This is a genomic window from Rheinheimera sp., from assembly GCF_030824435.1.
In the GTDB taxonomy this organism is placed as follows: domain Bacteria; phylum Pseudomonadota; class Gammaproteobacteria; order Enterobacterales; family Alteromonadaceae; genus Pararheinheimera.
Window position 1 is genome coordinate 1 of record NZ_JAVBXS010000048.1, and the last position, 48,051, is coordinate 48,051.

Here is a 48,051-nt window from a genome sequence, read left to right on the forward strand (position 1 = left end):
GACAACAACTGCGGTTGTGTCACCGCTTCACCACTGTTGTGTTTGTCAGTTAATAACTGCATTTGTACCTGTTGCCTACGGCTTTGTTCAGCTGCCGGTGACTCCAGTTTTGCCAGCCATTCCAGTGCCAAAGTGAGATCGGCACGGCTTAAAGTTTTTTCCTGCTGCTGGTTAAACACCAAACGGTAGATAGGCGGCAAATCGCTGAGATTTGGCTGAGGTTGTTCCAGAGCACTAAACAACTGGCGATAACTGTCGAGCTCAGCATTTTGTTGTAAAGCTGCCAGGTTTTGTTCTACTCGCTGTTTTAACGCTTTTTGGCTGACAGCCTGTTGTTCATCAACTGGCTTGAACTGCGCCAGTTGTTGTAACTGTTGCAACAAGGCTTTTTCGTCCTGTGCTTCATTGACGCTTTGTGTCAGCGTTGCCAGTACATCAGTTTGTGCCAAACGTTCAGCTTCTTGTTGTTGCTGTAACGCTTGTTTGTGCGCAGCACGGCTTTCAAACCAGCTGTCACAAGCTGCTCTGAATTCCAGCCACAGCTGTTGATCAACGGCTTTACCGGCATAACCCAATAACTTCCATTGTTGCTGCAGCGTTTTTAATTCGTTGCCAGCCTGCTCGTTTTGCGATTGTGATACCGTTTTAGCAGCCTGAACCAAAGCGGTTTTCAGCTCAACATTTTGTTGTTGCTGAGCTTTTTGCTGTTGTTTCAGGTTATTCAGCAGTTGTTGATACTGCGGCTGCAAGTTTGCATACACATCTTTTTCCACAGATCCACTTTGTTGCCAGTCTTTACTGTATTGCGTGATCAAAGCGTCCAGCGTTTTGCCACTGACACCGGCGTCAATTGAAGCCTGCATCTGCTCAATGAGCTGCTGTTTACGCAAAGCACTTTGTGCCCGCTCTGCGTCCAGCTTGGCAAAATAGTCACGGCAAGGCGCAAAAGCCAACTCACAAGCGCTGTTAAAAGCGTCATTCAGTGCAGCTTCAACATCGGCGTCAGCACGGCCCAGCGTATTCCATTGTGCTCTGGCATTTTTGACGGCTGCCGCACGTTCTGTTGGCGTGAGATCTGTTGCAACAGCCAGTTGTTGCATACTTTCAACCAGCTGCTGTTTACGCGGCGTGGCAATATAAGCCTGTAACTCGGCTAAATCCTGCACCTGCGCTTCCAGCAACTGATACTCTTTTTGCAAACTTTGCTGCTGAGCGGCGTTTAGCTGCAGGTAATCAGCGGTGATACCTTTAAAAAGCCCAAACAGCACATTAAATTTACCGGCCTGATGCAGCCGTTTAAATTCTGCCATTTTGCTTTTTAACAAACGTTGTACTTTATCCTGCTGCGCCAGTAGAGGTTCACAGTGTTCACGCCACTGCTGCACCAGTTGCTGATAACTGCTGCTGAAACTTTCCGGCATCAGTTGTTTCAGTACTTTGCTCTGGCGTTGCCATTGTTGCTGCCAGTTTTTAAACAACTGATAAGCAGCTGCAACATCGTCATTTGCTTGTGGCAGCGTATGAGCGGCAGCTTCAGCCAATAAACGCGCCGATTGCGCCAGCGCTTCAGCGAGCTCAGGCAGTTTATCCAGCTGCTGGCTTATTTGTGTCATTTGTTGCTGTAACTGCAGATTAAAAGCTGTGGGCAACTGTGCAACCGCAACTTCAGCGCGAACATCATCCAGCGACTGCTGATACCCAGCGGCTTTGGTGAGTTCTGCTTCATTCAGTGCAACAGCAAGCTGTTGTTGCAGGTTTTCAAGTTGCACAGACAAAGCATTAAAACGCTGCTCTGCAGCTTTTGCCAATACCTGCTGTTGCTGCATTTTGGCAAATTCTGCAATTTTCGGTGCTATTGATCGTTCAGTCAGTTCAACAACTTTATGATATTTTTCAATAAATTCAGCAGCATCTGTCAGGCACACCAGCTCAGGTGACAGCTGTTGCCATTCTTGTTGATAAGCTGCATATCTTTGCTGCAGCTCAGCAAAATCGGTTTTTTCCCGCACTGAATTTAATTTGGCAAGCAGCAGCACCACTTGTTTGCGGATACGCTCAGGCTTTTGTTTTTGCTCAAGATGCACCGCCAGCAGTGCATCTGCCGTCTCACGTAACTCACCGGTTAAAACACGGCTGAGTTTTTCCAGTGTTTTGTCATCGTCAAGCTGATTCAGCAGTTGTTTGCGCTGCTCTATGCTGAGCTTTTCATCCAGCACTGCTTGCTGGAACAAATCCTGACGCGCCAAACGTTGCAACAGGCTGAATTTCAGCTCAGCGTCCTGCTCTGTTTGGGCCAGTTTTTCCAGAATACTGCTGCGGTTACATTCGCTGATAAACTGTGCTTTTAAATGCGCTGACACTTTATTATCCAGCAACATTTGCACCAGCTGCTGCTCGGCAAAATGTTTTAATCGTTCAGCCGGCTCATGTTTGCTGGCCTGCCACCATAAAGAAAATTCATTTAACCGCTCAAGTGCAGTACGACGCACCGCTTCGGCGCCGTCATTAAAAGCCAGCTCATGCAGAATTTCTTTCTGTGCTGGTGTTTTGTCATCAAGTTCGGCAATGGCCAACTGACGGATTGCAGCATTTTCGTGCTGCCATTTTGGCTTAAACCAACGTTTAAAGATCATCGTGCGAAAACCTTGCAATAGCATCCATGGCTGCAGGCGTCGGTGCGGCTGCTCCAGCGAATTGTTTTTTCATTTCAGTTTTAGATTTCACAACCATCTGGCCATCGGCACCAATGGTAAAAGGTTCATCCGAGCGCAGAATTTTGGCCTGATAAGCCATCACCAGCTGCATACTGTGCGCGTGTTGAGCATCGCTCATCATCGTGCCATCAGCCCAGCGTTTGGTTGCCACACATTCCACCAGATTCTGGTAAGTTTCGGCAGACATAGCTGCAACTAAGGCGTTGAAATCCATCTTATTTTCTCTTATACATCACAATGCGAACCTTGGTCACCACATACCAGATACAACCGATAATCATGGCACCATACAGGGCTTTTTGTTCCCAGGAATCCGGCTCAGGGGCACGGTAATAAAACCAGGTAAAACTGCCCAGAAACAACACCAGCGCCAGCATAGCGTGGTTATTCAACCGTTGACCTTGTGCCAGACGGTTGTCACGTTGCATGCGCTCCAGTTTTTCGACCGAAATTTCCGATAAATTATTGCCACAATGGTTACAGGTAGCGGCTTTATCTGAGACTCTTTTATCGCAATAAGGACAAGCAATAATCGCCATATACATCACCTCTTTTGACAGCGCACTATAAAGCAAATGATTGCTGTTGCAAACCGCAGATCCCGGTTGTTTTTATCTGGTTCACAAAACAAATGGCACCTTATTGGTGCCATTCTTTGAAGCTCAGTACGGTCAAATTTTTATAACTGATCAACCACTGCACGCACTGCAATCAGCGTATCCTGACCCAGTTTCATTGAACGTACATCAGACCAGCCAAATTGTTCATCCGGTAGATTGGCGTTGTCTTTAAACGGCATTTCAAAAGTGTAAGCCAGACACTTAAACTGCTCAGCTACCCAGGTAGAAGCAATGGTCAGATTGGCCTGACCCGGTGCATCCAGCTCGTAACCAAACTGGGTCTGAAACTCTGGTGTTGCCGTTAACAAAGCCTGTTTAAAAGCGGTTTCGAGACCGGCCATTTTAGCGTTGTACGAAGGCACACCTTCGGCGCCAGCGACAAAGTTGTAAGGCAGGTTTTCGTCACCATGAATGTCGAGGAACATATCCACACCCACTTCCAGCATTTTCTGGCGAACCAGATAGACTTCAGGGCTTTTTTCCAGACTTGGTGTTTGCCATTCGCGGTTCAGGTTCACACCTGCGGCGTTGGTGCGTAAATGACCACGCACGCTACCATCCGGGTTCATATTGGGTACCACATAAAACACTGCTTTTTGCAGCAGTTCACGGGCAACACCGTCGTCTTCGTCCAGCAAACGGTCTAATAAACCTTCAATAAACCATTCCGCCATGGTTTCACCCGGGTGCTGACGGGCTGTGATCCAGATTTTCTTTTTACCTTCAGCAGGTTCACCCACCACCAATAAACTCATGTCGCGGTTATCGAGTGTATTGCCTAAATCAACCAGCTGACACATGCCACTTGCCTGTGCCTGACTTAATAAGTCCATATGACGCTCATAGCTGTAAGGCGCGAAATAAGCAAAATACACAGACTCAGCTTCAGGGTAATGATGAATGGTCAGCTCTTTACCGTCGTATTCGGTTGGAACACGGAACCAGGTTTCACGATCGTAAGAAGCTACGGCCTGATAATCGGCCCAGCCGCCAGGATAAGCAGAAGTTGCCACATTGGTGATCTTGATGGTGTGTGGTTCAAAACTGTCAGAATGCAAACGGAAATGGAACCACTGATAAAAATCTGAGTTGTGGTCTTTGCGGATTGCCAGCTGAATATTATCAACGCTGTCCGCCTGAATGACTTCGATATTACCACTGTCAAAGTTACAGGTAATTTTCATAACTTAAGATCCCATGCATGTAAAAAAGGTTGTGAGGGTAGCACAGTCCGCCAGCGGTGAAAATGCGCTGTTGTTCGCAAACCCAACTGGTGTGTCCAGCCTATTGGCCCGATAAGATTGCTGTCGCAAAAACAAAGCCGCACTAGGCGGCTTTATGGTTATTTTCAATAACGTCTGACGATTAACGTGCCAGTGGCAGCGTTGGATACGCAATACCGGCCATTTCGTTCATCACGCGAATAACCTGAGTGCTGTAACCGAACTCGTTGTCATACCACACGTACAACACACAACGGTCGCCATCCACAATAGTGGCTTGTGAATCCACCACACCGGCGTAACGTGAACCCACTAAGTCGCTGGAAACAATCTCAGTTGAGCTGGTGTAATCAATTTGATCCTGTAATTCAGAAAACAACGACACTTTTTGCAGGTATGCATTCAGCTCGTCACGGTTGGTTTCTTTGTTCAGGTTTAACGACAAAATTGCCATAGACACATTCGGGGTTGGTACCCGGATGGCGTTGCCTGTCAGTTTACCTTTTAATTCTGGTAAAGCTTTGGCAACAGCAGAAGCAGCGCCGGTAGAAGTGATGACCATATTTAATGGTGCAGCACGGCCACGACGCTCAGCTTTGTGATAGTTATCAATCAGGTTCTGGTCGTTGGTGTACGAATGAACAGTTTCAACGTGACCGTTTTTAATGCCATATTCGTCGTTTAAGGCTTTTAACACTGGTGTAATAGCGTTGGTGGTACAGCTGGCAGCAGAAACGATGGTATCTTCTTTTGCGATCATTTTATGGTTAACACCATACACCACGTTTTTCACATTACCTTTGGCCGGTGCTGTTAATAATACCTTGGCAGCACCTTTGGCTTTAAAGTGAATAGACAGTTCTTCGTCGTCTTTCCAAATGCCCGTATTATCAACAACTAAAGCGTCATGAATGCCATAAGCGTTGTAATCGACCTGCTCTGGTGAATCGGCATAAATGACTTTAATAAAGGTACCGTTGGCTTTAATACCACCGTTTTCCTGATCAACAGTAATGCTGCCGTTAAAAGGACCGTGGATAGAATCACGGCGTAATAAACTGGCGCGTTTTTCTAAATCGCCTTTACGGCCACCACGCACCACAATGGCACGCAGACGTAATTTGGCACTTGGACCTGCACGTTCAATCATCAGGCGGGCCAATAAACGACCGATACGGCCAAAACCATAAAGCACCACGTCTGTTGGTTTGATGTTGTCGTCGTGATCCAGTAAGTCTTCCAGCTCACGCTGCAGATATTGCTCCAGCGTTAAACCATCAGCTGCGTTTTTGTAATGATAAGCAAAAGCCAGCTTGCCAAGGTCGATACGACCCGGTGCTAAGTTCAGTTTGCTAATGGCTTCAAGCACAGGGAAACTCTCGCGTAAGCGCAGTTTTTGTTGTTCAAAACGCTCAACCGTTTTGTGAGATTTAATAATATCGATAGTGGTCGCATTCACCAATGGTTTGCCATAAACCACCAGTTCAACAGCTTTGTTACGGTATAACCGGCCGATGATCGGCTGCATGTTTTCAGCAATTTCCTGGCGTTCCTGCCAGCTGCGTTGATACTGTTCTTCGTGAGATAAGGTCATGCTGTCGCCTTTTACTTCGTAAGTTAAATCAGTTGAGTGTAGGGTGCCTGACGCGAGGCGGCTTATTGTAATTGAATTGGTAATACTACAACAACAATTACAAAAGATTTTTTCAGCGCTATTGGTTATGCTAAAAATCGTCATTACGGAGATACAGATGAAATTACGCTATGTAAGCCCGCTACTGCTGAGCCTGGTTGCCTGCGGCGAAAAAGAACTGACCGTCAATCAGCTTTGTGAAGAAAAACCGGGGCTTTGCAGTGACTTAAATGATGACTCCCACTGCAAGCTGGAGCGGCGCGATGTGATTGTCGGCCGTTATGATGAGCAGAAAATGCCGTCAGACAAAAACAAATATAAGTTGCTGATAGGTTTTGAAAAATACTCAAAATGTATTGAGCTGGCCTCAGGTATAGAACACATCAAACTGAAAGAGAAAAAAACCACCAGGGTGAATGGTTATCTGACCAGCCTCAGTGAAATTAAAAGACTCAATGACGAAACCATCACTTCAGACGAGCCAGGGTTATTGCATTACCACTGGTCACGCAACCAAAGTGAATCCCATCTGCAAAAATTCCTGTTGGCTGAGCAGGCCAAGCAGTTGGAAACACCGGAATTACAACTGGCTTTGGCCAGTTATTACATGAAACGAAATAGCCTAAAAACCATAGATATTCTGCATCATGCTTTAACTTTATACCCAGCTGACGCGCAGGTTGATCCGGAAATTTATACCGCACTCACCACTATTTATTACAAACAGCGAAACTATAAATTGTCTTATCACTGGGCCTTACTGGCGGAAAATGCCGGAGTTCAGCGGATTGAATTTAAACAAATGAAAGCAGAGCTCGACAAACAAAATATCGACACTGATCTGATTGAAAATGCAGCGGATGAGACCATTGAAAGTATTCAGGCGGGTCAGTTTAAACAGCCAAACTTATAACAGGCGCCTATCTGGGTTCAATCTTTAAATAAAGTCGACGAATATTCATAAAAAAACCGGTAGGCTACTCGCTTCACCGGTTTTTTTATGGCCATAGTGGCAGAACACTAACAACGCCCGACAACAGTTTTGTTGTGTTTGCCGGCAAGGGCACAGATCATCAGCAACAGCGCTACAACCCCAAAAAAGGCCTCAGCTTTTTTACTCCGGTTGCCGGGCAAAAGTTAACGACACTGAATTGACGCAATATCGTTGCCCTTCCGGCAAAGGGCCATCATCAAACACATGGCCCAGATGGGCATCACAGGCGGCACACAAAATTTCAGTGCGCCGCATGCCGTGACTGTGATCAGGCTGATAACGCACCTGACCAGGCAAAGCACTGCGAAACGACGGCCAACCGCAACCAGAGTCAAACTTAGCGGCTGAATCAAACAGCGGTGCATTACAACAAACGCAGTGGTAACAACCACTTTGTTCGTTATGTAACAAAACGCCGCTAAAGGGATATTCAGTGCCTTTTTGCCGGGTGATATAAAACTGTTCATCACTGAGCCGTTCACGCCACTGTGTTTCTGTCAGTTTCATCATCACTCCCGTTACGGCACGTTATTGCCGGTTTTGTAGTCGTTATTTCACTTTGACCATAGGACGGCCTGCCAGACTCCAGTCCACATGGAAAAATTTGCCTTTGCTTTTGTCAGTGCGTTCAAAAGTATGGGCACCAAAATAATCCCTTTGCCCCTGCAACAGGTTGGCTGGCAATACCGCGGTGCGGTAAGAGTCGTAATAACTTAACGCTGAACTTAAGGCAGCTACCGGCACCCCAAGCAAAGTGGCATCAGCAACGGCACGGCGCCAGTTCATCTGATACACCGAAATTTGCTTGGCAAAAAACGGGTCGACCAGCAGATTAGCCAGGTCATCATTACGCTCATAAGCGTCAGTAATAGACTGTAAAAATACCGCCCGGATAATACAACCTGCCCGCCAGATTTTGGCAATTTCAGCAAAGTTCAGCTGCCAGCCGTGCTCAAGACCAGCGGTTTTCATCAGATCAAAACCCTGAGCGTACACACAAATTTTGGCGCAGTACAAAGCGTCGTGCAGCTGGGCTATCACCTGCGCTCTTTTCGCTTCAGTGGGTTTATCCTGCACCGGCCCAGCCAGCAAGGTAGAAGCTGCTACACGCTGCTCTTTTAAGGTTGAAATTGATCGGGCATACACAGCTTCGGCGATAGTTGGCGCCGGACAACCAAGCTCAAGACTACTGACCGCTGTCCATAACCCTGTGCCTTTTTGGCCTGCTTTATCCAGAATCACATCTACCAGCGGTAAGCCTGTTTCAGAATCTTTGGTGGCCAGTACTTCGGCACTGATTTCCATCAGGTAGCTGTTCAGAATGCCCTGATTCCACTCTTTAAACACGCCGGCAACTTCCTGAGCTGTCATGCCAAGGGCGTCACGCATCACCTGATACACTTCACAAATCAGCTGCATATCAGCGTATTCAATACCGTTGTGCACCATTTTGACATAATGGCCTGAACCGCCAGCGCCGATATAAGTGGCACAAGGTTCACCTTCAGTCACAGGGTTACCAGGTTCAAAACGTTCAATAGGACGGCCTGTGGTTGGGTTTACTTTAGCGGCAATAGCACGCCACACAGGTTCAATGCGGGTCCAGGCATAAGGGTCGCCACTTGGCATTAACGAAGGGCCAAAACGCGCGCCCACTTCACCACCGGAAACGGCAGTGCTGAAGAAAATAAACTTGCCTTCATAATATTTTTCGCGCCGCACTGTGTCAGTCCACAGGCTGTTGCCGGTGTCGACAATAATGTCATCGGCCTGAATACCGGCGTCTATGAGTTTAGAGCAGACATCATCAACAGGTTTACCGGCTGGTACCGACAGAATAATCAGATGTGGGCGGCTTAACTTAGCCAATAATTCGGTGTAAGAGCTGCAGGCAACCACACGGCCGCCACGGCCATTGGTTTCCAATACATCCTGCGTAATTACAGATTCGAGTTTTTTATGGTCAAGGTCAAAAGCGGCAACACGGTAGCCATGATCGGCCAGATTCAGGATGAGATTTTTGCCCATCACACCCGCGCCTACAAAACCAATGTCACACTGTACTGTTGTATCTGTCATCAAAGCATTCTCCGGACTGCCGACCCTGCAAAATGCCGGCGATTATACTGGAAAAGCCACTCAGAAAGCAGCGCATGGTAAAAAAGAATATGCTGTTCAGACCATTGGCGTACAAGCAACAGCAAGTAACCCGGTTAATAAGTGCCTTGCTCCAGCCAAATCGACATCGAACTGCCCTGCTGCTGGTACTCCACAGCGCCTGCCGTCAACACCGAACTCAGTCCCTGTTCAAAAGCGGTGTCAAGCACACAAAACCAATGGGCAGAAGGTAAACGGATCTGCACTGCAGCACCTGAAGCGTTCATACTGATCAACAACTGATGATGGTTGCTGGTATTACGGATAATAAACACACAGTGACTAACGCTGGTGTCGTACCAGTCACTTTCAGTTTTTAACCTGCCGTCACTTTGGTACCAGTCAATCTGGTGTTTATCGCCATGCAGCTGATAATGATCATCGAGTAAAGACAACTGCTGCAAACAGCTGTATTGCTGGCGCAGCGCTATCATTTGTCTGACAAAACTTAAAAACTGGGTGGCATGGTAGTCCAGATGCCAGTTGAGCCAGCTGATGTCGTTATCCTGACAATAAGCATTGTTGTTACCTTGTTGACTGTGGCTGAGCTCATCACCACCCAGCCAGTGCACCATACCCTGACTTAAAAACAAACTGGCCACCAAATTGCGTTTATGTAAAAAACGTCGCGCCAGTACTTCAGCAGAACTGGTTGGCCCTTCAACGCCGTAATTGACACTCAGGTTGTGGTCGTGACCGTCGCGGTTTTGCTCTCCATTCAGCCAGTTATGTTTGTGCTGATAACTGACTAAATCCTGCAAGGTAAAACCGTCGTGATAACTGATGTAATTTACGGCACAACAAGCAGGTCTGTGATGTTTTTGAAAAATATCACGTGAACCAAGCAGCCTGGTGGCAAATTCAGCCAGGGTGCCACTGTCACCCCGCCAGAAACTGCGGGCTGAATCACGGAATTTATCGTTGAGCTCAGACCACAGCGCTGGAAATTGACCCAGTTGATAACCATAAGGGCCAACATCCCAAGGCTCGGCGATCAGTTTAGCCTGCGACAAGATCGGGTCTTGCGCCACTATCTGCAAAAAAGCGGCATGGGGGTTAAATCTTTTGTTTTCGCGTGCCAGCGTCACCGCCAAATCAAACCGAAAACCGTCAACCTGCATTTCAGTCAACCAATAACGCATGGCGTCCAGCACCATTTTTTGCGTGGCTGGATTGGCAATATTCAGCGTATTGCCACAACCGCTGTAATTGGCGTATTGCTGGTAGTCGGTCATATCGGCATGAGTTTCAAACAGATAATAATGACGGTTAGCCAGCCCCCTGAAACTTAAGGTGTAACCGCCAGCTTCTGCGCTGTGGTTAAACACCACATCCAGGATCACTTCTAAGCCATGCTGATGATAAGTGCGCACCAGGGTTTTAAACTCGGTAACGGCGTCTTCAAGCTGATAACGGGGCTCCGGTGCAAAAAAATTGACCGGGTTATAACCCCAATAATTGGAGAGTTTGAGTTTTTCCAGCCTGGGTTCACTCATAAAAGCCGCAACCGGCAACAGCTGCACTGAAGTAATACCCAGCTCTTTCAGATGGGCAATAACAGCCGGATGGCACATGCCGAGGTAAGTGCCACGAAGTTCTTCAGGCACATCTGGATGCAAAGCCGTCATGCCCTTTACGTGGGCTTCATACAAAATGGTTTTTTCACGGGCAATATTGGGTTTGCAGCTGCCTTGCCAATCGAACTCAGCCTGACCGAGTACAGCTTTGGCCAACATATAATGACTGTGGCCCTGATACAGCCTTTCATTAAATACCAGAGCACGATTGAGCTGACGGGCATAAGGATCAAGCAACAAGCGGTCGGCTTCAAAACAGAATCCCTGCTCCGGTAGTTGTGGTCCCTGAGCCTTTAACCCATACAAAGTGCCTGCAGCAATCCCCTGTACTGACAAATGCCAGATTTCGCCGGTTCGCCCGGCAAAAGCCAACTCGGCAATCAGCTCTTCGGTGTCCGCACAATACAGGCAAAGCAACATACCTGTGGCATCAGGTGCAAAAACGGCAAAATTCCAGCCGCCACCGGACAACCGGGTTGGCCCAAGCGGGGCCGCCTGGCCTATACCACAGATAAAACCGTGCTCAGCCGTTGCGGCATCTTGCTGCTGTGCCTCAGCCATCAGTAACACCGCCGCCGCAGATATAAAGTTGCTAAAGGTGGTAAATCTACCGTCAATTGCCAGCCTGGATTTAAAAAACCACTGTTGGCGGTAAGGCTTGGTCCGACCGGATAATTGCTGCCCCAATAATAACTGCTGTCGGAATTGAGGATCACTTCATAATCACCACTCTGCTCTACATCCAGTAAAAAAGCTTTGCGTGGTACCGGCGTAAAGTTACTGACGATATACAACACCTCGCCGTTTTTGCCGTAACGCTTAAAAGATAAAGTACTGTGATCAGCATCCTGATGGTCAATCCAGGCAAAACCTGCAGGTTCATGATCCAGCTGATGCAAAGGTGCACAGCGCCGGTAAGTGTGGTTTAAGTCGCGCACCAGTTGCTGAATACCACGGTGTTTTTCAAAGTCGAGTAAAAACCAGGGCAACGCCTGATTGTGATTCCACTCAGTGCCCTGGCCAAATTCGTTGCCCATAAAATTCAGTTTTTTACCCGGATGGGCAAACATAAAGGCGTAATAAGCGCGTAAATTGGCGGCCTGTTGCCACTCGTCACCCGGCATTTTCGTTAAAATACTGCCTTTGCCATGCACCACTTCGTCATGGGACAACGGCAAAATAAAGTTTTCGGTAAAGGCATAGACCATCGAAAACGTCAGATCGTTATGGTGAAACTTACGATAAGCGGGATCTTTACTGATATAACGCAGGCTGTCGTTCATCCAGCCCATATTCCATTTAAAGCCAAAACCTAATCCGCCTAAATCCACCGGACGACTGACACCATGAAAAGAAGTGGATTCTTCGGCAATAGTAATGGCTTTAGGAAACTGGGCGTACACTTCCTGATTCAGCCACTTCAATAAACTAATGGCTTCATAGTTGTGGTTGCCACCATCAACATTCGGGATCCACTCGCCATGCTCCCGCGAATAATCTAAATAAAGCATTGAAGCAACAGCGTCTACCCGCAAACCATCAATATGGAAATGATCCAGCCAATACAAAGCGCTGGCGACTAAAAACTGCCGCACATAATCTTTGCCGTAATCGTAAATGCAGGAATTCCAGTCCGGATGCCAGCCACGACGTGGATCGGCATATTCATATAAATGGCCACCGTCAAAACGCGCCAGACCATGGCCATCTTCCGGAAAATGCGCCGGCACCCAATCTAAAATCACGCCGATACCGGCCTGATGGCAGGCATCGACAAAAGCTTTAAATTGATCCGGAGTGCCAAAACGGGAAGTGGCAGCAAAAAGCCCAAGCGGCTGATAACCCCAGGAGCCGGAATACGGGTGTTCCATCACCGGCATCAGTTCAATATGGGTGTAGCCCATATCCTGCACATAAGGAATAAGGGTTGCGGCAAGTTCTGGGTAGGTTAAAGCTGAACCATCGGCATGAGTGCGCCAGGAGCCAAGATGCAGCTCATAAATACTCATCGGGCTTTGGTAAGGCTGATGCTCACGTTGCAACCACTGGCTGTCCTGCCACTGATATTTACTGTGATCAAAAACTAACGAGGCATGAGACGGGAACTGCTCAGCGGCAAAAGCCAAAGGATCGGCTTTATGCGGTAACAAATGCCCGCTGGCATCTTTAATTTCATATTTATAACGCACACCGGCCGCCACCTGTGGCACCACCAGCACCCAATGGCCACACTGAGTGCGCTCCATCGGGTGGCAACGGCCATCCCAGTCGTTCATATCACCAATCAGACTGACAGCACTGGCATGAGGCGCATAGACCGCAAAACGGGTGGCTTTGAGCTCCTTTTTTCCAACCGTCAGGCTGATGATTTGCGCGCCCAGCTGGCTATAAAGGTTCTCCGGACGCATATTGACATAATGCACCGCAAAATAAGCTTCATCTTTAAACTGATAAGGGTCAACCAGCTCAAACTGATAATGCCCTTGTGTCACCAACAGTTTATAAGCTTCTGTTTTACGTTTACGCGGCAGTTCCAGCACAAAAACACCGGGAACTTCAGCATCTGGCGTCATGCTCCCAAGTACGCTGTTGTCCGCCAGCGACAGCACTTCCACCGCCAGCGCTTTGGGTAAATACACCCGAATTAACAAGCCTTTATCAGCTTTTTGCCAGCCTAAATATGCAAAAGGATGGGCACAACGAACTTCAGGTAACGAGGCAAGACTCATAACATATCCTTTGACATTGATCGGTACCATGTTAGCCAGGCGCAACAAGGGGAAACCTCCGGCAACCTTGACAAGGGTACCGGAGGAATTTTATCGAATTATGAATATAAGCCAGAACGGCGATTGGCTGTCAAATTTTGCAGATGTGCGCTGATATGTGCTGACGATTCAAGCTGTTCGAGCGTCATACTGAGTTTGCGCCGCCAGTTTGGGTACTCGTCACTGGTGCCAGGTACATTCACCGGCTCCAGCATTTCCATCCAATCTTCCAGTTGCAAACATAACAACTGACAACTGCCTTTGGCCAGATGTTGTTGCAAGGCGTAATTTAAGGTTCTGTCCATGCCGAGGTTTTCCACCGAACGTGGATAATCCGCCGGTAAAGCATTGTGGCCATGTAACGAGTCCAGAATACGCTGTTTGGCTTTGTGCCGGTCGGCATAAAGGCCCGGCAGCAACGCTTCGGTATAAAGCCCAAGCTGTAAACCCAGCTTTAAATCTGAACAATGCCAGAAGCCAATTAAAGTCGGCATATCGTGGGTGGTTAACGCCGACATGGCCTGCACCGGATAATGTGCGGTAGAAATATAACCACCATCTTCGGCCTGTTCAAAAAAGAAGATGCGGTACGAATACATACCAAATTGTTGTAATAACTCAAAAATACCGTCCGGCACTGTGCCTAAATCTTCGCCTATCACCACGGCTTGCTGACGCTGACTTTCCAAAGCCAGAATGCCAAGCAAATCCATGATAGGGTAATAAATATAAGCACCTTCGCCGGCTGAGGCTGCACCTTTAGGCACCCACCATAAACGTAACAACGCCATCACATGGTCAATCCGCAAAGCACCCGAGTCCTGCATATTGGCGCGAAACAGCTCAATCATCGGCCTGTATGCCTGGCGGAACAGCTGATAAGGCAACATAGGCGGTAAACCCCAATTCTGGCCTTTAGGGCCAAGAATATCAGGCGGCGCCCCGACACTGGCATTGCGGCAATACAAATCCGGATTAGCCCAGATTTCGGTGGAGGCTTCGCTGACACCCACTGCTAAATCACGGTACAAACCTAATAACATACCGCTTGCTTTGGCTTGTTGTTGCACCCGCGCGAGTTGTTGCTGCGCACAAAATTGCAGGTAACTGTAAAATTCGATGTCGTCCTGATGAGCCGCAGCGAATTGTTGTACTGCTTCGCTATGGGCATCGCGGTATTGCTCCGGCCAGTTTGGCCAGCCCCAGGCATTGGCGTCTTTTGATATTAAAAACATATGCAAAGCATCATAAAGCGCTAACTGGCGCAGGCTGTCGCCACCTTGTTGTTTAAAAGCAGAAAAAGCGGCAGCGAGTTCAGGTTTGGCTTGTTGATGTTCACTAAACCAGTGGAATAAGGTTTTTAATACCGGCAGTTTGATTTGCATCACACCGGCATAATCAACCCAGTCTTTGGCGCGTTGCGCAGCTAACGCCTCTGCAAAATGCGGTGCATTCACCAGCGCCGCTGTTTGCTGACACTCGGCAAAACCCGGCAATTGTGGCACGCTTAAATAAATAATGTTCAGCCAGCGTCTGGAAGAAGGGCTATAAGGGCTTGCCGACTCAGGCATCGCCGGATAAAGCGCATGAATAGGGTTCAGACCGACAAAATCTGCGCCTTGTTTGGCTAAATGCGTGACCAGACGGCCTAAATCGGCAAAATCACCAATGCCCCAGTTGTTTTCAGATTTCACACCATACAACTGGACTGAAACGCCCCACTGTTTTTGCTCTGTGAATTTTTGCGGTTGGAAACAACGTTCAGGGGTGATAATCAGTGACTGTTGATACTGATCGTCATCCCCTTCAATAGCCAAAGTCAGCTGATGATAACCCAAAGGCAAATCACAGCTGAAACTGTGTTCGTATTGTTGATATTCAGTGTCGTCAAACACCACGACGCCGGACAATTCGGCATCGATGGCGCTGTAGCTGAATGAATGCGACTGGCCTTGTTCTGTGCTGATGGACACTGTTAACTGCTGATGCACTTCATCAATCGGCAATCTGATTTGCAGTTTATACAGCTTGTCTGCGTTTTGTTGTTGCACTGACACCGGGTCCAGCGGCTCTAACCAGTGGAACTTCTGCCGCTCTTCCAGTTGTGCAGCGGCCGCGGCATCGTTATCGATTTGAAAACCAAGTGCAGACAGCAATTTAAGCTGATCCTGCTCTTTAACTTCGGTGGCTTTGCCCCAGGCGTCGGTAAAGGCTGTTTCAATACCATTAAACCGGATTAAATCAGCAAGAAGTTTTTTGTCCATAAAGGCTCCAAATCAGTGCGTCGCGGTGGAAGTGCCGGTGTTTTCATTGGTTTTTTTACTGCTTGCCGGCTTTGCCTGAGCAGTATACGACGTAAAAAATTACTTTCGATGGCTAAATGCGGCTTTATGTCATTAAATTACATAAATACGATTGCATAACGTTTTTCAGCTTGAAAAATGGCAAAAAACATGTAATTTTACTACACAATTGACAAACATCTGGGGTGAGCCATGACAATTCGTGTCGCAATTAATGGATTTGGCCGTATCGGCCGTAATGTTTTACGTGCTTTATATGAAAGTAAGAAGTCGTACGACATCAAAGTCGTGGCTATTAATGACCTGGGTGACGCTGCTATTAACGCCCACTTACTGAAATACGACACTGCACATGGTATTTTCCAGGCCAACGTTGAACATTCAGATAAAGCCATTTTTGTTAATCAGGACGAAATTCTCACCCTGAGCGAGCGTAACCCGGCCAACTTGCCGTGGGCCGACTTAAACGTAGATGTTGTGCTGGAATGTACCGGTCTTTTTACTGATCGCCAAAGTGCAGGCGCCCATTTAACGGCTGGCGCGAAAAAAGTCATTATCTCAGCACCGGCCAAAGATGTAGATGCCACAGTGGTTTATGGTGTAAATCACAATGTGATCACCCCTGACATGACCATCATCTCCAATGCCAGCTGCACCACCAACTGTTTGTCACCCATAGCTAAACCGTTAAATGATGTGCTTGGCATTGAATCTGGCCTGATGACCACTATTCATGCTTACACCAACGACCAGCGGTTAAGCGATGTGTATCACACCGACGTGCGCCGTGCCCGCGCAGCCGCTATGTCGATGATCCCAACCAAAACCGGCGCTGCCGCCGCTGTTGGATTAGTGGTGCCAGAACTTAAAGGTAAATTTGATGGTTTAGCGGTTCGCGTGCCAACTTTGAACGTGTCTTTGGTTGACTTAACCTTTATTGCTGGTCGCAACACCACTGTTGAAGAAGTGAACGACATTATCCGCAAAGCTGCCGGCGAATTCCCAATGAACCAGGTACTTGCAGTCAATGATTTACCGCTGGTTTCTGTGGACTTTAACCACAACCCGATGTCGTCTATTTTTGACGCCACTGAAACCCGGGTGAATGGCCGTTTAGTCAAAGTAATGGCCTGGTACGATAACGAGTGGGGTTTTAGCAACCGTATGCTCGATAACACAGTACAAATGATGAAAGCTTAAGCTGTTCAATTCGCTGTTAAGTGTGCAGTTGTTGGCCGTCACAAAAACGACCTCCCGCTACACACTTTTACGACAGCAAATAAATAACCCAAAAAGGCGACTCCGGTCGCCTTTTTCATCAATAATCTCACCACTTTTTATTGTCCGGTTTTAACAATGCACAATAACTCTATTCAACAACTGTCAGGTTTTGGCTCTTTAGCCGGTTTACCTTGTTACCAACTCAACGCCAATGGTGCCACTGTGGTGGTGTCCGCTTATGGCGCTCAGGTGTTGTCGTACCAAAATGCCGCCGGCCGTGAACTGTTGTGGCTATCGCAAAAGGCAAAGTGGCAAAACAACAACGCCATTCGCGGTGGAGTGCCCATTTGTTGGCCATGGTTTGGTAAAGCCGCTGCTGAATTTGGTCCTGAAGCTGCAATTCTGCCCAATCATGGTTTGGTGCGCACAGCATTCTGGCAAATGACGCAACAGCATATTTCAGCGGAGGCTGTATCCATCAGTTTTATCATTGAGCTTGCTAAGCTGCCGTGGTCCCATAAAACTGCTAAAGACAATAAACCGGTCAGATTAATTTATCAGGTGACATTATCAGATGTTCTGGAGCTGCAATTAAGCTGCGACAGCCTGATGATGCAACAAGCGGCTTTGCACAGTTATTTTCAGGTAGCACAGGCTGAAGGAGCTGTTGTCAGTCCTTTGCCATTAAAATGTTATGACAAGGTAAGCAACAGCACATTGCAGCTTAACGAAGCTCAGCTGCATTTTCAGGGTGAAATTGACCGGGTTTATCCGGATACCGCCAGGACACTGACTCTTTCGCTAGCAAATAGCACCACTCCACAGCTGACAATTGCGCAACATGGCCATGACGCCAGTGTGTTATGGAACCCCGGTCATCCAAAAGCCGGGGCTATGGCGGATATGCATTTGGGGGCTGCCGGTGAGTTTGTCTGTATTGAAAGTGCAAGGCTCGCTTTGGAAGCTAAGCCATTATCATTAACACAAATTATCCGCGGTTAAAGCAAATTGTCTGTGGTTAAGTTGTCTGGGATTAGGTTGCCAGGGTTAAGTTATCAGCAGTTAAATTGTCTGGTGGTTAAAAACAGCAGGATGATGATGGCTTAATCCGGCCAGCGCGAATAAAACACGTCTTGCAGCTTTGTTGTTTCACCGTTTTGATAAGTTACTTCAAGATCAAGTTGCCACAACATCCGCGGTTCAGTGCAGGCGCCTAACATCAGTTCAGCCTGCCATTGTTGCTGCTTTAACTGAAACCGCAACGGTATTTCGCCCATATACATGGTTTTGCCGCGAATGACGCCTTTAACTGCCAAAACCGCCTCTTTGCCGGTATCTAGTTTGAGCAACAAGGGCGTTTCTACCGGCATATCACCAGGCAGATAAGTCAGGTTAAATGTTTTGAGTTGCACCTGACGTGCAACTGCTGTTTTGACGTTTTCTTGGGGTGTGCATCCAACTAACATCAGCAAAACACAACCAAATACACTTTTCATCACAAGTTGTTTACCTCATTTATCTGCGCCTATTGTAAGGCTTCAGACACAGGACTGTGAAATTTAAGCCATTGCGCTTAAAAACTGAACAGCAACATTGTTCTACATCATAAAACCGGCGAGTCCGCCTATCTTTTTGGGGGTAAAACTCGTATTATCGCGCCCAAAGATTGGCAGGCAAAACAAGGTTGTGTCAGAAAAACCTTGCTAAACTATCGGTCTATTATAAGAAGGGTCACCCCCAAGGGTGTTTTTTAATAACTAGCAAAAAACTGCAGCGGAACTCAACATGAGCCAGACCAAATCGTTAAATGTTGACTACAACTACACGGTTGTCCGCCTCTTTGCCCTCACAACAGTGTTGTGGGGTATAGTCGGCATGACAGTAGGTGTTTTATTAGCGGCGCAATTATATTGGCCAGCACTGAACTTTGATACAGCCTGGTTGACTTACAGCCGACTTCGTCCTCTTCATACCAATGCGGTAATTTTCGCTTTTGGTACCAGCGCCTTGTTCGCAACCTCTTATTACGTGGTGCAACGTACCTGTCAGGTTCGGCTTTATGCAGAAAAACTGGCGATGTTTACCTTTATCGGCTGGCAAATTGTCATTATTGCCGCTGCTATTACCCTGCCGATGGGCATCAGCCAGAGCAAAGAATACGCCGAGCTGGAATGGCCGATTGACGTATTAATTACTATCGTCTGGGTTTGTTACGCCATTGTGTTTTTCGGCACCATGATTAAACGTACCACCAGCCATATTTATGTAGCCAACTGGTTCTACGGCGGTTTTATTATCACTGTTGCTGCGCTGCACATTGTCAACAGCATGGTGATCCCGGTGTCTCTGACCAAATCTTATTCTATCTACGGCGGCGCAGTGGATGCCATGGTGCAATGGTGGTATGGCCACAACGCAGTAGGCTTCCTGTTAACAGCGGGCTTCCTGGGTATGATGTATTACTTCGTACCAAAACAAGCCGGCCGTCCGGTGTATTCTTACCGTTTGTCTGTTGTGCACTTCTGGGCCTTAATCGCCTTGTACATCTGGGCCGGTTCGCACCACTTACACTACACTGCCCTGCCTGACTGGACTCAGTCTGTGGGTATGGTGATGTCAGTGATTCTGTTTGTGCCAAGCTGGGGCGGTATGATCAACGGTATCATGACCTTATCTGGTGCCTGGCATAAACTGAAAACAGACCCTATTTTACGTTTCCTGATTGTATCGCTGTCTTTCTACGGCATGTCGACTTTCGAAGGCCCGATGATGGCAATCAAATCAGTAAACGCGTTATCTCATTATACTGACTGGACAGTTGGTCACGTGCACTCAGGTGCTTTAGGCTGGGTTGCCATGGTGTCCATCGGTGCACTTTATCACTTAATTCCGGCCGTATTTGGTCAGGGTCGTATGTACAGCGTGAAACTGGTTAACACTCACTTCTGGTTACATACCACTGGTGTTGTACTGTACATAGTTGCTATGTGGATCAGCGGTATTATGCAGGGCATGATGTGGCGTGCAGTGAACACTGACGGCACCCTGACGTACAGTTTTGTACAGTCGTTGGAAGCTTCTTACCCGTTCTATCTGATGCGTTTTATCGGCGGTCTTTTTGTAGTCACAGGTATGCTGGTGATGGCTTACAACGTGATTAAAACAGTCCGTGCCAAAGAAGGCGTGTTAGAGCCAGTAGCAGAAGCGGCATAAGGAGCTTATCGTGTCTAAGAATTACCATGAAAAAATCGAAAAAAGCGCTGGCTGGCTGGCTATTTTAACTGTGGTAGCCATCAGCTTTGGTACCCTGGTTGAAATTACCCCTTTGATGTTTATCAAAGAAACCACTGAGCCTGTTGATGGTTTAAAACCCTATACTGCGCTGCAAATGGAAGGCCGCGATATTTTTATCCGTGAAGGTTGTACCAATTGCCACAGCCAGATGATCCGTCCATTCCGTCATGAAGTTGAACGTTATGGTCACTATTCTGTTGCCGGTGAGAGCATCTGGGAACATCCATTCCTGTGGGGTTCTAAACGTACTGGTCCTGATTTGGCCCGTGTTGGTGGTCGTTACAGCGATGACTGGCACTATGCTCACTTAATGGATCCACGTTCTGTTGTGCCACAGTCAAATATGCCTGGTTACCCATGGCTGGATGAAAACGTGCTGGATGGCAAACTGACGGCGAAAAAGCTGGAGACTTTCCGCTCTTTTGGCGTGCCTTACACTGATGAAGATATCGCCGGTGCCGAAGCCGCTGTAAAAGGCAAAAAAGAAATTGAAGCCCTGATTGCGTATCTGCAATCACTCGGCACAGCGTTGAAGTAATCCCTATGGACTACGCAACGATTCACAGCTTTTATACCGTGATTATTTTGGTGGCTTTTGTTGGACTTCTGGTTTGGGTTTTTCTGATTAAACGCAAACCAGATTTTGACGACGCAGCAAATGCAATCTTTGCTGACGAACAAAAGCCACAACAAAAACAACAACAGGAGTCGGATCATGAGTAGCTTTTGGAGTGCTTGGATCACAATCTTAACGATCGCATGTATCGTGTTATGTACTGTGTTATTAACATGGAACTTAAAAAACCATGTAGGTGTGGACGAAGGCAAAACCACAGGTCATGAGTTTGATGGTATTGAGGAAATTAATAATCCACTGCCAAAGTGGTGGACCATTATGTTCTACGCCACCATCGTCTGGTCAGTGTTTTATTTTGCAGCTTACCCTGGCCTCGGTAACTGGCAAGGCCTGCTTGGCTGGACCAGCTCAAATCAGGGCATCAAATCTTTAGCAGAATCAAAAGCCGCCATTGAAGCACAAAAAGCTGCCGGTACCCCGTCACAGCTGGATCGTGAATATATGAAAGCCGACGAAACTTTTGCCAAAGAGTTTGCCAAATACACCAGCCGTCCTATTGATGAGCTGGCGTATGACACCCAGGCCCTGAAAGTAGGTCAACGTTTGTTCCTGCAAAACTGTGCCCAGTGTCATGGCTCTGATGCCCGTGGCCAACGTGGTTTCCCAAATCTGACTGACAATGATTGGCTGTATGGCGGTACTGTCGACAAGATCAAAGAAACCCTGATGTACGGCCGTAAAGCAGCAATGCCAGCCTGGGGTGATGCTTTAGGCGAACAAGGCGTTAAAGAAATGACCGCTTATGTGCTGAGTTTGTCAGGCCGTAAAGTCAACGACAAAGACGCAGCTGCAGGTAAAGCCAAGTTTGGTATGTGTGCAGCCTGTCACGGTGCAGACGGTAAAGGCAGTCTGGCACATAACCTGCCATTTGGCGCGCCGAACCTGACCGACAATACCTGGTTATACGGTGGTTCAGCCGGTTCTATCGAAACCTCGTTAAATAAAGGCCGTAACGGTGTAATGCCAGCCTTTAAAGACACTTTAGGTGAAGATAAAATCCACGTGATTGCCGCTTACGTATACCGGTTATCCCGTCCGGACGACACTAAATAATCAGTTGTCGTTGATAAAGCGTTAAACCGCTGCAATAAGCCCCGCTCTCGGGGCTTATTGTTATGCAGCAGAGGAACACAGATGTTGATCAAACCCTGGTACAAACAATTCTGGCCATGGGCTTTAATAGCCCTGCCGGTGCTGACCATGTTTAAAGCCGCCCACACCATCTATATCATGAATCAGCAAAAACCCGATTTGGTGGTGGATGACTATTACGCCGAAGGTAAAGCCATTAATATGAATCTGGCCAAGTACCGAGAAGCGGCGCTGCGCAACCTGCAAGCCAATATTCTGTTGGCCGCCGATAAAGCCGTGGTGCGTTTTGCCAGTAAGCCGGAGCTTGGCGATACACTGGAACTGCAATTTGTGCATAACACTGTGGCCGCTAAAGATTTTGTGGTGAAGGCTGAGCGCAGCGGCGAAAATTTATATATCACACAGTTGCCAACAACTTTAAGCGGTAAATGGAATTTGGTGGTGACAGACAACAGCCAGCAATGGAAACTGCGCGCCGAACTGACATTACCCCATCAGGGTGAAATCAAGCTGACGTATTGATATGACAAAGCCCCAGCTGCAAAACTGTTTTCATTGTAATGAGCCGGTTCCGTCTGGCAGCAACTTTAGCCAGGCATTTGACGGGCAACAACGTTTTTTTTGTTGTCCCGGTTGTGAAGCTGTGGCGCAGAACATCATTTCACAGGGGCTTGGTGACTACTACCGTTTTCGTACCGCCCCTGCCAGCAAAGCCAGTCCATTGCCGGAAAAACTGCAACAGCAACTGCAAAGTTATGACAATGCCGATGTGCTCGGCGACCTGACCACCCAGGACGGTCAATGGCAGCAGGTGGAACTGTCTATCAGTGGCATGAGCTGCGCCGCTTGTGCCTGGCTGATTGAAAAACAACTGAAACAAGACCCGGCCGTTGCCAGTGCATCAGTGAACTCCTCAACTTCCCGTTGTGCACTGCGCTGGAACCCGGCAAAAACCCAGCTGAGTGTCTTGCTTAAAGGCATTGCCGGACTCGGTTATCAGGCCAGCCCTTTTATTGCCGATAACGAAGAGCAAAGCTACCAGCAGGAAATGCGCGCTTATTTAAAACGCCTGGCCGTTTCCGGCATTATGTCGATGCAGGTGATGATGCTGGCTTTTGGTTTGTATTTTGGTGAATACACCGGCATAGAACAACAATACGAAGGTTATTTACGCTGGATAAGTCTGCTACTGACGTTGCCCGTGATGTTTTTTGCCGCAGCGCCTTTTAGCCAGAGCGCCTGGCGTGCCCTTAAAGCAAAAGAGCTGAATATGGATGTGCCTATAGTGCTGGCACTGTATTACACCTTTTTAGCGTCCACTTACGCCACAATCAGCCACAGCGGCGAAGTGTATTTTGAATCCGTTTGTATGTTTGTATTTTTACTGCAACTGGGTAAATTTTTTGAATTCCGCGCCCGTAAACAAGCGCGTGACGCCACCAGTAATCTGCTGAAAGTTATGCCGGTCAGCGCCTGGTTATGGGACGGTCAACAAGCAACTGCAACTTCAGCACGGCGTTTAAATGCGGGCACGCTGATTCTGGTTAAAGCTGGTGAAACTATTCCGGCTGATGGTGTGGTGCAAAGTGGCGAAAGCAGCGCTGACGAGTCGATGCTGACAGGGGAATACAAAGCCATTGCCAAAGCGCCCGGTGATACTGTGCTCGCCGGCAGCGTGAATCATGACGGTATATTGGTGGTACAGGTGCAAAAAGCGCTGACAGAATCGCGCCTTGGTCAAATTATTTTATTGCAACAACAAACCTTGCATCAAAAACCACAACTTCTTGAAAAAACCGACAAAATTGCCCGTTTTTTTGTGCAGCGTTTATTGGTGATAGCCAGCTTCACCTTTGCTGTCTGGTACTTTTTTATCGATGCCGACCGGGCATTTTGGGTGACTTTATCTGTATTGGTCGCCACCTGCCCTTGTGCACTCAGCCTTGCCACCCCAACAGCGATAACCTGCGCTTTAGCCAGGCTCAATCGCAAAGGCATTCTAATCAAAAACCAGCAAGTGCTGGAAGTGTTACCCAAACTCAACAGAGTGTTTTTTGATAAAACCGGCACCCTGACACAGGGCCGTTTTAGCATTCAAACATTTGTCGTCCATCAACACCACTACAGCGCTGATGAATTATGCAATCTGATTGCCAATCTGGAAGCATATTCAGAACACCCAATCGCAAGGGCTTTTGCCACGCAGCATAGCCGGCAACTTGACCTCAAAGAGGTTCAGTTGCAGGTGGGTGCTGGTTTGTCTGCGCTTTGGCAACCACAGGCTGCAACAGCACCGCTGATGGTTAAAGTAGGCAGCGCACGCTTTTGCCAGCAAGCTCAAAGCGGTGCCCATGTGTATTGCACTATAGAGGGTGAGCTGGTTGCATCTGTTGTGCTTTCAGACGCGTTGCGCCCTGAAACCACAACGCTGATGCAAAGCTTAAAGGCACTGGACATTCAAACCAGTATTATTACCGGTGACAGCTCAGCTCAGGCAGAAGAAGTTGCGCAGCAGCTTGGTGTGCAGCAGCTGTGGAAATCCTGCACGCCGGAGCAGAAAGTTGAACATATTCAGCAGGCTGTAGCTAAAGGCGACACTGTATTGATGGTGGGTGATGGCATTAACGACAGCCCGTGTTTTCATGCTGCTCATGTGTCGGTAGCGCTTGATTCAGGCACTGATTTGTCAAAGAACCAGGCCGATGTGGTGCTGCTGCACAACGATTTATCTTTGTTGTCTGAGCTTATTGCCGGGGCAAAACTGGCAAAAAAAGTAGTGCGGCAAAATTTACTTTGGGCTGTTGGGTATAATCTGGTCATTATTCCACTGGCCGTTTGTGGTTTTGTGTCGCCTTATGTGGCGGTGATCGGCATGTCGTTCAGTTCTTTATTGGTGGTTTCCAATTCACTCAGGTTATTAAAACAATGAGCATTATCTCAGTATTAATTCCGATTGCCGTGTTGTTTGTTATTTTGGGCCTGGCCATCTTTTTCTGGGCGGTGAAATCCAGACAGTTTGACGATTTGGATAAAGAAGCTTTTAGTATTTTGTTTGACGAAAAACAACAGCACAAAAAGTCAGAGCCGGACAAAAAAACTGATGACAGCACCAGCTGAACTGCTATCCGCCCTGCTGCCTGCGTTACTGATAGGTTTTTTCGGCAGTGGTCATTGCCTGGTGATGTGTGGCGGTCTGGTCAGTGCATTACAAATGATGATGCCAAACCAAAACCCGGTAGCAAAACTCAAACTGCAACTGGCATTAAACGCTGGCCGTATCAGCAGTTATGTACTTTTTGGCGCTCTGACCGGCTGGCTGGGGATGCAAGGTATGATGCTGGCTGGTGCCGGCAAACCTCTATTGCAGTTATTGTCGGGTCTGATGCTGGTGCTGATGGCACTTTACATCAGCAGGCTCTGGACAGGCCTGACCGCGCTGGAGAACCTTGGTAAAAAGCTGTGGCGTTATATTCAGCCGGTTGCGGCGCGTTTATTACCACTTGATTCAACCCTAAAGGCCTTTGGTTATGGCCTGTGCTGGGGTTATCTGCCTTGTGGTCTGGTGTATTCGGCTTTAGCGGGGTCGCTGGCCAGCGGCTCAGCTTTGCAAGGTGCAATCTGGATGCTGGGTTTTGGTCTGGGTACCTTGCCGGCGTTATTATTGGCCGGACAGGCAGCAGCCACAGTCCAACAACTAAAAAACAAAGCTGTAGTACGTTACGCAATTGCACTATTGCTTAGCCTGTACGGCTTGCAGACAATTTACCTTGCACTTCGCCGTTTAGTTTTTTAAGCTGGTTGGGTATTTTTTGGCATTAAAATGGAAACCTTTGTAATGAGCACTTCGTCTATTAATTGCCAGGACTGTGGCTTTAGCCAGTTATGTTTACCCTTTTCCCTCAACGAAGCTGAACTTGATAAACTGGACGACATCATCCAGCGCAAACGCCCTTCCCACAAAGGTGATCATTTATTTGAAGCGGGTAAACCGCTGCAGGCACTTTATGCAGTTCGTACCGGCTCTTTTAAAACCTACACCCTGACCGAACAGGGTGAAGAGCAAATCACCGGCTTTCATCTGCCGGGCGATGTGATAGGTTTTGATGCCATCGGCACTCAGCAACACCCAAGTTATGCTCAGGCGCTGGAAACCGCCATGGTCTGTGAAATTCCGTTTCATACGCTGGAATCTTTGCTCGACCAACTGCCCAAACTGCGCCAGCAACTGATGCGGCTGATGAGCCAGGATATTTCCGGTGATCAACAAATGATGTTGTTGTTAAACCGCAAAACCGCTGAAGAAAAGTTGGCAGCTTTTTTAACCAATCTGGCACAACGTTTTGGCAACCGTGGTTTTTCCAAAAAAGAATTCCGTTTAACCATGACCCGCGGCGAAATTGGCAATTATCTGGGTCTGACGGTCGAAACGATCAGCCGTTTGCTTGGGCGTTTTCATAAAGACGAACTGATTCATGTCGACGGTAAGCTGATTGTGATCACCAATTTTGAGGCGCTGAGTAAAGTTGCCGGCATGGCAAAAATCGCCAGTTAAGCCGCATTTGATCCAGGTTAAGCTTTGCCTGCCAGAAAACCGATATGTTGGCTACACTTTAACCACTAGTGTAAATTCAATCGGGAGAATGACATGGCAACTTATCAGGACGTGCTGGTGGTGCTTGACCCCAGCCAACAAACACAAAAGGCGTTAGCCCGCGCGCTGGAGCTGGCCGAACATACTGCTTGTCGCCTCACTGCGTTTTTATCTATTTACGACTTCTCTTATGAAATGACCACCATGCTCTCCGGCGAAGAGCGTGAGTCGATGCGTCAGGCGGTCATTGCCGACAGGGAGCTTTGGATCAGCGAGCTGGTAGCGCCGGCAAGGGCAAAAGGCATGGCGGTTGCCATTTCGGTGGTATGGCATAACAGACCCTTTGAAGCCATTGTGAAAGCCGTGAGCGACCATGGTTATGATTTGGTGATCAAAGGCACTCATAACCATGATGTGCTTAAATCAATGATTTTCACGCCAACCGACTGGCATATTCTGCGTAAATGCCCCTGCCCTGTGTTGCTGGTTAAAGAGCATGCCTGGCCTTTACATAGCAAAATTCTGGCGGCAGTGAATGCGGGCAGCGAACAACCTCATCATGTTGAACTGAACAAACGTATTATTCGTCAGGCGCAGGCTGTTGCAAACATGCTGCAAGGTGAAGTACATCTGGTGAATGCCTACCCTGGCACTCCCATTCATGTTGCCATTGAAATTCCGGAATTTAACCCGGCTGAATACAACGACAATATGAAACACCATCACCAACAGGCGGTTGCCGAATTGGCAGCTGAGTTTAATATTCCATCGAACCAGACCCATGTGCAGGAAGGTATGCCGGAAGATGTGATCCCAAGAGTTGCCACTAGTCTGGACGCAGAAATGCTGGTGATTGGCACCATAGGCCGCACTGGCCTGTCGGCTGCCATTATTGGCAATACCGCTGAACATGTGATAGATCGCCTCGATTGTGACGTGCTGGCATTAAGACCAGACGCTAATGTGGTCGCCCCCTGAAACTAAGCCCTCAGTTTGAGCATTGCGGATTGGCAAAAAGTGCCAATCCGTTATAATGTGCGCCATTTTTTCGCAATCTGGTGTTGTTATGTCACATGCTGCAGAAGCTAAAGCCCAATACAATCTGAATAAACTGCATAAACGTTTGCGCCGTGGTGTCGGTCAGGCTATCGCCGACTTTGGCATGATTGAAGCGGGTGATAAAGTGATGGTGTGTTTGTCAGGCGGCAAAGACAGTTACACTCTGTTGGACATTCTGCTGAATTTACAACAATCTGCACCTATTGATTTTTCAATTGTTGCGGTCAATCTTGACCAAAAACAACCGGGTTTTCCGGCCGATGTATTACCGGGTTATTTAAGCCGGATTGGTGTTGATTTTAAAATTGTCACCGAAGACACCTACAGCATCGTCAAAGATAAAATTCCGGAAGGCAAAACCACCTGTTCACTCTGCTCACGCTTACGCCGTGGCATTTTATACCGCACTGCCAAAGAGTTGGGCGCCACTAAAATTGCATTGGGACACCACCGCGATGACATGATTGAAACCATGTTTTTAAACATGTTTTATGGTGGCAAAATGAAATCTATGCCACCAAAACTGCAAAGTGACAATGGCGAACATATCGTGATCCGCCCGCTGGCTTATTGCCGCGAAAAAGACATTGAAAAGTACTCAACTGCCAAAGGTTTCCCAATTATTCCTTGTAACCTGTGTGGCTCACAAGATGGCCTGCAACGTCAGGTGGTAAAAGAAATGCTGCAGGACTGGGATAAACGTTTCCCCGGCCGCATCGAGACGATGTTCCAGGCCATGCAGAACATAGTGCCCTCTCATATGATTGATAAAAACCTGTTTGATTTTGCCGCGGTACAACATGGTGTACAAGTGGCCGAAGGCGACACCGCTTTTGATAAAGTGGAAGTACCAAAGGTACCAGTGGGCCTGGTTGAAGCGGACGACGACAATGAGCCATCTTCTGCTGTACAAATTCAGCGTATTGAACTGGCCTGAGTAATGTAGGGAACCGGCAGTCACGGCCGGTTCGCCGTCAGGCTCTTGACGCTGTACTGCAGCAAATAAAAAATCCGGCAACGCCGGATTTTTTATTTTTAAGCACAATGCGTTAGCTTGCCTGTAATAAAGCCGATAACTCAGCTGTTTTGGCCAACATCAACCCAATATCAGCCCTGCTTTCTACATTCAGCCGCACCAGAGGTTCGGTATTGGAACTTCTTAAGTTAAAACGCCAATCGGCAAATTCCACACTGATCCCATCTGTATGATCAACCTTCAGCGCTTTCCCCTGATATAAAGCCAAAATTTCTGCCAGTTTGGCGGCAGGGTCTTGAATTGTGAAATTGATTTCTCCGGACGAAGGGAAAGCAGCGATACGTTGTTGTACCATGGCCGATAAACTGCTGTTTTTGACACAAAGCAGCTCTGCCACCAACAACCATGGGATCATGCCGCTGTCACAATAAGCAAAATCGCGGAAATAATGATGGGCACTCATTTCGCCACCATACACCGCATCTTCTTTACGCATCCGCTCTTTAATAAAAGCGTGGCCAGTTTTCGACTGCACAGCAATACCGCCAGCTTTTTCAACTAAATCAATGGTATTCCAGCTGAGCCTTGGGTCGTGAATAATACGGGCGCCCTGGTTTTTTTGTAAAAAGGCTTCTGCCAATAAACCAACGATGTAATAACCTTCAATAAAACTGCCTTTTTCATCAAATAAAAAACAGCGGTCAAAATCGCCATCCCATGCCACACCAAAATCGGCCTGATGGGCAAGCACAGCTGCTGAAGTATCAGCACGGTTTTCTACCAGCAGAGGATTTGGAATGCCATTGGGGAAAGTCGCATCGGGTTCGTGATGCACTTTGACAAACCGGATCGGAATTTGCTGCTGAGCAAAAACCTGCTCCAGCGCGTCTACCACATGACCGGCGGCACCGTTGCCGGAATTTACCACTATTTTCAGCGGCTTGAAGTTCTTCGCCTGAATGTAGGTCAGCAGGTGTATAACAAAATCATGCAGGATAGATTGTTGACGGTAATTACCGCGTTGACTAACAGTTTTAAAATCACCCTGCTCAGCCAGTTGTTTAATTTGCAATAAACCGCTGTCGGAGCTGATAGGTCTGGCTCCTTGTTGCACCAGCTTCATGCCATTGTAATCGAGTGGGTTATGGCTGGCGGTTACTTCAATGCCCCCACAGACACCCAGATGAAAAGTGGCAAAATACACTTCTTCAGTGCCAGTCATGCCTATATCAATCACATCCACACCGGCATCCATCAAACCATCTGCCAGCGCCAGTTTTAATGCTTCGGAGGTGGCGCGCACGTCACCACCGACGACCACGGTTTTGGCTTGTTGATATTCACCAAAAGCGCGGCCAATACGGTACGCCACATCGTTATCAAGCTGCTCGCCAAGTTTGCCGCGAATATCATAAGCTTTGACACAATCAATTTTGCGATACATCTCAGGCCCTGCCATAACGGTCTTCAAAACGCACAATGTCATCTTCGCCAAGGTAAGAGCCGGACTGCACTTCAATCAATTCCAGCGCAACTTTGCCCGGGTTTTCCAAGGCATGCACCGCAGTAATTGGAATATAAACAGATTGGTTTTCAGTCAGGAACTGATCAACACCGTCAATAGTCACTTTGGCGGTGCCTGACACCACTATCCAGTGTTCAGCGCGGTGATGGTGCATCTGCACTGACAGCTTGGCACCTGGTTTTACCGTAATACGTTTCACCTGAAAACGACTGCCATGGTCAATCGAATCATATTTGCCCCAGGGGCGGTACACTTCACGGTGGAAAGTCGCTTCCGGTCTTTTTGCCGCTTTTAACTGGTTCACTATTGCTTTAACGTCCTGCGCTTTGTCTTTGTGAGCCACCAGTACCGCATCTTTAGTGCTGATCACCACCAGATCGCTGACACCAACTGTGGCCACCAGCTGCTCTTCGCTACGGATAAAACAATTCTGTGTGCTATCGGTCATAATGTCGCCCTGCAGCACATTGCCTGCTTCGTCTTTTTCGGCAACCTGCCAAAGTGCAGCAAAACCACCTACATCATTCCAGCCGGCGTCCAGCGGCACTACCACCACTTCATCCGAATGATTGGCCGTCAGTGGTTCCATAATGGCGTAATCAATAGAGTCTTCCGGGCAAGCCATAAAAGCATCTTTATTAATACGGATAAAATCCAAATCCGGCGTCTGGTCGAGCAAAGCGGCCTGACAGGCCTGATAAATATCAGGTCTGAATTTATTCAGTTGCTGCAAATACACTGATGCTCGGAACATAAACATGCCGCTGTTCCAATAATATTCTCCGCTGGCAAGATATTGTTCAGCGGTTTGCAGATTGGGTTTTTCCACAAAAGACTGCACCAGATAAGCATTCTGGCTGACAGCACCACGACGGATATAACCATAACCAGTTTCAGGCAAAGTCGGCACTATACCAAAGGTAACCAGTTTACCTGATGCGGCAAACTGCTCTGCTTGCGTGACTGCGGCCTGAAATGCTTTGGTATCACTGATAACATGGTCAGCCGCCAGTACCAGCAATAAAGGGTCTTCTGAGCCCTGCGTTGCTTTAAATGCCGCCAGCGCAATAGCGGGTGCAGTGTTGCGCCCTGCCGGCTCCAGTAAAATAGTGCCTTCAGTAACAGCCAATTGCCGCAGCTGTTCAGCTGCAATAAAACGATGTTCTTCATTACAAATTAACAGCGGCGCACTGTGTGGCAACCCCTGCAGGCGCAATAAAGTTTGTTGCAGCATGGTAGAGCTGCCGGTGAGCGCCAGAAACTGTTTTGGATAGTTGCCACGCGACAGTGGCCACAAACGCGTCCCTGAACCTCCAGCCATGATGACAGGCATAAACATGGTGATTTCCTTTTTATAAAAGCTCAATTGCGCTCAGTCTGTATGGCTGTCTGCCATGTGTCAACTGGCTGTTTTTATGAATAAATGGCCTTGGAAAGTCAGGTGGCAAACAAGGCACTTTTGTTTGTGATTGCCACCACCAGTCAGCGCTGTGCTGCTGCGTTGTTGTTCACCGGATAACACAAGTTGTGGCCATCCCGCGGCAGCAACTCTGGCTGTTCAAGCGTCAAAAACACCATCAAATGTCGATATGACGCCAATCCAGCCAGCGGCTGCCATTGTTATCCTGCACCTGAACGCCGGTAGCCCGGATATCTGTGATCAGTCCTTGTTTGGTGTTCATACCGGCGCGCAGTGCAGCTAAACGCTCTGCCCGCTGACGTTTGGCACGAGCCGCAGGATCGGCGCCGGCTTTTAATAATAAAGCCGCTATCTGGGAAGATTCAGCCACCAATAATAAAGGAGTGTCTTTATAAGCAAAGGTTGCACCTATCGGATGTACTGCATTACGCTGCTGGCCATCATCTGGCAGTACCCCAAGCTGCAATAACTCCCGCACCACAGGTATCACTGCGGCTTCGGGAAACTGATTGCTTAATAACTGATACAACACAGGCGCATCACCACTGCGATAACGTAGCATTGCCCGACTGACATAAGGTTTAAATAGTTCGAGTAATTGCAGTGACAAACCCGGATCACGATGAATATCACCACTGACACCGGCATAAAATGCTGCTTTGCCCGGAGTCTCTCCACGGCGGATCAGTGCCTTTAGCAAGCTGATTTGCCCAAAACGCGCCGCCAGCACCAAAGCAGTGTCCTGCTCCGCCTCTGCAGAAGACACAAATGCCGGATCCGCACCAAGACTAAGCGCCCGTTCCGCCATGGCAAACTGTTGTTTTTGCATCAGACACTGAAACAAGGTTTGATACGCCGAACGCAAATTCACCGGCAACTGAAACTTTTCTGCCAATAACAAGGCCTTATCACAACGGCCATTTTTAAAAGCATATTCAGCCACTTGTGCCAGTTCAGTTTTGTTAAATTGCTGCGCCTGTACCTGCTGCAGAAATTCCGCATTGTCTTGTTTGAGTGCACCTGAACTGTAGACAAACTGATCAGGGGTACTTTTACAACCAAAGATAAACAACAATAAAACCCAGCAAAAACGATTCATCACAACCTCTGTTCTCTGATGTGCAGGCTCTGAGATCTGGTGTCAGTTCAGGCGCATGTAGTTTTTAAACCAGTCGACAAAATGTTGCATACCAAGCGCAAGGGGCGTTGCCGGCTTAAAGCCAACCAGTTGCTGTAACTGACTGACATCCGCATAAGTTTGATAAACATCACCCGCCTGCATCGGCAGATAATTTTTCACGGCTTTCACCCCAGCCGCAGCTTCAATAGCGCTGATAAAGTCTTCCAGTGCAACCGGCTGATTATTACCAATGTTGTACAAGGCATAATAAGGATTATTCTGTTGTTGTACCGGGTATCCTGCTGTGGCCGGAATTTTATCCTGAACCCGCAATATACCTTCAACAATATCGTCAATATAAGTGAAGTCACGCATTAGCTGACCATGGTTGTACACGTCAATTTGCTGCCCTGCCAGAATGGCTTTGGTAAATTTCCAGGGCGCCATATCGGGCCTGCCCCAGGGGCCATAAACGGTAAAAAACCTCAGTCCTGTGGTAGGTAATTGGTACAAATGGCTATAGGTATGCGCCATCAGTTCATTGGATTTTTTGGTGGCTGCATACAACGAAATGGGCATATCAACAGGATCTGCTTCACTAAAAGGCACTTTTTGCTGATTGCCATACACTGAACTAGAGCTGGCATACACCAGATGTTCCACCTGATGATGACGGCAGCCTTCCAGAATGGTCATCATACCAACCAGGTTAGAATCTACATAAGCCATTGGATTATCAATAGAATACCGTACCCCAGCCTGAGCGCCGAGGTGGATCACTCTGTTAAATTTTTCCGTGGCAAAAAGTGCGGCCATACCGGCGCGGTCGCTTAAATCCAGCTGGATAAAACGAAAAGCAGATGCATGAGCCGCTGGTAAAGCGGCTTTGATCCGCGCCAGACGGGCATCTTTGAGTTTTGGGTCATAATAATCGTTCAGATTATCCAGCCCGACCACCTGATGGCCCTGAGCACAAAGTTGTTCTGCAACCTGGCTGCCAATAAAACCGGCTGCGCCTGTGACTAAAAATTTCATATAAACATCCGTTATTGTCAGATTTGGGCAGTGATTGCGGTTTTGTCCGTTATGTTGACGACAAAGCCAATGAACACTAAAACTTCACGCTGGTACTACCCAATCCATTTGAACCATCAGAAGTTGTTATGCCACAACCGTCTGGTTGTTGCGGCACAACATTGCAGACTTATTCCGCCAGCAGCTGGGTTAATTTGCTTTTAAACTCGCTGCCAAAAGCAGAACGTAATGCATATTCCGCATTGGCCAGGGCATAACCCAGTTTGTTACCACAATCATGAGATTTGCCTTTGATATGATAAGCCTCTATCACTTCCAGCAAACGCAGTTGATGCAGCGCGTCGGTCAACTGAATTTCGTCACCTGCACCAGGCGGCGTAAAGGCCAATAAATCCCAGATGGTGGGCGACAACACATAACGACCTGTGATAGCAAAGTTACTTGGTGCTTCGTCCAGATCCGGTTTTTCCACCATGTCCACCACAGGTACACTTTGGCCCTGACTGAGTGGAGCGCCGGCTAAATCAACCACGCCATATTGATTCACCAGATTTGCCGGCACTGGCTCGACCATGATCTGGCTATGGCCCGTTTCATTGTATCTTTTGATCATTTCTGCCAGGTTGTCTTTTTTCAGATTGCTGTGGTACTGGTCCACTATCACATCCGGCAACAACACGGCAAAAGGATGGTTCCGTACCACAGGGCGCGCACATAAAATAGCGTGACCAAGGCCCAGCGCCTGTGGCTGACGCACTGAAATTACTGTAACGTTTTTTGGCGTGATATTACGCACTTCATCCAGCAACTGCCGTTTTACCCGTTTTTCCAGCGCAGCTTCCAGTTCAAAACTGGTGTCAAAATGGTTTTCAATGCTGTTTTTAGAAGAATGTGTCACCAGCACAATTTCGGTAATGCCAGCTGCAACCGCTTCCTGTACTACATATTGAATCAGCGGTTTGTCGACTATTGTCAGCATTTCTTTTGGCATGGCTTTGGTGGCGGGCAACATGCGGGTGCCAAGACCGGCAACCGGGATCACTGCACGTGTTACTTTTTTATCATCATCAAGGCGGTTTAATTGCGAAGAGTGCGGATGTTTGCTATCCATCAGATTGGTCCCGTTCCATAGTGAAAATTACAATTTTTATGGAACCGCATCATAACAGAAAAAATTTGCAGTTCCCTCTACTTCAATCTATCTGCAACACACTGGTGTATTTAACAAAATGCGCTGTGTAAAAAATCAGCTCCGGCATGAAGTGGCTTTTATAACTTCTTCACTGTTTAAATGCAAAAAACAGTTTTGAGCAAGAGATAGCGATAACATCGCCGCTATTTTTCCGCTTTTTCTGGCTGATTAAAAGCCAGAAACAACTGTTGTAACTCTGCTGCTGCCTTTAAATAACCCAAAGCAGATAACAACATACAAACAGATTCGGCGGTACACCAGCCCATATCCTGTTGATTACGTCTGAGCCGGTAAACAGATTTTTCCGTTGAATCCAGTGATATCGCAGGTAGTTGTTTTAAATAAGCACTTTGATTGTACATTTTACGCGCCAGCTGCCAGGTGGCGTCCAGCACAATTAACTGCAGCCTTGGACCCGGAGGACCAATATTGCTGCTTTCAGCTTGTTGCTCATGTGTCTCTGCCGCATTTTGTTGTAATTGCTGCTGCCAATATAGCTGCCACTTTTGCACATCAAGCAACTGCGCTTGTGGACCAGGATACAATAAAAAACTCGGTTGGCTGGCAATGGCGGCAAGCAGCTGTTGATCAGGCGCCACTCTTGACCATAAAGGCCGGCGCACCTGGATCCGGTTGTCCCCACTTAGGGCCGTAACCAAAACCCCGGTATTGGTGGTTTTTAAAAATTCGGTTTGATGGGTTAATAACATCAAATCCAGACCTGCCGCCATTGTTGCCAATGGCAACAATGGCAAACTGGCATTGCTGGTCATTTTCTCGGTAATAATGGCAATACCAACGCAGGCGCCTGCTGAAACTCAAGCACAAGGCTATCAGCAACCTCTTTTGTCTGCGTCAAATCCAGCTGACATTGATTCTCTTCACACTGCAAGGCCTGACTCAATTCAGCTGGCACGGCCAGCACCATAGCTTCAGCGGCAAACTGCAGGCTAACGCCCGTCATGGGCGGCAGGAAATATTTGCCAAGCCCCGCCAGCTCTTTTAACAAAGCATCAAATTGCCGGTGCATCATCCGCAATTGTCTGAGCTCCACTCTGGCATCCAGCGGTAAACGGCTGCGTAACCGGAAATTTAGATCACAAGGTGCAGCACCTTCGGGTTGTTTTAATACAATCAAGGCCTTGCGGTTGTTTAATAACTCTGAATAGGGCAACACCAGCTCGCCATTGGCAGCAACGGTCAGCGGATCGTCACTGATATCTGTGGTGATGCGCGCTGCTGTCAGCTCACACGCCTGTTGTGTGCCCTGGCGCTGCAGCATAAAAGCTAAAGTAATATGGCTGAATTCTGCTTTTTCACTTTTTTTCAACCGGGCGTAAAAACCATCGTAATTAAACTGGGTATTCGCCATTGAAGGTGAAACAAGCAAAGCGGCCAACAAAACCAGACAAAAACGCATTAACTTTCTTCCATAAATTTATGATTGGCAGCAATCATGTCACGAATTTCAGTGACATAAGATTCACCGCGCTCTGAATAACGAATTAAACCCTGCGCCAGCTTCTGACCTGTCAATTTGCCGTCTTCTTTGCGCAATTGAGCGCGAATAGCACGTAAGTCGTCATACACATAAAAAGTGTTCAGGTTATAAAAATAGGCATTCACGCTGGCGGCTATATCTTTAAACATCGCCACTTCATGATATTTGCCGGCTGGACGTTTCGAAGGAACAAAACCACAACCTGCTTTAAAACACCATTGGCCAAAAAAATTAAAACCATCAGTGGCAAAACGGCTGGAGCCCCAACCTGATTCTTTCGCCGCCTGTGTTAACACCAGACTACTTGGGATCACATCTACCCGGCTTAACAGGTCGCTTAAACCCGTATCATCAGCTTCCGGATAATCCACCTTAAACTCATCAAACAAGCTGTAAATAAAGGCATACTCTTCCAAAGTAAGCTCTTGTTTTTTAGCGCGTTTTTGTTGTAACTCAAGGATCTGACCACGCAGTTTTAACAAACGGCCGTTTTCACGTTCGATAAAAGGTTCCAGATATTCAAAAAAGGCTTTTTTGCGTTTGGCAGTATCTTTAATGGCTGCAAAATCCGGCACTGCTTTTAATGCAGGCATATGCTGCGGATAAGTCAGCCGGGCCAATAGCTTTTTTTGATCAGCACTGTCCAGCGCCGAAATCCGGCTTGGCATTTGCCAGATGGCCAGCTCCTGAGCATCCGCCAAAGGATCGGAGCGTAAAAACGGATAGGCAGCTGCGAAGATCACAGCAATAGCGGCACAAGTTTGCGCCGTTGTTTTCAGCCATAGTTTCATAACCAACTTACCTCTGTGCAAAATGCGCTGACGTGATGAGCCACAAACCAACATCAATACAAATTTGCTTACTTCATTTATTGCAGGTTGGTCATTTTAACCACTATGCCCAGCTTTTTCGACCAAAACATAGTGTTAAGTACAAAATGTTCTAAGCAATATATTTTAAATCATTGATTAAAAACAAAATTAATTATGGCCTGTTTTATGCTAACCCTTAAGCAAATTACCCTCAAGGAGCAAATAACATGAAAAAAGTATTAGTTTTAACCCTGATTGCCGGTCTGAGCTGTGTTTCTGCATCCGCTACCGCGAAACAACTTTCAGCACAATTTCCATCCGCCGAGCTCACCCATCTTGAAGTACAAAATGGCGTTGGCGAAGTGAAAATTGTACAGAGCAACGATGCCACTATCAGTGTTGAAGTGAAGGTAAAACCGGCCAAAAAATGGTTGTTTAAAGAAGCAGATGCCGACTCGGCCACACTTGAGTCTTCGCTGAAGGCCGGCCGTTTGACAGTATCAGTGCCGATGGATGACACAGAACAAGAATGGCTGGTGAAAATTCCCAAAGGCATGGCACTCGATTTACAACTGGGTGTTGGCGAAATTGACATTCAGGCAGAGCCTGCGGACATCAGTGCCGAAATTGGTGTTGGGTCTTTTGCAGCCGAAGTGTTATTAAGCAACTACAAAGATGTGGAAATGAGTGCCGGTGTGGGTGAAGTCAGCGTCAAAACCACAGAAAATGTAAAAGAAAACAGTCACTTGGTCGGTGGCGATATTCATTTCCGCGGTCATGGTTCAGCCAATATATCCGTTGAAGTGGGTGTAGGTGATGCTGTAGTTCGCGACAGCGCGCGCTAAACGGCTCTTTTATCTGGATATACATCAGGCGCAGTTCATCAAGCGGATGTTTACCGATAAAAAACAGACTGCAACCATTTGCAGCCAAAAAAACCACCTCAGACTGAGGTGGTTTTTTTATTGGTTGATATCAACCTGCTGCCACAACACTTCACTACGCCAGAAGTGGCTTAATTCGGTTTTTAAATCAAAAAAGCTGGTGATGGGTAAAGAGCGGCCACTGACACAAGCCTGGGTAAAACGATGACAGTTGTTGGTTAATAAATCATATCGCTGATAGGTAAATATCTGACTGATTGCCCGTTCTGCACATTCGTGGCTGGTTATCACTTTTCCTGCCCTGTTGCAGGCTGCAAGCAAATGGTTGCCACTTCTGTTATCAAAAAAGCGGTTTATTGACACTGAACGCACTAAACCTGTGCCCTGCAGCTCAACAATTTCACCTTCGCCGATATAAATACCTGTGTGTTCAAACAGATGAAAAATCTCGCAAACAACAACAGCACCTGGCGGAACCTGAGATAATTTCAGCATAACTCATTTTTTTTCCGGGAATTTGGCTCAGTATGATTGCAAAAGACCTGTGGCTGTGTAAAAAGGTGTAAGTAAATTTAAATCGTCAAGATGTCCGGATGGATGTCTGAATTCAACAAAATGCGGAGGCAGTAAGGTAAGCGGTATGAAACCAATTGAGCGTTCGAAAAAATTAGATGGTGTGTGTTATGACATTCGTGGCCCCGTTGCGCGCGAAGCAAAAAAGATGGAAGAAGAAGGCCATCGTATTTTAAAACTCAATATTGGTAATCCCGCCCCTTTTGGTTTTGAAGCGCCGGATGAAATTCTGAAACACGTGATTCATAACCTGCCAACAGCCCAGGGTTATACTGACTCACAAGGTATTTATCCGGCCCGGGTTGCTGTGGCGCAATATTACCAAAGCCGTGGCATTTTAGGCGCCGACGCTGATGATGTGTATATTGGCAATGGTGTGTCTGAGCTGATTTTAATGTCGTTACAGGCGCTTTTAGATAACGGCGACGAAGTACTGATTCCATCACCCGATTACCCGCTCTGGACAGCAGCTGTGAATCTCGCCGGTGGCAAGGCGGTACATTACCGCTGTGATGAAACGGCTGACTGGTATCCGGATACTGCTGATATTCGCAGCAAAATTAACAGCCGCACCAAAGCCTTAGTATTAATAAACCCAAACAACCCAACAGGTGCTGTGTACAACAAAGCCATGTTGCTGGATTTATTAGCCATTGCCCGTGAACACAACCTGGTGGTGCTCAGTGATGAAATTTACGACAAAATTTTATATGACGGCGCCGAACATATAGCAACTGCGTCGCTGGCCGATGATTTAGTGCTGCTGACTTTTGGTGGTTTATCAAAAAACTACCGTATTGCCGGTTTCCGGGTCGGCTGGTTGTTTATCTCGGGCGCTAAACAAGCGGCGCGGCATTATATTGAAGGCCTGAATATTCTGGCGTCGATGCGGCTTTGTGCCAATGTGCCTTGCCAGCATGCAGTACAAACCGCACTGGGTGGTTATCAGAGCATTAACGAGCTGATTATTCCGGGTGGCCGTTTGTATGACCAGATGGATTTGGCTTATAAGCTCATTAACGATATTGACGGTTTAAGTTGTGTGCGGCCCAAAGGAGCCATGTATTTATTCCCGAAAATTGACCGGAAAAAATTCCCCATCAAAGACGACGAGCTTTTTGTGCTGGATTTTTTGCGTCAGCACAAAGTGTTACTGGTGCATGGCCGTGCTTTTAACTGGCCTGAGCCGGACCATTTCCGCGTGGTGTTTTTACCGCATAAAGAACAGCTGGAAATGGCGCTTGGCAAACTGGCGCAGTTTTTACCTGGTTATCGCCAGCAATAACGGATCAATCTATGAGCCAACAGAGCCACTTTTTTGCTCATCTGTTCAGGATGAAACTGATTAACCGCTGGCCGTTAATGCGCAACGTCAATATCGAAAACGTGGCAGAGCACAGCCATCAGGTAGCGATGGTGGCGCATATGCTGGCGGTGATTGGTCAGCAACTTTTTAAAGGCGCCATTAACCCGGAGCGGGTGGCGACTCTGGCGTTATTTCATGACGCCAGCGAAGTGATCACCGGTGATTTACCCACACCGGTGAAATACTTTAATCCGCAAATTGCGGTGGAATACAAAAAGATTGAAGCTATTGCCGAGCAAAAACTGCTGTCAATGTTACCGCCTGAATTACAAGCTGTTTATCAGCCTTTGTTGTTGTCGGTGCAGTATAACGAAGCAGAAAAACGGCTGGTAAAAGCTGCTGATCACCTTTGTGCTTATTTAAAGGCGATTGAAGAAATTTCGGCCGGTAATCATGAATTTACCATCGCCAAAAGAAGGCTGGAGAAAATGCTGCAAAGTTATCCTGAGCCTGAAGTGCAATATTTCCTGCATACTTTTGCCGCTAGTTTTTCACTGACGCTGGATGAAATCAGTCTGGACGATCCGCTTTAAATACCAAGCGGCTGATCACAGCCGCTTTATTCTTATCCACTGAACACTTCCATCAAATTTTTCATGCAAAACAGATAGATGCAACTATGGGTTTAATGCCCATGCTGTTTATGCCCGCCGTGTGAGCAATGGTCATGGTCATGGTCATGGTCATGGTCATGGTCATGGTCATGCAAAGAGCTTGTGCTGCTTTTATTGTCACGGCAAGCTTCATCGGCTGTTTCAAATTCAACTGTGGTATGCGAAAGCAGATAAGGTGCCAACAGTTGCCTGACTTCAGATTTATAATAAGGCAGCTCGCGGCCATCAGCCTGGGCTTTAAGCACCAGATGCACAGTCAACACGTGCTGCTCACCATCCAGCGACCACAAATGCAAATGATGACAATCAGCCACAAAAGGCAAAGCCTGTAGTTTTTCTGCAAGCTCAGCGGCAAGCTCTGGGCTTGGGCTCACCTGCAAAAATAACTGCAAAGTTTTACGCAAATTACGCCAGACATTCAGCAGAATAAAACAGGTAAAACCAATACTTAACACAGGGTCAATCCAGGCCCAGCCGGTCAGATACAACAAAATACTGCCAACAAGCACAGCTGCCCAGCCTAAAACGTCTTCCAATAAATGCCAGCTCAGTACCTGCTCGTTTTGGGTTTTACCAAGACGCAGCTTATAAACAGCAGTGCCATTCACCAAAACACCAAGTACAGCCAAAGCTATCATGCCTTCAGCCATCGGCAATTGTGGTTGCCACAATCTTGGAATAGCTTCAGATAAAATCCATACCGAACCCAGCACCAGAATAACGCTGTTCACCAAAGCACTTAATAAAGACCAGCGCCGGTAACCGTAGCTATAACGCACATTGGCTTCCCGGTTTGCCACCTTGCTGGCCACCCAGGCAAAACCAATTGCCAGACAGTCACCTAAATCGTGCATTGCGTCGGCCATAATGGCTACGCTGTTGGTGAGATACCCGCCGACAAATTCAATCAGCGTAAAACAAAAATTCAGCCAGAAAGCGACGGCAATATTGCTGCTTTCGCCTTGATGATGGTGGTGATGATCGTGTGGCATCTGCTTAGCCTGGATAGAAAAACTTACTTTAACTTAACCAGTTAGCAGTAAAGCTGCAAGTCAGAGCAACGCTTGCCGGAGATTTTGCTGCCCAAACCAGCAATCAGGCCTACATCACACTGAAAATGTTGCACCGGATGACAGAGCGCTATAGGCTGACGACTTTGTTTAGTTGCCGGAGTTTGTTGTGCCGCAGTTGCCTTTCATTTTGTTTGCCAGCCTGATAAGTGTCACTGCCCTGGCCTCGCCACGTTTTGTCGTACAAACACCTGATTTTACCCAGGGCACCTGGCCCGATCACAGCCAGGATTTATGTTTTGTTGCCGACGAAACGCTGAAGTACCTCAATAAAGGCCAAAGTTATGACCCTGCCGCTATTCACGGTGGCAAAATTGCGGGCGCGAGTTTTGACCTCAACAGAATAAAAAGCACCTTGCAGTTTTTATGTACTGTCAGCCAACAAGATAAAGCGGCCGGCCGCAAATCACGGCTGACCGATCCGGCTTTTATGCAACAAGAATTTGAATTTGTGCGCTGGTACCCCGACACCAAAGCGGCGGCCAAAGTTGCCAAAGACAAACCGCTGTTATTAAAACTGCCGGCAGATAAGCTGCTGCAAACCAAATATTATGTGCGTATTGCTGATGGCCAGACGGCAAAATCGGCCAGCCACCCGCAAGCACTGTATGGTTTGCCTTTTGATGAAGCCCATTTAAATCTCGAAGATGCCGACAAACTGGGCAAAAGAATCACCCGTTTTCAGCTGGGTAAACAAGACATTGTCGCAGGTGCGCTGGAGCAAAAACCTTTAAAAGCACCGGCTTTGGTCTGGCTCAGCAGAGAGGACTTAGAAGGTGCGTTATTACAGGGTACAGCTGTAATCCCAAAACCAGATGGCAGTTACCGTTATTTAAACGTACATCGCAGTAATGGCATTCCTTACAACAGATTGCTCAAACCAGAACAACAGCAGCGTTATTGGTATTTTAAAGACGTGAAAAGTGTGTTGGGTTATGGCAAAGACGCCGACTATAAAATTCCAATTGCACCGCAAGTGACTGTTGCAGGTGATATTGTCAATCTGGGTCTTGGTAAGCTAATCTTGCTGGCGACGCCAGAGCGCGGCACTATCCATTATCGGTTAACTGTGCTGGCTGATACCGGCGGCGCTTTTGCCAATAACCAGTTTCAACTGGATTGGCTTAGCGGTTATTACCGCGACTGGGACCATTATTATCAGGACAACAAACACCGTGGCGACTATAGCCAGGTCTGGTTGCTGCTGAAAAAACAATAATAAAGTGGAAAGGATGTACATTCAGCATGAGACTTTGGTGTGTTCTGTTGGCATTATTCAATACATCTTGCCTGGCAAGTATTGACTATGCAGCCTGGTCAGGAAGTAACAAAGATGGTAGCTGGACCAGAACTGCCGAATCTGCTGTGGCAAATTCTTTATTAGTAGAGATGGTGCCCAAAGACGTCCAGTACTTTTGTCCGGCTTATCCCCTGCTTGCCAAGTCCGAACGTCGTAAATTCTGGGTCGGTCTGTTATCTGCCATGGCAAAACCTGAAAGTAATTTTAAGCCCCATCGTTTTTATCGCGAAAAATTCCGTGACCGCAAAGGTCAGGCTGTTGTGTCCCGTGGTTTATTGCAAATCTCTATTGAAAGTGCCAACCAAAAACGTTACGGCTGCGCTATCACTGATGCGGTTAAATTGCATGATCCGGCGATAAACTTACGGTGTGGTGTAAAAATCATGTCCAAATGGGTGGCCACAGACGGCATTATCGCCAAGGACCACAAAGCACGCAGCTATAAAGGAGCCAGCAGATACTGGTCAACGTTAAGACCTCAGCATGGCCATTTACGCACTATTGCAGACTTCACCCGAGGTCTGGCTTTTTGCCGGCAAAACAATTAATAAATAACAAAGTTAATGTAGCTAATTCACTGTTTAATTTGTAAATTAATAATCTGCGGCTAGCATTAGTTGCTATAGGGAACCATGTTACATTCTGTTGTTATTGCAACTCGCCAAGCGACACAGTTGCACTTTTACAAGGTAGCAAGAGCGTATGGATGACCGCGGTCGCATGATCAGATTAAAGCTGACCGGCAAGTTAATGGTGGTCATGGCTGCTATTCTGATCTTTTGTCAGTTGTTACTCTCAGCTACACATTTGTATCAAAGTAATCAGCAGCTTAACCAACAGCACAAAGCAAGATTGGATGCTACGATCAAAACGCTGGCCCAGAGCATCGCCATAGATGTGTGGAATTTTAATCCGGGTTCACTTGAAGTGCTGGTCGGCCCTCACCTGACAGATCCTGGCATCAGAAAAATTGAAATCAGAGATGGTGCTGATAACAGCCTTGAATTACCAAATCAAACATTACGCAGCAACAATCAGAATGATGCAGTGCTGGAAAAAGCGATAGAGCTGACTCTCGGCGGCCAGCAAACCAGTGTTGGACAACTCAAACTTTATAGCAGCACCGATTATATTGCTGACGAGCTGAAACAAATTATGCTGCGTCAGACCGGTGAAATGGTGTTATTAATTCTGATCCTGGCCGCGGGCTTGTCGCTGGCACTGTCAAAACTGGTACTACAGCCGCTGCGAAAATTAAATGCGGCTTTAACTGCAGCAGTGAATAGTCAGGATGGCATAGTACAGAACCCACTGCTTGGTCTCGAAGATGAGTTTGAAGAAGTTGCGGTCAGTATTGCCGGTTTATCAGGCCGCTTGTCTGGCGATATCAAAACTATCTCTCAGGCCAAAGCCGATCTACAACAAGAAAAAGAACGCACCGAACAGGCTCTGAATCATCTGAAACAAACCCAGGATGCGTTGTTGCAGTCGGAAAAACAAGCATCACTTGGCTCTCTGGTTGCAGGGGTGGCGCATGAAGTGAATACGCCGCTTGGGGTGGTAATCACCAGTATTACCTGCATTCATGACATGGTTCAGCAACTGCTGAATGATACTGAAGCGGGCAGCCTGACTAAACCGCAACTGGTCGGTCAGTTAGATAAACTAAATGAAGCCACACACCTTATTATCAGCAATACCAGTAGAGCATCGCAATTAATTAACAATTTCAAACTATTATCACAAGAACAACATGGCGAAGCACAACGCTGGTTTAATTTGTCCAATTACATTCTGGACGTCGTTGCCAGCATGCAGGATCAATTGACCGAACATCAGATCAAACTGCAGTTACAGATAGAACCTGACATTATCCTGTCCAGTATGCCTGGGCTTTATGCACAACTGGTCAGTTCTTTATTATCCAATGTGATGGAACACGCTTTTCCGCAGGGTCAGGGCGGGAACTGCCTGCTACGCCTGGCACTGCACCAAAATGAAGTTTGCTTAAGTTGTAGTGATCAAGGTATGGGTATTGCGGCTGAGTTACAAAAACGGGTTTTTGACCCTTTTTATACCACCAAACTCGGCGTCGGCAGCAGTGGTCTGGGCATGGCGATCGCCTATCGGATTGTTAAATTTAATCTGCAAGGTGATATTCAGGTGCACAGTGTTGAACAACAAGGAACAACTTTTGATATCAGGATCCCCTATCATGCTGCGCAACTTGACTAGTGTGCTGTTATTGCTGGCCTGTAGCGTTGCTGCAGAAACCGACATTCACGGTTTTGGCTCTGTACGGGCCGGTAAAATGTTACCCAAAGGCGACAATCCGAAATTAGTTGATATGTATGCCAGTGATGGACTGATCTGGCGGGATGAAACACTTTTTGCATTGCAAACCACCACAGATTTGCAAGAGTCCTTACGTGTAACTATCCAATTAATGGCCAAAGGTAGCGACGACTTCAGCGCTAAAATGAGTCTGGCTTTTTTGAGTTATCAGCTAAATCCCGACATGCAACTCAATTTTGGCCGTATTGCTAATCCGTTGTTTGCCCAGTCCGATTTTCAGTATGTGCGTTATGCCCATGATTACGCCCGGCTGCCCAAAGCTGTGTATTGGAATTTTGATTTTGAAACCATTGAAGGTTTGTCATTTGAACATAAAGCCACAGTGAGTGATTTTGCTGTCAAATACCGGCTGATCACTGGTGATTTCAGTGGGAAAACCTTTAAGAGTGTACGCCCTGAAGGAGTGCCGATTAAATTACACAATATTTTTAACGGTTATCTTGAGCTATCACGGGACTACTGGACTTTGTTTGGCGGTGCAATGCAAGCCGACGGTGACGGCTCAGCTATTGATGAGCAGCTGATTTTCCCTGTGGTATTACCTGCCCTGGCAGCATCAGGTGCCAGCCCGGCGGAAAAACAACAGTTATTAGATACGTTAAGCATGTCCAAAAGAGCCAGATACTATTATTTTGGCGGCCGGTTGCAGTTTGGTGACTGGAAAATTGAAGGTGAAAAAACCAATTACGGCATCCTTGATAGTGCAGATCCACGTAATACAGCACATTACATCGCAGTATCCAGGCGATTTGATCCTTTTATCCTGACTTATCACCACGAATGGAGCATGCAGGATATTAACGATCTCGGATTTATGAAAGATATTTCCCACCCTGTGCTCAGGCAAATTGGTACCCAGGTTTATCAGCGACTGGCCACACCCAACCGTTTTTCGATGGATGTTCTTACACTGAGATATGATCTGCAACCTGGTGTCAGTTTCAAAATCGACTATATGCAAGGGCGGGATCGTCAACCAAGAGTGGACGAATTCCGGGGTTTTTCTTTTGGCGTAGACTTTGTGTTTTAGGGTGCACAGATGCGACTGATCATACTAACCCTCACCCTGCTTCTGAGTTTGCGGCTCAGTGCAACAGAGTTAATTCTAATCGCACATCAGAACAATACCAACAAACTGGAACAGCACAGTCTGATCCAGTTATATCTGAATAAAACCAGCACCTTTGCTGACGGCTCTGCAGCTGTGATTTTCCATAGTGCCAGAGATTCAGAACAGCACCAGCAATTTTGTCTCAGTCTGCTTAACCTGACGGCCGCACAATACCAGTCTTATTGGTCACGGCTGATATTTACCGGTGCAGCTGCACGTCCTCATTTTGTACTGGATGATACTGAAATGTTGAAAAATATAACCACAAATAAATCAGCAATAGGTTATATTTCCGCACAAACTATTCCTAAAGATGTCCGGGTGATTGGTTATTTAACCAAAGGAAAATGGCAGTCAGTCCCATAATCGACTGCTAAAATGGTTAAAAATCCCCTGTTCAAACACTAAGTACAGTTTGGTTTGTGCAGAAATCTATCATAACAATCATAAGTAGAATTGTTTTGTTCGCGCAATTCATATGCTCTGAACAGACACTCTTCCAACACATTTGACTGAACCAGCTCATAATACAAGTCATCCGGCACAAGCCGACAAACTCTATCACCGCGTTAAAAAAATTTATTAATCAATATCTTATATGAATTTTTAAAAAGAGAATAAGCTGGGCTATGCACTGCCATAATTTTGCAGCTGATTTTAAAGATTGCAGCGGATCCGGCCAAAATGATCTTGAGGAACATGATTAATTTGTTGGCAATATCATGAAACAATACCGGATTGTTGCGGTAGAACAAAAATGTCAAATGTTGCATGTTGCATGTTGCATGTTGCATGTTGCACAAGTAAATATTAAACATTTTATAGGGTGTAAAATGCCCATAGGAGCCTTGATGCCCTTCGCAGAGCTCAGGGCCGTTCAGCTGGAAGGAAGCCAAATTATTGGCTTCCTTCCAGCTTCACTGTACTACTCGCATGGGAATGCCCTGCTCGGGCAATAGACCACCAGAATGCCATAAAGCACTAAATCCGCAGGAGCGGATTTGGACGGCACAGCCGGTCCGCAGGACATTTTACAGGACGTAAAATGCAAAAAGGCCCAGTCGTTAGACTGGGCCTTTCTGGCTTTATTGGGAGCCTTAATGCCCTTCGCAGAGCTCGGGCCGTTCAGCCGGAGGACTGCAAAATTGTTTGCAGTCCTAAATCCCGTCTTCACTGTACTACTCTCCAAGTAATCCACAGCCAGAATCGCAGTAAATAAAAAAGCCCCAGTCTTTCGACTGGGGCTTTTCCATTTATTGGGAGCCTGGCGGTGTACTACTCTCGCATGGCATCTGCCACACTACCATCGTCGCA

The 48,051-nt window shown here is 47.2% G+C and carries 43 protein-coding genes; 22 read left to right on the top strand and 21 right to left on the bottom strand.

Features of this window, described 5'->3' with window-relative positions; translation table 11 throughout:
* The 5 genes from RCH83_RS10740 to RCH83_RS10760 form a co-directional block, all read right to left on the bottom strand.
* Positions 1-2,633, bottom strand: a 2,633-nt coding sequence (locus RCH83_RS10740; RefSeq protein WP_306521840.1) for a DUF349 domain-containing protein, incomplete at its 3' end; no start/stop codon positions are given.
* Positions 2,623-2,928 carry a YeaC family protein gene (locus RCH83_RS10745; RefSeq protein WP_306521842.1) on the bottom strand — a complete coding sequence of 102 codons (306 nt, stop codon included), beginning with the start codon at positions 2,926-2,928 and terminating at the stop codon, positions 2,623-2,625. The genes RCH83_RS10745 and RCH83_RS10740, both read right to left, overlap by 11 nt.
* A gap of 1 nt (position 2,929) precedes the next feature.
* The gene (locus RCH83_RS10750; protein WP_306521844.1) at positions 2,930-3,253 is read right to left on the bottom strand and encodes a zinc ribbon domain-containing protein; all 324 of its coding nucleotides are present in this window, start codon (positions 3,251-3,253) and stop codon (positions 2,930-2,932) included.
* A 140-nt stretch (positions 3,254-3,393) separates the two neighbouring features.
* Complete coding sequence (locus tag RCH83_RS10755) at positions 3,394-4,518, bottom strand: M14-type cytosolic carboxypeptidase (protein WP_306521847.1); 1,125 nt, start codon at positions 4,516-4,518, stop codon at positions 3,394-3,396.
* 181 nt (positions 4,519-4,699) lie between these two features.
* Positions 4,700-6,151, bottom strand: a complete 1,452-nt coding sequence (locus RCH83_RS10760) for a glyceraldehyde-3-phosphate dehydrogenase (RefSeq protein WP_306521849.1) — start codon at positions 6,149-6,151, stop codon at positions 4,700-4,702.
* 157 nt (positions 6,152-6,308) lie between these two features.
* On the opposite strand from RCH83_RS10760, the gene RCH83_RS10765 reads away from it, so the two are divergent.
* The gene (locus RCH83_RS10765) at positions 6,309-7,103 is read left to right on the top strand and encodes a DUF2989 domain-containing protein (RefSeq protein WP_306521851.1); all 795 of its coding nucleotides are present in this window, start codon (positions 6,309-6,311) and stop codon (positions 7,101-7,103) included.
* 201 nt (positions 7,104-7,304) lie between these two features.
* Here RCH83_RS10765 and msrB read toward each other — a convergent pair whose 3' ends face one another.
* The 5 genes from msrB to malQ form a co-directional block, all read right to left on the bottom strand.
* Positions 7,305-7,691: a peptide-methionine (R)-S-oxide reductase MsrB gene (gene msrB / locus RCH83_RS10770; protein WP_306521853.1), complete on the bottom strand. Its 387-nt coding sequence runs from the start codon at positions 7,689-7,691 to the stop codon at positions 7,305-7,307.
* Between the two features lie 42 nt (positions 7,692-7,733).
* The gene (gene gndA, locus RCH83_RS10775; protein WP_306521855.1) at positions 7,734-9,263 is read right to left on the bottom strand and encodes an NADP-dependent phosphogluconate dehydrogenase; all 1,530 of its coding nucleotides are present in this window, start codon (positions 9,261-9,263) and stop codon (positions 7,734-7,736) included.
* Positions 9,264-9,397: 134 nt separating this feature from the next.
* Positions 9,398-11,479 carry a glycogen debranching protein GlgX gene (glgX, locus tag RCH83_RS10780; protein WP_306521858.1) on the bottom strand — a complete coding sequence of 694 codons (2,082 nt, stop codon included), beginning with the start codon at positions 11,477-11,479 and terminating at the stop codon, positions 9,398-9,400.
* Complete coding sequence (gene glgB, locus RCH83_RS10785; RefSeq protein ID WP_306521860.1) at positions 11,479-13,647, bottom strand: 1,4-alpha-glucan branching protein GlgB; 2,169 nt, start codon at positions 13,645-13,647, stop codon at positions 11,479-11,481. The genes glgX and glgB overlap by 1 nt, the downstream gene beginning before the upstream one ends.
* Positions 13,648-13,745: 98 nt before the next feature.
* Positions 13,746-15,950 (bottom strand): 4-alpha-glucanotransferase, encoded by a 2,205-nt coding sequence (gene malQ, locus RCH83_RS10790; protein WP_306521862.1) that lies wholly within the window; start codon positions 15,948-15,950, stop codon positions 13,746-13,748.
* A gap of 231 nt (positions 15,951-16,181) precedes the next feature.
* On the opposite strand from malQ, the gene gap reads away from it, so the two are divergent.
* Positions 16,182-17,189, top strand: coding sequence for a type I glyceraldehyde-3-phosphate dehydrogenase (gap, locus tag RCH83_RS10795; protein ID WP_306521864.1), 1,008 nt, complete (start codon positions 16,182-16,184; stop codon positions 17,187-17,189).
* A 156-nt stretch (positions 17,190-17,345) separates the two neighbouring features.
* Positions 17,346-18,212 carry a D-hexose-6-phosphate mutarotase gene (locus RCH83_RS10800; RefSeq protein WP_306521866.1) on the top strand — a complete coding sequence of 289 codons (867 nt, stop codon included), beginning with the start codon at positions 17,346-17,348 and terminating at the stop codon, positions 18,210-18,212.
* 101 nt (positions 18,213-18,313) lie between these two features.
* On the opposite strand, the gene RCH83_RS10805 is transcribed toward RCH83_RS10800, so the two are convergent.
* A complete protein-coding gene (locus RCH83_RS10805; protein WP_306521869.1) occupies positions 18,314-18,706 on the bottom strand; it encodes a hypothetical protein in 393 nt (130 codons plus the stop codon).
* 289 nt (positions 18,707-18,995) lie between these two features.
* Here RCH83_RS10805 and ccoN point away from each other — a divergent pair, with 289 nt between their 5' ends.
* The 11 genes from ccoN (at position 18,996) to ttcA (ending at position 28,820) form a co-directional block, all read left to right on the top strand.
* Positions 18,996-20,423 (top strand): cytochrome-c oxidase, cbb3-type subunit I, encoded by a 1,428-nt coding sequence (ccoN, locus tag RCH83_RS10810; RefSeq protein ID WP_306521871.1) that lies wholly within the window; start codon positions 18,996-18,998, stop codon positions 20,421-20,423.
* A 10-nt stretch (positions 20,424-20,433) separates the two neighbouring features.
* Positions 20,434-21,042, top strand: a complete 609-nt coding sequence (ccoO, locus tag RCH83_RS10815) for a cytochrome-c oxidase, cbb3-type subunit II (protein ID WP_306521873.1) — start codon at positions 20,434-20,436, stop codon at positions 21,040-21,042.
* Between the two features lie 5 nt (positions 21,043-21,047).
* Positions 21,048-21,227, top strand: coding sequence for a cbb3-type cytochrome c oxidase subunit 3 (locus RCH83_RS10820; protein WP_306521875.1), 180 nt, complete (start codon positions 21,048-21,050; stop codon positions 21,225-21,227).
* Positions 21,220-22,194 (top strand): cytochrome-c oxidase, cbb3-type subunit III, encoded by a 975-nt coding sequence (gene ccoP / locus RCH83_RS10825; protein WP_306521877.1) that lies wholly within the window; start codon positions 21,220-21,222, stop codon positions 22,192-22,194. Before RCH83_RS10820 ends, ccoP begins: the two co-directional genes overlap by 8 nt.
* Positions 22,195-22,275: 81 nt before the next feature.
* Positions 22,276-22,755 carry a FixH family protein gene (locus tag RCH83_RS10830; protein WP_306521879.1) on the top strand — a complete coding sequence of 160 codons (480 nt, stop codon included), beginning with the start codon at positions 22,276-22,278 and terminating at the stop codon, positions 22,753-22,755.
* 1 nt (position 22,756) lies between these two features.
* Positions 22,757-25,162: a heavy metal translocating P-type ATPase gene (locus RCH83_RS10835; RefSeq protein ID WP_306521880.1), complete on the top strand. Its 2,406-nt coding sequence runs from the start codon at positions 22,757-22,759 to the stop codon at positions 25,160-25,162.
* Positions 25,159-25,350: a cbb3-type cytochrome oxidase assembly protein CcoS gene (ccoS, locus tag RCH83_RS10840; protein WP_306521882.1), complete on the top strand. Its 192-nt coding sequence runs from the start codon at positions 25,159-25,161 to the stop codon at positions 25,348-25,350. Before RCH83_RS10835 ends, ccoS begins: the two co-directional genes overlap by 4 nt.
* A complete protein-coding gene (locus tag RCH83_RS10845; RefSeq protein WP_306521884.1) occupies positions 25,334-26,026 on the top strand; it encodes a sulfite exporter TauE/SafE family protein in 693 nt (230 codons plus the stop codon). The genes ccoS and RCH83_RS10845 overlap by 17 nt, the downstream gene beginning before the upstream one ends.
* Before the next feature lie 42 nt (positions 26,027-26,068).
* On the top strand, positions 26,069-26,785 hold the full coding sequence (gene fnr, locus RCH83_RS10850) for a fumarate/nitrate reduction transcriptional regulator Fnr (protein ID WP_306521886.1): 717 nt from the start codon (positions 26,069-26,071) through the stop codon (positions 26,783-26,785).
* A gap of 93 nt (positions 26,786-26,878) precedes the next feature.
* Positions 26,879-27,802 (top strand): universal stress protein UspE, encoded by a 924-nt coding sequence (gene uspE, locus RCH83_RS10855; RefSeq protein ID WP_306521888.1) that lies wholly within the window; start codon positions 26,879-26,881, stop codon positions 27,800-27,802.
* 88 nt (positions 27,803-27,890) lie between these two features.
* Complete coding sequence (gene ttcA / locus RCH83_RS10860; protein ID WP_306521890.1) at positions 27,891-28,820, top strand: tRNA 2-thiocytidine(32) synthetase TtcA; 930 nt, start codon at positions 27,891-27,893, stop codon at positions 28,818-28,820.
* Positions 28,821-28,932: 112 nt separating this feature from the next.
* On the opposite strand, the gene RCH83_RS10865 is transcribed toward ttcA, so the two are convergent.
* From RCH83_RS10865 to RCH83_RS10900, 8 genes are all read right to left on the bottom strand, one after another.
* Entirely contained in the window at positions 28,933-30,303 is a 1,371-nt protein-coding gene (locus RCH83_RS10865; RefSeq protein ID WP_306521892.1) for a phosphomannomutase CpsG, read from the bottom strand.
* A gap of 1 nt (position 30,304) precedes the next feature.
* A complete protein-coding gene (locus RCH83_RS10870; protein ID WP_306521894.1) occupies positions 30,305-31,723 on the bottom strand; it encodes a mannose-1-phosphate guanylyltransferase/mannose-6-phosphate isomerase in 1,419 nt (472 codons plus the stop codon).
* 238 nt (positions 31,724-31,961) lie between these two features.
* Entirely contained in the window at positions 31,962-32,903 is a 942-nt protein-coding gene (locus RCH83_RS10875) for a hypothetical protein (protein WP_306521896.1), read from the bottom strand.
* Between the two features lie 42 nt (positions 32,904-32,945).
* On the bottom strand, positions 32,946-33,959 hold the full coding sequence (locus tag RCH83_RS10880; RefSeq protein ID WP_306521898.1) for an NAD-dependent epimerase: 1,014 nt from the start codon (positions 33,957-33,959) through the stop codon (positions 32,946-32,948).
* 169 nt (positions 33,960-34,128) lie between these two features.
* The gene (galU, locus tag RCH83_RS10885) at positions 34,129-35,070 is read right to left on the bottom strand and encodes a UTP--glucose-1-phosphate uridylyltransferase GalU (protein ID WP_306521900.1); all 942 of its coding nucleotides are present in this window, start codon (positions 35,068-35,070) and stop codon (positions 34,129-34,131) included.
* 224 nt (positions 35,071-35,294) lie between these two features.
* The gene (locus tag RCH83_RS10890; RefSeq protein WP_306521902.1) at positions 35,295-35,924 is read right to left on the bottom strand and encodes a tRNA-uridine aminocarboxypropyltransferase; all 630 of its coding nucleotides are present in this window, start codon (positions 35,922-35,924) and stop codon (positions 35,295-35,297) included.
* On the bottom strand, positions 35,921-36,571 hold the full coding sequence (locus tag RCH83_RS10895) for a DUF2987 domain-containing protein (RefSeq protein ID WP_306521904.1): 651 nt from the start codon (positions 36,569-36,571) through the stop codon (positions 35,921-35,923). The genes RCH83_RS10890 and RCH83_RS10895 overlap by 4 nt, the downstream gene beginning before the upstream one ends.
* Complete coding sequence (locus RCH83_RS10900; RefSeq protein ID WP_306521906.1) at positions 36,571-37,443, bottom strand: glucosaminidase domain-containing protein; 873 nt, start codon at positions 37,441-37,443, stop codon at positions 36,571-36,573. The genes RCH83_RS10895 and RCH83_RS10900 overlap by 1 nt, the downstream gene beginning before the upstream one ends.
* A gap of 248 nt (positions 37,444-37,691) precedes the next feature.
* Here RCH83_RS10900 and RCH83_RS10905 point away from each other — a divergent pair, with 248 nt between their 5' ends.
* A complete protein-coding gene (locus RCH83_RS10905) occupies positions 37,692-38,309 on the top strand; it encodes a hypothetical protein (RefSeq protein WP_306521908.1) in 618 nt (205 codons plus the stop codon).
* A 117-nt stretch (positions 38,310-38,426) separates the two neighbouring features.
* On the opposite strand, the gene RCH83_RS10910 is transcribed toward RCH83_RS10905, so the two are convergent.
* Positions 38,427-38,843 carry a lecithin retinol acyltransferase family protein gene (locus tag RCH83_RS10910; protein WP_306521910.1) on the bottom strand — a complete coding sequence of 139 codons (417 nt, stop codon included), beginning with the start codon at positions 38,841-38,843 and terminating at the stop codon, positions 38,427-38,429.
* A gap of 145 nt (positions 38,844-38,988) precedes the next feature.
* On the opposite strand from RCH83_RS10910, the gene RCH83_RS10915 reads away from it, so the two are divergent.
* Positions 38,989-40,206: a pyridoxal phosphate-dependent aminotransferase gene (locus RCH83_RS10915; protein WP_306521912.1), complete on the top strand. Its 1,218-nt coding sequence runs from the start codon at positions 38,989-38,991 to the stop codon at positions 40,204-40,206.
* A gap of 11 nt (positions 40,207-40,217) precedes the next feature.
* Positions 40,218-40,820 carry a 5'-deoxynucleotidase gene (gene yfbR / locus RCH83_RS10920; protein ID WP_306521914.1) on the top strand — a complete coding sequence of 201 codons (603 nt, stop codon included), beginning with the start codon at positions 40,218-40,220 and terminating at the stop codon, positions 40,818-40,820.
* 92 nt (positions 40,821-40,912) lie between these two features.
* Here yfbR and RCH83_RS10925 read toward each other — a convergent pair whose 3' ends face one another.
* On the bottom strand, positions 40,913-41,893 hold the full coding sequence (locus RCH83_RS10925; protein WP_306521917.1) for a cation diffusion facilitator family transporter: 981 nt from the start codon (positions 41,891-41,893) through the stop codon (positions 40,913-40,915).
* A 187-nt stretch (positions 41,894-42,080) separates the two neighbouring features.
* Here RCH83_RS10925 and RCH83_RS10930 point away from each other — a divergent pair, with 187 nt between their 5' ends.
* From RCH83_RS10930 to RCH83_RS10950, 5 genes are all read left to right on the top strand, one after another.
* Positions 42,081-43,190 carry an MltA domain-containing protein gene (locus RCH83_RS10930; RefSeq protein ID WP_306521919.1) on the top strand — a complete coding sequence of 370 codons (1,110 nt, stop codon included), beginning with the start codon at positions 42,081-42,083 and terminating at the stop codon, positions 43,188-43,190.
* Between the two features lie 146 nt (positions 43,191-43,336).
* Positions 43,337-43,819: a transglycosylase SLT domain-containing protein gene (locus tag RCH83_RS10935; RefSeq protein WP_306521921.1), complete on the top strand. Its 483-nt coding sequence runs from the start codon at positions 43,337-43,339 to the stop codon at positions 43,817-43,819.
* A gap of 172 nt (positions 43,820-43,991) precedes the next feature.
* Entirely contained in the window at positions 43,992-45,506 is a 1,515-nt protein-coding gene (locus tag RCH83_RS10940; RefSeq protein ID WP_306521923.1) for a sensor histidine kinase, read from the top strand.
* On the top strand, positions 45,487-46,656 hold the full coding sequence (locus RCH83_RS10945) for a hypothetical protein (protein ID WP_306521925.1): 1,170 nt from the start codon (positions 45,487-45,489) through the stop codon (positions 46,654-46,656). The genes RCH83_RS10940 and RCH83_RS10945 overlap by 20 nt, the downstream gene beginning before the upstream one ends.
* A 9-nt stretch (positions 46,657-46,665) precedes the next feature.
* Entirely contained in the window at positions 46,666-47,103 is a 438-nt protein-coding gene (locus RCH83_RS10950) for a hypothetical protein (RefSeq protein WP_306521927.1), read from the top strand.
* The last annotated feature ends 948 nt before the right edge of the window (positions 47,104-48,051 follow it).

What these genes read in the sequence shown, in the direction of transcription:
- RCH83_RS10745 (WP_306521842.1), bottom strand. Translation starts at nt 2,928, where the DNA reads ATGGATTTCAACGCCTTAGTTGCAGCTATGTCTGCCGAAACTTACCAG.
- RCH83_RS10750 (WP_306521844.1), bottom strand. Translation starts at nt 3,253, where the DNA reads ATGGCGATTATTGCTTGTCCTTATTGCGATAAAAGAGTCTCAGATAAA.
- RCH83_RS10755 (WP_306521847.1), bottom strand. Translation starts at nt 4,518, where the DNA reads ATGAAAATTACCTGTAACTTTGACAGTGGTAATATCGAAGTCATTCAG.
- RCH83_RS10760 (WP_306521849.1), bottom strand. Translation starts at nt 6,151, where the DNA reads ATGACCTTATCTCACGAAGAACAGTATCAACGCAGCTGGCAGGAACGC.
- RCH83_RS10765 (WP_306521851.1), top strand. Translation starts at nt 6,309, where the DNA reads ATGAAATTACGCTATGTAAGCCCGCTACTGCTGAGCCTGGTTGCCTGC.
- msrB (WP_306521853.1), bottom strand. Translation starts at nt 7,691, where the DNA reads ATGAAACTGACAGAAACACAGTGGCGTGAACGGCTCAGTGATGAACAG.
- gndA (WP_306521855.1), bottom strand. Translation starts at nt 9,263, where the DNA reads ATGACAGATACAACAGTACAGTGTGACATTGGTTTTGTAGGCGCGGGT.
- glgX (WP_306521858.1), bottom strand. Translation starts at nt 11,479, where the DNA reads ATGGCTGAGGCACAGCAGCAAGATGCCGCAACGGCTGAGCACGGTTTT.
- glgB (WP_306521860.1), bottom strand. Translation starts at nt 13,647, where the DNA reads ATGAGTCTTGCCTCGTTACCTGAAGTTCGTTGTGCCCATCCTTTTGCA.
- malQ (WP_306521862.1), bottom strand. Translation starts at nt 15,950, where the DNA reads ATGGACAAAAAACTTCTTGCTGATTTAATCCGGTTTAATGGTATTGAA.
- gap (WP_306521864.1), top strand. Translation starts at nt 16,182, where the DNA reads ATGACAATTCGTGTCGCAATTAATGGATTTGGCCGTATCGGCCGTAAT.
- RCH83_RS10800 (WP_306521866.1), top strand. Translation starts at nt 17,346, where the DNA reads ATGCACAATAACTCTATTCAACAACTGTCAGGTTTTGGCTCTTTAGCC.
- RCH83_RS10805 (WP_306521869.1), bottom strand. Translation starts at nt 18,706, where the DNA reads ATGAAAAGTGTATTTGGTTGTGTTTTGCTGATGTTAGTTGGATGCACA.
- ccoN (WP_306521871.1), top strand. Translation starts at nt 18,996, where the DNA reads ATGAGCCAGACCAAATCGTTAAATGTTGACTACAACTACACGGTTGTC.
- RCH83_RS10820 (WP_306521875.1), top strand. Translation starts at nt 21,048, where the DNA reads ATGGACTACGCAACGATTCACAGCTTTTATACCGTGATTATTTTGGTG.
- ccoP (WP_306521877.1), top strand. Translation starts at nt 21,220, where the DNA reads ATGAGTAGCTTTTGGAGTGCTTGGATCACAATCTTAACGATCGCATGT.
- RCH83_RS10830 (WP_306521879.1), top strand. Translation starts at nt 22,276, where the DNA reads ATGTTGATCAAACCCTGGTACAAACAATTCTGGCCATGGGCTTTAATA.
- RCH83_RS10835 (WP_306521880.1), top strand. Translation starts at nt 22,757, where the DNA reads ATGACAAAGCCCCAGCTGCAAAACTGTTTTCATTGTAATGAGCCGGTT.
- ccoS (WP_306521882.1), top strand. Translation starts at nt 25,159, where the DNA reads ATGAGCATTATCTCAGTATTAATTCCGATTGCCGTGTTGTTTGTTATT.
- RCH83_RS10845 (WP_306521884.1), top strand. Translation starts at nt 25,334, where the DNA reads ATGACAGCACCAGCTGAACTGCTATCCGCCCTGCTGCCTGCGTTACTG.
- fnr (WP_306521886.1), top strand. Translation starts at nt 26,069, where the DNA reads ATGAGCACTTCGTCTATTAATTGCCAGGACTGTGGCTTTAGCCAGTTA.
- uspE (WP_306521888.1), top strand. Translation starts at nt 26,879, where the DNA reads ATGGCAACTTATCAGGACGTGCTGGTGGTGCTTGACCCCAGCCAACAA.
- ttcA (WP_306521890.1), top strand. Translation starts at nt 27,891, where the DNA reads ATGTCACATGCTGCAGAAGCTAAAGCCCAATACAATCTGAATAAACTG.
- RCH83_RS10865 (WP_306521892.1), bottom strand. Translation starts at nt 30,303, where the DNA reads ATGTATCGCAAAATTGATTGTGTCAAAGCTTATGATATTCGCGGCAAA.
- RCH83_RS10870 (WP_306521894.1), bottom strand. Translation starts at nt 31,723, where the DNA reads ATGTTTATGCCTGTCATCATGGCTGGAGGTTCAGGGACGCGTTTGTGG.
- RCH83_RS10875 (WP_306521896.1), bottom strand. Translation starts at nt 32,903, where the DNA reads ATGAATCGTTTTTGCTGGGTTTTATTGTTGTTTATCTTTGGTTGTAAA.
- RCH83_RS10880 (WP_306521898.1), bottom strand. Translation starts at nt 33,959, where the DNA reads ATGAAATTTTTAGTCACAGGCGCAGCCGGTTTTATTGGCAGCCAGGTT.
- galU (WP_306521900.1), bottom strand. Translation starts at nt 35,070, where the DNA reads ATGGATAGCAAACATCCGCACTCTTCGCAATTAAACCGCCTTGATGAT.
- RCH83_RS10890 (WP_306521902.1), bottom strand. Translation starts at nt 35,924, where the DNA reads ATGACCAGCAATGCCAGTTTGCCATTGTTGCCATTGGCAACAATGGCG.
- RCH83_RS10895 (WP_306521904.1), bottom strand. Translation starts at nt 36,571, where the DNA reads ATGCGTTTTTGTCTGGTTTTGTTGGCCGCTTTGCTTGTTTCACCTTCA.
- RCH83_RS10900 (WP_306521906.1), bottom strand. Translation starts at nt 37,443, where the DNA reads ATGAAACTATGGCTGAAAACAACGGCGCAAACTTGTGCCGCTATTGCT.
- RCH83_RS10905 (WP_306521908.1), top strand. Translation starts at nt 37,692, where the DNA reads ATGAAAAAAGTATTAGTTTTAACCCTGATTGCCGGTCTGAGCTGTGTT.
- RCH83_RS10910 (WP_306521910.1), bottom strand. Translation starts at nt 38,843, where the DNA reads ATGCTGAAATTATCTCAGGTTCCGCCAGGTGCTGTTGTTGTTTGCGAG.
- RCH83_RS10915 (WP_306521912.1), top strand. Translation starts at nt 38,989, where the DNA reads ATGAAACCAATTGAGCGTTCGAAAAAATTAGATGGTGTGTGTTATGAC.
- yfbR (WP_306521914.1), top strand. Translation starts at nt 40,218, where the DNA reads ATGAGCCAACAGAGCCACTTTTTTGCTCATCTGTTCAGGATGAAACTG.
- RCH83_RS10925 (WP_306521917.1), bottom strand. Translation starts at nt 41,893, where the DNA reads ATGCCACACGATCATCACCACCATCATCAAGGCGAAAGCAGCAATATT.
- RCH83_RS10940 (WP_306521923.1), top strand. Translation starts at nt 43,992, where the DNA reads ATGATCAGATTAAAGCTGACCGGCAAGTTAATGGTGGTCATGGCTGCT.
- RCH83_RS10945 (WP_306521925.1), top strand. Translation starts at nt 45,487, where the DNA reads ATGCTGCGCAACTTGACTAGTGTGCTGTTATTGCTGGCCTGTAGCGTT.
- RCH83_RS10950 (WP_306521927.1), top strand. Translation starts at nt 46,666, where the DNA reads ATGCGACTGATCATACTAACCCTCACCCTGCTTCTGAGTTTGCGGCTC.